Annotated in this window: 43 protein-coding genes, 1 tRNA gene and 3 pseudogenes; 30 read left to right on the top strand and 17 right to left on the bottom strand. The window is 65.9% G+C overall.

Features of this window, described 5'->3' with window-relative positions; genetic code table 11:
* Window positions 1-173: pseudogene (locus NKF06_RS06175) on the top strand (SIMPL domain-containing protein); the annotation flags it as partial.
* A 141-nt stretch (window positions 174-314) separates the two neighbouring features.
* Here the strand turns inward: NKF06_RS06175 and NKF06_RS06170 are convergent.
* On the bottom strand, window positions 315-1,292 hold the full coding sequence (locus NKF06_RS06170; RefSeq protein ID WP_253244841.1) for an NOG1 family protein: 978 nt from the start codon (window positions 1,290-1,292) through the stop codon (window positions 315-317).
* 210 nt (window positions 1,293-1,502) lie between these two features.
* Here NKF06_RS06170 and NKF06_RS06165 point away from each other — a divergent pair, with 210 nt between their 5' ends.
* Together NKF06_RS06165 and NKF06_RS06160 are read left to right on the top strand one after the other, a co-directional pair.
* The gene (locus NKF06_RS06165) at window positions 1,503-1,865 is read left to right on the top strand and encodes a DUF5518 domain-containing protein (protein ID WP_004976340.1); all 363 of its coding nucleotides are present in this window, start codon (window positions 1,503-1,505) and stop codon (window positions 1,863-1,865) included.
* A 137-nt stretch (window positions 1,866-2,002) separates the two neighbouring features.
* The gene (locus NKF06_RS06160) at window positions 2,003-2,779 is read left to right on the top strand and encodes a hypothetical protein (protein ID WP_253244840.1); all 777 of its coding nucleotides are present in this window, start codon (window positions 2,003-2,005) and stop codon (window positions 2,777-2,779) included.
* A gap of 39 nt (window positions 2,780-2,818) precedes the next feature.
* On the opposite strand, the gene NKF06_RS06155 is transcribed toward NKF06_RS06160, so the two are convergent.
* Window positions 2,819-3,316 carry a DUF367 family protein gene (locus tag NKF06_RS06155; protein ID WP_042662239.1) on the bottom strand — a complete coding sequence of 166 codons (498 nt, stop codon included), beginning with the start codon at window positions 3,314-3,316 and terminating at the stop codon, window positions 2,819-2,821.
* Window positions 3,317-3,432: 116 nt separating this feature from the next.
* On the opposite strand from NKF06_RS06155, the gene NKF06_RS06150 reads away from it, so the two are divergent.
* The gene (locus NKF06_RS06150; protein WP_042662240.1) at window positions 3,433-3,786 is read left to right on the top strand and encodes a nuclear transport factor 2 family protein; all 354 of its coding nucleotides are present in this window, start codon (window positions 3,433-3,435) and stop codon (window positions 3,784-3,786) included.
* A 66-nt stretch (window positions 3,787-3,852) separates the two neighbouring features.
* Here NKF06_RS06150 and serS read toward each other — a convergent pair whose 3' ends face one another.
* Window positions 3,853-5,235, bottom strand: coding sequence for a serine--tRNA ligase (serS, locus tag NKF06_RS06145; RefSeq protein ID WP_042662241.1), 1,383 nt, complete (start codon window positions 5,233-5,235; stop codon window positions 3,853-3,855).
* Window positions 5,236-5,342: 107 nt separating this feature from the next.
* Here serS and NKF06_RS06140 point away from each other — a divergent pair, with 107 nt between their 5' ends.
* The 3 genes from NKF06_RS06140 to NKF06_RS06130 all read left to right on the top strand — a co-directional run bounded on the left by NKF06_RS06140 (window position 5,343) and on the right by NKF06_RS06130 (window position 10,421).
* Complete coding sequence (locus NKF06_RS06140) at window positions 5,343-6,251, top strand: MBL fold metallo-hydrolase (RefSeq protein WP_253244839.1); 909 nt, start codon at window positions 5,343-5,345, stop codon at window positions 6,249-6,251.
* A gap of 132 nt (window positions 6,252-6,383) precedes the next feature.
* A complete protein-coding gene (locus tag NKF06_RS06135) occupies window positions 6,384-8,384 on the top strand; it encodes a long-chain fatty acid--CoA ligase (protein WP_253244838.1) in 2,001 nt (666 codons plus the stop codon).
* Window positions 8,385-8,513: 129 nt separating this feature from the next.
* Window positions 8,514-10,421 carry a cation:proton antiporter gene (locus NKF06_RS06130; RefSeq protein ID WP_253244837.1) on the top strand — a complete coding sequence of 636 codons (1,908 nt, stop codon included), beginning with the start codon at window positions 8,514-8,516 and terminating at the stop codon, window positions 10,419-10,421.
* A gap of 50 nt (window positions 10,422-10,471) precedes the next feature.
* Here the strand turns inward: NKF06_RS06130 and NKF06_RS06125 are convergent, their stop codons facing one another.
* The 6 genes and pseudogenes from NKF06_RS06125 to nasA all read right to left on the bottom strand — a co-directional run bounded on the left by NKF06_RS06125 (window position 10,472) and on the right by nasA (window position 17,104).
* Complete coding sequence (locus NKF06_RS06125; protein ID WP_004976349.1) at window positions 10,472-10,642, bottom strand: hypothetical protein; 171 nt, start codon at window positions 10,640-10,642, stop codon at window positions 10,472-10,474.
* Between the two features lie 159 nt (window positions 10,643-10,801).
* Entirely contained in the window at window positions 10,802-11,935 is a 1,134-nt protein-coding gene (locus NKF06_RS06120; RefSeq protein ID WP_042662246.1) for a thiolase family protein, read from the bottom strand.
* 130 nt (window positions 11,936-12,065) lie between these two features.
* Window positions 12,066-12,239, bottom strand: a complete 174-nt coding sequence (locus NKF06_RS06115; RefSeq protein ID WP_172795732.1) for a hypothetical protein — start codon at window positions 12,237-12,239, stop codon at window positions 12,066-12,068.
* A gap of 2 nt (window positions 12,240-12,241) precedes the next feature.
* A complete protein-coding gene (locus NKF06_RS06110) occupies window positions 12,242-13,996 on the bottom strand; it encodes a ferredoxin--nitrite reductase (protein WP_058825899.1) in 1,755 nt (584 codons plus the stop codon).
* A 265-nt stretch (window positions 13,997-14,261) separates the two neighbouring features.
* Complete coding sequence (locus NKF06_RS06105; RefSeq protein WP_042662247.1) at window positions 14,262-14,894, bottom strand: molybdenum cofactor guanylyltransferase; 633 nt, start codon at window positions 14,892-14,894, stop codon at window positions 14,262-14,264.
* A 58-nt stretch (window positions 14,895-14,952) separates the two neighbouring features.
* Window positions 14,953-17,104, bottom strand: a pseudogene (nasA, locus tag NKF06_RS06100) (assimilatory nitrate reductase NasA).
* A 309-nt stretch (window positions 17,105-17,413) separates the two neighbouring features.
* On the opposite strand from nasA, the gene NKF06_RS06095 reads away from it, so the two are divergent.
* From NKF06_RS06095 to NKF06_RS06075, 5 genes are all read left to right on the top strand, one after another.
* Window positions 17,414-18,832: an ATP-binding protein gene (locus tag NKF06_RS06095; protein WP_253244836.1), complete on the top strand. Its 1,419-nt coding sequence runs from the start codon at window positions 17,414-17,416 to the stop codon at window positions 18,830-18,832.
* A 50-nt stretch (window positions 18,833-18,882) separates the two neighbouring features.
* On the top strand, window positions 18,883-19,494 hold the full coding sequence (locus tag NKF06_RS06090) for a hypothetical protein (RefSeq protein ID WP_253244835.1): 612 nt from the start codon (window positions 18,883-18,885) through the stop codon (window positions 19,492-19,494).
* 50 nt (window positions 19,495-19,544) lie between these two features.
* A complete protein-coding gene (locus tag NKF06_RS06085; protein WP_058825903.1) occupies window positions 19,545-20,369 on the top strand; it encodes an MBL fold metallo-hydrolase in 825 nt (274 codons plus the stop codon).
* Window positions 20,366-20,578, top strand: a complete 213-nt coding sequence (locus NKF06_RS06080; RefSeq protein ID WP_253244834.1) for a hypothetical protein — start codon at window positions 20,366-20,368, stop codon at window positions 20,576-20,578. The genes NKF06_RS06085 and NKF06_RS06080 overlap by 4 nt, the downstream gene beginning before the upstream one ends.
* Before the next feature lie 61 nt (window positions 20,579-20,639).
* Window positions 20,640-20,822, top strand: a complete 183-nt coding sequence (locus NKF06_RS06075; RefSeq protein WP_241768023.1) for a hypothetical protein — start codon at window positions 20,640-20,642, stop codon at window positions 20,820-20,822.
* Between the two features lie 23 nt (window positions 20,823-20,845).
* On the opposite strand, the gene NKF06_RS06070 is transcribed toward NKF06_RS06075, so the two are convergent.
* A complete protein-coding gene (locus NKF06_RS06070) occupies window positions 20,846-21,829 on the bottom strand; it encodes a DUF5787 family protein (protein WP_253244833.1) in 984 nt (327 codons plus the stop codon).
* Between the two features lie 126 nt (window positions 21,830-21,955).
* Here NKF06_RS06070 and NKF06_RS06065 point away from each other — a divergent pair, with 126 nt between their 5' ends.
* The 11 genes from NKF06_RS06065 (at window position 21,956) to NKF06_RS06015 (ending at window position 29,621) form a co-directional block, all read left to right on the top strand.
* Entirely contained in the window at window positions 21,956-22,765 is an 810-nt protein-coding gene (locus tag NKF06_RS06065) for a DUF6517 family protein (protein ID WP_253244832.1), read from the top strand.
* A gap of 237 nt (window positions 22,766-23,002) precedes the next feature.
* On the top strand, window positions 23,003-24,238 hold the full coding sequence (locus NKF06_RS06060) for a translation initiation factor IF-2 subunit gamma (protein ID WP_253244831.1): 1,236 nt from the start codon (window positions 23,003-23,005) through the stop codon (window positions 24,236-24,238).
* A gap of 22 nt (window positions 24,239-24,260) precedes the next feature.
* Window positions 24,261-24,629: a twitching motility protein PilT gene (locus tag NKF06_RS06055; protein ID WP_256477231.1), complete on the top strand. Its 369-nt coding sequence runs from the start codon at window positions 24,261-24,263 to the stop codon at window positions 24,627-24,629.
* A gap of 7 nt (window positions 24,630-24,636) precedes the next feature.
* Window positions 24,637-25,209, top strand: coding sequence for a DNA-directed RNA polymerase (locus NKF06_RS06050; protein ID WP_004041780.1), 573 nt, complete (start codon window positions 24,637-24,639; stop codon window positions 25,207-25,209).
* Window positions 25,209-25,406: a transcription elongation factor subunit Spt4 gene (gene spt4 / locus NKF06_RS06045; RefSeq protein WP_004041779.1), complete on the top strand. Its 198-nt coding sequence runs from the start codon at window positions 25,209-25,211 to the stop codon at window positions 25,404-25,406. The genes NKF06_RS06050 and spt4 overlap by 1 nt, the downstream gene beginning before the upstream one ends.
* A 2-nt stretch (window positions 25,407-25,408) precedes the next feature.
* Window positions 25,409-25,948, top strand: a complete 540-nt coding sequence (locus NKF06_RS06040) for a GTP-dependent dephospho-CoA kinase family protein (RefSeq protein ID WP_253244829.1) — start codon at window positions 25,409-25,411, stop codon at window positions 25,946-25,948.
* 68 nt (window positions 25,949-26,016) lie between these two features.
* On the top strand, window positions 26,017-26,322 hold the full coding sequence (locus NKF06_RS06035; protein ID WP_004976369.1) for a 30S ribosomal protein S24e: 306 nt from the start codon (window positions 26,017-26,019) through the stop codon (window positions 26,320-26,322).
* A 33-nt stretch (window positions 26,323-26,355) separates the two neighbouring features.
* Window positions 26,356-28,014 carry a bifunctional N(6)-L-threonylcarbamoyladenine synthase/serine/threonine protein kinase gene (locus NKF06_RS06030; RefSeq protein WP_253244828.1) on the top strand — a complete coding sequence of 553 codons (1,659 nt, stop codon included), beginning with the start codon at window positions 26,356-26,358 and terminating at the stop codon, window positions 28,012-28,014.
* A gap of 64 nt (window positions 28,015-28,078) precedes the next feature.
* Complete coding sequence (locus NKF06_RS06025; RefSeq protein ID WP_058825909.1) at window positions 28,079-28,357, top strand: DUF5808 domain-containing protein; 279 nt, start codon at window positions 28,079-28,081, stop codon at window positions 28,355-28,357.
* A gap of 54 nt (window positions 28,358-28,411) precedes the next feature.
* Window positions 28,412-29,047 carry a non-canonical purine NTP pyrophosphatase gene (locus tag NKF06_RS06020; protein WP_058825910.1) on the top strand — a complete coding sequence of 212 codons (636 nt, stop codon included), beginning with the start codon at window positions 28,412-28,414 and terminating at the stop codon, window positions 29,045-29,047.
* Window positions 29,048-29,213: 166 nt separating this feature from the next.
* A complete protein-coding gene (locus NKF06_RS06015) occupies window positions 29,214-29,621 on the top strand; it encodes an ACT domain-containing protein (RefSeq protein ID WP_253244827.1) in 408 nt (135 codons plus the stop codon).
* A gap of 432 nt (window positions 29,622-30,053) precedes the next feature.
* On the opposite strand, the pseudogene NKF06_RS06010 reads toward NKF06_RS06015, so the two are convergent.
* Window positions 30,054-30,529, bottom strand: a pseudogene (locus NKF06_RS06010) (PIN domain-containing protein).
* A 231-nt stretch (window positions 30,530-30,760) separates the two neighbouring features.
* On the opposite strand from NKF06_RS06010, the gene NKF06_RS06005 reads away from it, so the two are divergent.
* Genes NKF06_RS06005 through NKF06_RS05995 form a run of 3 tightly spaced genes read left to right on the top strand, consistent with a single transcriptional unit; the run spans window position 30,761 to window position 33,375 of the window.
* A complete protein-coding gene (locus NKF06_RS06005; RefSeq protein ID WP_253244826.1) occupies window positions 30,761-31,789 on the top strand; it encodes a substrate-binding domain-containing protein in 1,029 nt (342 codons plus the stop codon).
* Window positions 31,790-31,813: 24 nt separating this feature from the next.
* Window positions 31,814-32,512, top strand: a complete 699-nt coding sequence (locus tag NKF06_RS06000) for an ABC transporter permease (RefSeq protein ID WP_253244825.1) — start codon at window positions 31,814-31,816, stop codon at window positions 32,510-32,512.
* Window positions 32,509-33,375: a phosphate ABC transporter ATP-binding protein gene (locus tag NKF06_RS05995; RefSeq protein WP_253244824.1), complete on the top strand. Its 867-nt coding sequence runs from the start codon at window positions 32,509-32,511 to the stop codon at window positions 33,373-33,375. The genes NKF06_RS06000 and NKF06_RS05995 overlap by 4 nt, the downstream gene beginning before the upstream one ends.
* A 352-nt stretch (window positions 33,376-33,727) precedes the next feature.
* Here NKF06_RS05995 and NKF06_RS05990 read toward each other — a convergent pair whose 3' ends face one another.
* Both NKF06_RS05990 and NKF06_RS05985 read right to left on the bottom strand, forming a co-directional pair.
* A complete protein-coding gene (locus NKF06_RS05990) occupies window positions 33,728-34,381 on the bottom strand; it encodes a TrkA family potassium uptake protein (RefSeq protein ID WP_058825916.1) in 654 nt (217 codons plus the stop codon).
* A gap of 41 nt (window positions 34,382-34,422) precedes the next feature.
* Window positions 34,423-35,040 carry a hypothetical protein gene (locus NKF06_RS05985; RefSeq protein ID WP_253244823.1) on the bottom strand — a complete coding sequence of 206 codons (618 nt, stop codon included), beginning with the start codon at window positions 35,038-35,040 and terminating at the stop codon, window positions 34,423-34,425.
* 98 nt (window positions 35,041-35,138) lie between these two features.
* On the opposite strand from NKF06_RS05985, the gene NKF06_RS05980 reads away from it, so the two are divergent.
* The 3 genes from NKF06_RS05980 to NKF06_RS05970 all read left to right on the top strand — a co-directional run bounded on the left by NKF06_RS05980 (window position 35,139) and on the right by NKF06_RS05970 (window position 38,660).
* Window positions 35,139-35,750, top strand: coding sequence for a metal-dependent hydrolase (locus NKF06_RS05980; protein ID WP_172795736.1), 612 nt, complete (start codon window positions 35,139-35,141; stop codon window positions 35,748-35,750).
* Between the two features lie 302 nt (window positions 35,751-36,052).
* The gene (locus tag NKF06_RS05975) at window positions 36,053-37,486 is read left to right on the top strand and encodes an FAD-binding oxidoreductase (protein ID WP_253244822.1); all 1,434 of its coding nucleotides are present in this window, start codon (window positions 36,053-36,055) and stop codon (window positions 37,484-37,486) included.
* A 187-nt stretch (window positions 37,487-37,673) separates the two neighbouring features.
* Window positions 37,674-38,660 carry a pectinesterase family protein gene (locus NKF06_RS05970; protein ID WP_253244821.1) on the top strand — a complete coding sequence of 329 codons (987 nt, stop codon included), beginning with the start codon at window positions 37,674-37,676 and terminating at the stop codon, window positions 38,658-38,660.
* Window positions 38,661-38,748: 88 nt separating this feature from the next.
* On the opposite strand, the gene NKF06_RS05965 is transcribed toward NKF06_RS05970, so the two are convergent.
* The 4 genes from NKF06_RS05965 to NKF06_RS05950 form a co-directional block, all read right to left on the bottom strand.
* Window positions 38,749-38,820 (bottom strand) — tRNA-Thr (locus tag NKF06_RS05965).
* A 162-nt stretch (window positions 38,821-38,982) separates the two neighbouring features.
* Window positions 38,983-39,867, bottom strand: a complete 885-nt coding sequence (locus NKF06_RS05960) for a hypothetical protein (RefSeq protein ID WP_253244820.1) — start codon at window positions 39,865-39,867, stop codon at window positions 38,983-38,985.
* A gap of 74 nt (window positions 39,868-39,941) precedes the next feature.
* Window positions 39,942-41,141, bottom strand: a complete 1,200-nt coding sequence (locus NKF06_RS05955) for a site-specific integrase (RefSeq protein ID WP_253244819.1) — start codon at window positions 41,139-41,141, stop codon at window positions 39,942-39,944.
* Between the two features lie 305 nt (window positions 41,142-41,446).
* On the bottom strand, window positions 41,447-42,124 hold the full coding sequence (locus NKF06_RS05950; protein WP_253244818.1) for a hypothetical protein: 678 nt from the start codon (window positions 42,122-42,124) through the stop codon (window positions 41,447-41,449).
* A gap of 60 nt (window positions 42,125-42,184) precedes the next feature.
* On the opposite strand from NKF06_RS05950, the gene NKF06_RS05945 reads away from it, so the two are divergent.
* On the top strand, window positions 42,185-42,468 hold a 284-nt coding region (locus NKF06_RS05945; protein ID WP_253244817.1), incomplete at its 3' end, for an enoyl-CoA hydratase/isomerase family protein.

Genomic DNA, 42,468 nt, shown 5'->3' with positions numbered 1-42,468 from the left:
CCGGCCTGACCGTCACGGGCGTCCACACCGCCACCGTCGGCGGCAGCGCCTCACCCGGCCCGTACCCGGTCGCCTACGCCGAGGACGCCGCCCGCGCCTCCGGGTCGACCGAACTCTCGCCCGGCCCCGTGACCGTCTCGGCGACCGTCCAGATGGTCTACGAAGCCGAGTAAGCACCCCACGCCCCGCTGACTGAACTCGCGGTTCAACCCACCCGCGCCCTCATTTCTCCGATAGCTACCCCGTAGCCGCGGCTCTCCCGTCGAGGTACTGCGGCAAGACAGAACCGACAGAACCGAAAAATCCCGCGTCGCTTACTCGTTGCGCGACGGCGGGATGTCGGGTTCGAACCCGATGGCCTCGACCGCAGCGTCGAGGACGGCCTCGACGTTCTCGCCCGTCTCGACGCTCATGTAGAGGTCGGCCTCCATGTCGGTCGAGCGGTCGCTCTTGTTACAGACGGTGAGGACGGGGATGTCGCGCTCCTCGAAGCGCGCCTTCACGGCGTCGCGGAGTTCGAGTTGCGACTCGATGGGGTAGCCACACGCCCCGCTGGCGTCGGCGACGAAGATGACGGCGTCCGCGAGGTGTTCGAGGGCGCTCACGGCCTGCCGCTCGATGTCGTTGCGCTCGTCTTCGGGCCGGTCGAGCAGCCCCGGCGTGTCGATAATCTGGTAGCGGATGCGGTCGCGGTCGAAGTGCCCGATTTGGACGCCCTTCGTCGTGAAGGGGTAGCGGGCGATTTCGTTCGACGCGCGGGTCACGTCGTTGACGAACGAGGACTTCCCGACGTTCGGGTAACCGGCGACGACGATTGCCGGTTCGTCCGGGCGGATGTCGGGGAGGTCTTTCAGGGCGTCGCGCGCCTCGCCGATGCGGAACAGGTCGTCTTCGACCTCCTCGACGACGCTCGCCATGCGAGCGAACGCCTGCTTTCGGTGCTTTCGCGCGAGGTCCGCGTCGGTCTTGCGGAGCTTCGGCTGGTACTCGCGGGCGATGTTGTCGACCTGCCGGGAGGCCCACATCACTTCCGAGAGACTCTTTCGGACCTCGTCAACGTCGACGATGGCGTCGGCGAGTTCGTAGTAGAAGGGGTCAACCGTCTCGAAGTCGGGCCACTCGACGACGATGTTCTCGAGGTTGTCGGAAAGGATGTTCGACGCCGTCTGGAGCATCGACTGCTGAGCCTCCAACTTGTTCTGCTTCGCTCGCCCCGTGCGCGCGGCCCGCGAGAAGGCCTTGTCGATGAGTTCGTCCGACCGGGGCGTGGTCGGGAGAGACTCGAAAATCATTGCAGTCCGCTACATGGCCGAGCCGTAAAAGCGCGTCCGTTTGGGGCTCGGCGCTTCGAGCGGTGGATTCTCCGTGCAGGTCTCACGCACGGTTCGACTGGAAGCGAGGGGGTCGCGGCCGGACCGGCTCGCGGGCGCTGACGTGAGCGAGCGGCCGAGCACCTACCGACCGCCACGAAGTTCTTGCCCGCCCGCGGCCTACTTCGACCCATGACTGACTGGAAAGCGGTCGCTGTCGGGTTCGTCGTCATCGTCGTCGTCGGCACCGGCGGACTCGCGCTCCCGCTCATCGGCCAAATTGGGGCGGGTCTCCTCGGTGGCTTCGCGGCGGGCTACCTCGCGGGCGGCACGCTCGGTAACGGCGCGTGGAACGGCCTCGTCGCGGGGTCCATCTCGGGTATCGTCGTGACGCTCCTCGCGGCCCTGCTCGGGAGTCTTCTCGGACTCGCCGGTGGGCCGCTGGGTGGCCTCCTCGGCGGCGTCGGCGTCCTCGTCGCGGGCGTCGTGTTGACGCTCATCTTCGCAATCGACAGCGCCATCGCCGGGGCTGTCGGCGCGTGGGTGAAGGGGTAGCCCGACAGCGCGGGGCCGCGACCGCGACCTCACCGAGTTCGATAGTCCAGAAATCGGGGTTTAGCATGGTCCTAAGCCCCATTATTTCACGTAAACTGTCTCGGGTCTCTAAGGGGGAGGGACCACACCCGACGGCCATGGGTAAGGAGTCAACGCACACCCGTCGAAGAACCCTCCAATCGATTTGCGGTGTCGCCGTCGCCGGCCTCACCGGTCTCGCTGGATGTAGCTCGTCCGGGGACTCGGACCAGACGACGCGAACGACCGACGCGGGGACACAGACCACGACCGAGACGCAGACCACGACGACCGCGAACGAGACGACTGCGAACGAGACGACCGAACAGGAGGAAGAAACAACCGAAAGCGGGCTCGAAGCCGCCGACTTCGTCGAGAACCCCGAGGAGATACACCCGACGCTGGTCGAGGAGACATCGGTCCCCTCGGACGAGGTCTTGCTCGGCTTTCGGCTCGAAGACTCGTCACTTCCGTTTACGACGGAGGTGTACCGCGCGCCGGACGACGCCGAAGTGCAGGCGACGGAAACGTACGACACCCAAGACCTCTCGCAGGTCGACTTGCTCCCCGAGTCGCCGCAGGCGCTCGACACCGTCGATACCGACCGCGAGGACATCCACTACGGGACGACGACCATCGGAGAGCCGCTGAAAGTCACGCTCGTCGCGCGCCACGACAGCGACACTATCGACTGGAGCGCGTGGTCTCGCACCGGCTATCCGTACGACGGTCACGACGAAGAAGACCCCGCGCTCGAAGTCGACTGTTACTGCGGCGGGATGAACTACACCGCGCCGAGCGGCGGGACGTGGGCGCGAGTGATTCAAGTGACGCCGACCGAGCGCGTCGACACCGGGACGACCGTCGCGCTCAACTGGACGTCGAGCCGACTCTGAAGGCGGAATCGACGCGGTTCGCCGCTCCGTAGTCGAGTGTTACTCGCCGCGTTCGAGGTACTCCCGCTGAATCTCGACGACCTCGGTCGAGTCCGCACACTCCGAGTACCGGCGCAGCGGTTCCTCGTTGAGTTCGAGGAACGTGTGGCCCCAGTTGAACTTCGAGAGCACGTCTTCGGCCCGCTTCTTCTCGCCGAAGATGACGAGCGCGGCGGCTATCGCCTCGACCGTCGTCAGTTGCATCGGGCGGCCGAAGTTCACGGGGTTGGCGGCGACGAGATACGGGAGCGCGCGGTGCTCGCCGGGGAGCGAGAACATGGCCTCGCCGGCCGACTCCCACGAGCAGTCGAGCGCGACGAGCGCGCCCGTGTCCGCGTCGGCTGGCGACAGCGCCCTGTCGGCGTGGGGGTTGAGCACGACGCCGTAGGGGGTCTCGCGGTCGGAGCCGTGGAGGGCGGCCATGTCGAAGCGTTCGAGCTTCTTCGCCGTGCACTTCTTCGGGTCGTCGTCGCCCTCGTATCGAACGTGCAGGTCCACACCCAGGGTACGCGACTGGCCGAGAAAAGCGTCCCGAACGCGGTGTCGGCGCGCGCGACGCGAGGGGCGAGGCGAGCCGGCGTCGGATTCTTCCCGCCCGCCGACGAAGAGTGGGCGTGCATCCCGACGCGACGTATCTGGCCCGGCAGTACTACACGGCGCTCGACCACCACGGATACGACATGCTTCGGAATATCCTCGAACCGGAGTTCGTCCAGCACCGCGGCGACATGACGCTCTCGGGGCGCGAGGAGTTCGTCTCGTTCATGCGGGACGACAGGCCGCAGAAGGACACGCGACACGTCATCGAGCGCTACATCCAGTCGAAGTCCGACGACGAAATCGTCGTCCGCGGCCACCTCGAAGACCGCGACGGCGACGAACTGTTCGTCTTTCTCGACCGGTTCCGTGCCCACGACGGGAAGCTCTCGGACCTGAAGACGTTCGTCAAGTCATCGACGGCGAACTGACGGCGCGAGTCGCGGGAAAGACGAGAGAAAGAACAGAAACTCGCGGTCGCGGCGTGCGTCAGTCGCTCAGTCCTTCTTACCCGCACCGACGGCGGCCTCGCCGACGGGCTCGTGGCCCTCGATGACCTCGCGGCCGCCCATGTAGGGCTGGAGCGGTTCGGGCACGTCGACCGTGCCGTCCTCGTTTTGGTAGTATTCGAGCAGCGCGACCATGACGCGGCCGACGGCCGTGCCCGACGCGTTGAGCGTGTGGAGGTACTCGGCCGACTCGTGGCGCTCGGGGCGGTAGCGGAGGCCGGCGCGGCGCGCCTGGAAGTCCTCGAAGTTCGAGGCCGACGAGACCTCAAGCCAGCGACCACCCTGTTCGGGGGCGTCGTCCGACTCCGTGCCGGGGGCCCACACTTCGAGGTCGTAGGTCTTCGCCGACGCGAAGGTGAGGTCGCCGGTGCAAAGCGAGAGGACGCGGTACGGCAGGCCGAGGCGGTCGAGCACTTCGGCGGCCTCGTCGACGAGCGCTTCGAGCCGGTCGTACGACTCCTCGGGCTCGACGAAGTTGACGAGTTCGACCTTGTTGAACTGGTGGACGCGAACGATGCCGCGGGTCTCGGTCCCGTGTTCGCCCGCCTCGCGCCGGAAGTTCGGCGTGTAGGCCTGGTGCTTCAGCGGGAGGTCGTCCTTCAGGAGAATCTCGTCGCGGTACATGTTCGTGACCGGGACCTCCGCGGTGGGACAGAGCCACAGGTCGTCGTCCTCGTAGTTCTCGGTCTCCGAGCCGCCGATGCGGTAGGCGTCCTCGGCGAACTTCGGGAGCTGACCGGTGCCCTCCATCGAGGTGGTCTTGACCGGAATCGGCGGGAACAGGTCGACGTACTCCTGTTCGCGGTGCACGTCGAGCATGAACTGGACGAGCGCGTGTTCGAGCATCGCGCCCTCGCCTTTCAGGAAGTAGAAGCCCGAGCCGGTGGTCTTGGCCGCGCGACCCTCGTCGATAATGTCGAGTTCCTCGCCGAGGTCGTAGTGCGGCGTCACCTCGTCGGGGAGGTCGCGCAGGTCGTCGAAGCCGACGCGGCGGACCTCCTCGTTGTCGGCCTCGTCGGCCCCGACCGGAACCGACTCGTGGGGGAGGTTCGGCAGTTCCATGAGCGCCTCGTCGAGTTCCGCTTCGAGTTCGTCGGCGCGGGCTTCGAGCTCCTGTAGCTCCGTCTTGAGTTCGCCCGAGCGGTCGATAGCCTCCTGGGCTTCCTCGTCTTTCCCTTCTTGCTTCAGCTGACCGATTTTCTGGCTGACCTCGTTGCGCTCGTGGCGGAGGTCGTCGCCCTCGGCCTTCAGCGAGCGCCACTCGTCGTACACGTCAAGGACGCGGTCGATGTCCACGCCCTCCATGTTGCGGGCGGCGAGCGCGTCGCGAACTCGCTCCGGTTCGTCGCGGAGCAGTTGCCTGTCAATCATTGGGCTGTGGTTTCCGGGCGGGCGGGAAAATCGTATCGCATCGCCGAAGGACGGGGGCGAGAACGCGGCGGCCGAACGCTTTTCTTCCCCGGAGACGGCCGTCAACTATGGCTATTGGCGACGTCGAACCCGTCCCGGACAGCACGGACCTCTACTACGTCGACAGCGGCATGTACGAGGTCGAGAAGTACGGCTCGGTCTACCTCATCGACGCCGAGAGGCCGGCGCTCATCGACACCGGCATCGCCGCCGACAGGGAGGCGGTCTTCGGGATGCTCGACGAGGTCGGCGTCGACGACCTCGCGTACATCCTGCCGACGCACGTCCACCTCGACCACGCGGGCGGCGCGGGCTACCTCGCCGAGCGCTACCCCGACGCGACCGTCATGACCCACGAAATCGGCGCGCCGCACCTCGTGGACCCGTCGCGGCTCATCGAGGGCACGAAGGCGGCCGTCGAAGACCAGTGGCAGTTCTACGACGAACCGCTCCCAATCGAGGAAGAGCGCGTCGAGGGCCTCACCGACGGCGACGAAATCGACCTCGGCGACCGGACGCTCACGGTCCACCACGCACCCGGTCACGCGCCGCACCAGGTGATGTTCCACGACGACGGCGACGACGTGCTGTTCGTCGGCGACGCGCTGGGCATCTGGGAGCCGAAGTCGCGGACGCTCCGCCAGACCTCGCCGCCCTCGCAGTTCCACCTCCAGAAGGCGCTCGACGACGTGCGGACCATCGAGGACATCGACCCCGAGACGGTCTGTTTCGGCCACTTCGGCCCGAAGCCCTACGACACCGACCTCGCGGAGGCGTACAAGCGCGTCCTCGTGGAGTGGGTCGAGGCCATCCGGCAGAAGCGCGCGGAACTCGACGACGACGAGGCCGTCATCGACCACTTCGTCGAGCACAGCCAGATGGCCGAGGTGTGGGGCGAGCGGAAGGCCCGCGACGAAGAACGCCTGAACACCCGCGGCGTGCTCGGCTACCTCGACTACATCGGCGACGACGAGTGACGCGCTGACACTACCGCCGCCGACCCAAAAGCACCGCGCTCGGGTTCGAAATCAGCGTTTCCCCGCGCTATCGCGGTGTTTCAACAGACCCAACGTACATAGTTTTAAATGTTGAATCATTACTAACAGAACATGGACTGGCGGGACGCGGAGGCGGCGTTCGACGACCCTGTCATCGAGCGGACGACCCTCCCACGGATGTTCGAATCGAGCGCGTCGCGGAACGCCACGCGAGTCGCACAGCGGTACAAAGGCGGCGTCTACCGGCGGTCGCTGGTCGCCGAGGGCGTCGTTCCCGCGGCCCCCGACGGCGACTACGCCGACCTGACCTACGAGGAGATGCGGGGCATCGTCCGCCGCCTCGCGGCGGGGTTCCGCGACCTCGGCATCGAGGCCGGCGACCGGGTCGGTATTCTCGCGCACACGCGCATGGAGTGGGCCCAGACGGACTTCGCCGTCCTCGGCGCGGGCGGCATCGTCACCACGGTGTACACCTCGTCGTCGGAGCGACAGGTGCAGTACCTGCTTTCCGACCCGGGCGCGAACGCCGTCGTCGTCGAGAACGAGGAGCTACTGGAACGCGTGCTCGCCGTCGAAGACGAGTTGGATCTACGGTTTATCATCGTCGTGGACGAGTACGACGGCCACGACGACCGCGACGACGTGCTGACGCTCGGTGAACTCTACCGCCGCGGCGAGAAGGTGTACAACGAGGCGGCCTACGAGTCGTGGCTGGACGAGCGCGAACCAGAGGACCTCGCCAGCCTCATCTACACCTCGGGGACGACCGGCCAGCCGAAGGGCGTCCAACTCACCCACTGGAACTTCCGGTCGAACGTCAACGAGAGCTATCGGCGCTTCGGTCCGCGCCCGGACAAAGGTGACACGCCGGTCATCGGCCCCGACTCGGTGGCGCTGTCGTTCCTACCCCTTGCCCACGTCTTCGAGCGCATGGCCGGCCACTTCATGATGTTCGCGGCGGGCGCGGCCGTCGCCTACGCCGAGAGCCCCGACACGCTCCGCGAGGACTTCCAACTCGTCCGGCCGACGACCGGGACGAGCGTCCCGCGGGTGTACGAGAAGCTCTACGACGCGATTCGGGCGCAAGCCAGCGAGTCGCCCGCGAAAAAGCGCATCTTCGAGTGGGCCGTCGGCGTCGGGCAGGCGTACCACACGACCGACGCGCCGGGCTACCTGCTCACCGCGAAACACCGCCTCGCCGACCGCCTCGTGTTCGGACAGGTGCGCGAGGCGCTCGGAGACAACCTCGAGTTCTTTATCAGCGGCGGCGGGAGCCTCTCGGCCGAACTGTGCGCGCTCTACCACGCGATGGGCCTCCCAATTTACGAGGGCTACGGCCTCACCGAGACCTCGCCCGTCATCTCGGTCAACCCCCCTGAAGAGCCGAAAATCGGCACCATCGGCTATCCGCTCCGGAACGTCGAGACGAAACTCGACACAACCGTCGTCGGCGACCAACTCGGGGACGCGGGCGGCGAGGTGGGCGAACTGCTCGTCCGCGGGTCGAGCGTCACCGAGGGCTACTGGAACAACCCCGAGGAGACCGAGGCGGCGTTCGTCGAGGACGACGAGGGCAATCGCTGGTTCCGCACCGGCGACGTGGTCGAACTCCGGCCCGACGGCTACATCACCTTCCGCGAGCGCGCCAAGCAGATTCTCGTCCTCTCGACCGGGAAGAACGTCGCGCCCGGCCCCATCGAGGACGCGTTCGCCTCCTCCGCGGTGGTCGAACAGTGCATGGTCCTCGGCGACGGTCGCAAGTTCGTCTCCGCGCTCATCGTCCCCAGTTTCGACGGCCTGCGGAAGTGGGCCGACGAGGAGGGTATCGACCTCCCGGAGGACCCGAAAGCCATCTGCCGCGACGACCGGGTGTACGAGCGCATCGAGGCCGAAGTGGAGGCGGCCAACGAGAACTTCGAGTCCTACGAGCGAATCAAGCAGTTCCGCGTCGTTCCCGAGGAGTTCACGGAGGGGAACGACCTGATGACGCCGACGATGAAAAAGAAGCGCCGGAACATCCTCGACCGCTACGCCGACGAGGTGTCGCTCATCTACGACGAGGACCGCCGGATCGAAGAGCGTCGGGGCGGCGGGCGAGCCGCGACCCAGTGAGATCGGACAGCCGAAACGTCCCCAGCCGTGTTTTCGCCGAACGCCCTCCCGAGTCCGCGGAGATACCGCCCGAGATGTGTGGACTTATCTTCCGTCGTCACATGGACCGAATCAATGGAGGCGATATAAGTGGCCGCAGCAGGAGGAGCCAACCTCATCCCGCTCGTCGCCGCGATAATCGGCATCGGCGTGGTCTCGCAGGTGCTCTCGGACCGATTCCAGGTCCCCAGCGTCGTGTTCCTCATCGCGTCGGGCATCCTGCTCGGTCCGGAGGTCCTCGGCGTCATCTCTCCCGGCTCGTTCGGGAACGCACTACAGGCCATCGTCGGTCTCTCGGTCGCTATCATCGTGTTCGAGGGCGCGTTCCACCTTCGAATCGACAAGCTACGGGAAGCGCCCGCCGCGACGTTCCGACTCGTCACCGTCGGGGCGATAATCGCGTTCGTCGCAACGGGCGTCGTCGTCCGCTACGCGCTCGGCGCGCCGTGGCCGGTGTCGTTCCTCGTTGGCGCGCTCCTCGTCGCGACCGGGCCGACGGTCATCGCACCGATTCTCGAAGTCGTTCCGGTCCGCGACCGGGTCGGCGCAGCGCTCGACACGGAAGGTATCGTTAACGACGTGACGGCGGCCATCGTCGCCGTCGTTATCTTCGAGGCCATCCTCGAAGGCGTCAGTAGCCCTGACGCCCTCGTGGTCCTGTTCGCCGAGCGCCTCGGCGTCGGCGTCGTCATGGGCGCAATCGTCGCCGGGGCGCTGTACTACGCGCTCCGGTACGTCGATCTCTCGCCGGGCAACGCGCCGCAGAACGCGCGCCTGCTCGTCCTCGCCGGCGCGCTCGTGTCCTACGCGGCCGCCGACTACGTCGCCACGGAGGCCGGCATCGCCGCGGTGGCGACCGCCGGCATCCTCCTCGGTAACGCGGACGTGCCGTACGAAGAGGAGATTTCGGCGTTCAAGGGCGACATCACGCTGCTCGTGCTGTCGTTCGTCTTCATCGCCCTCGCGGCGCTGTTGGACTTCCAGAACCTCCTGAACCTCGGCGTCGGCGGCCTCGCCGTCGTCGCCGCCGTCGCGCTCGTGATTCGACCGCTGTTGGTCTTCATCTCGGCACGCGGCGACCGGTTCACGAGAGAAGAGAAGCTCTTCATGAGCTTCGTCGGCCCGCGCGGCATCATCCCCGCGTCCGTGGCCTCGCTGTTCGCCATCGCCCTCCAAGAGGAGGCGACACGGCTCGCGGCCGAGGGACTGACCCAACAGGCCGCCGCGCTGAACCAGAGCGCCTCGATTCTCGTCGGCACGGTGTTCCTCGTCATCCTGACGACCGTCGTCTTCGAGGCCGGCCTCGCTCGCCAGATCGCAGAATACCTCGACGTCATCCCAATGCGTGTACTCATCATCGGAGGCGGGAAAGTGGGCCGTGCGCTCGCCGAACGCCTCGCAGACCGCGGAGAGAACGTGGTCCTCATCGAAGAGGACCAAGAAGTAGTCCAGACGGCCCGGAACATGGGCTTTACCGTCCATCACGGCGATGGAGCCGACACGAGCGTCTTACGCTCCGCGGGGGCCGCGAACGCCAAGTTCGTGGTCGCCGCGACCGGCGACGACGACGTGAACCTGCTCGTCGCGCAGTTGGCGAATTCGAAGTTCGAACCCGAGAGCGTCCTCGCGCGGGCGAACAACCCCGACAACGTCGAGGCGTTCGAAGAACTCGGCGTCCGGACTATCTCGTCGACCATCGCCACGGCGCAGGCGCTCGACAACTACATCGAGCGCCCGTCGATGTCGAACTGGATGGGTGAAATCGGCCGCTCCGGCGACGTTCAGGAGGTTCAGGTCACCGCCGAGAAACTCGTCGGTCGAACCATCCGAGAGGTCGGACCGGAACTGCCCGACGGCTGTCTCATCACGCTCGTCTCGCGGAACGGCGACACGACGGTCCCCAACGCGGAGTTCACGCTCCAAGAAGGCGACCGCATCACCATCATCGGTGAGCGTGAGGCCGTCCGAGACGCAGAAGAGTTAGTCAACCCCGAGTAGCGGCTCTCGCCGCCCGCTTGGTTCGGTTTTTTCGCGTCGTCCCCGACCAGTCAGCGCCGCGCCCAGCGGACGAACACCGCCCAGTAGCCGACGGTGAGCGCGACGAGAACGTACCAGACGGGCGCGCCGAGGTCGGGCCTCGGGACGAACCCCGCGGAGGCGGCCCCGGCAGCCGCCAGCGCCGCGAAGGCCCCCGACAGTACGGTCGTCGTGAGATTCATCACCGCGATATTCCCGACTTCCGGAGTATGAACGTGACGGAAGGCGCACGTATGTTTGTGAGCGATAGCCGAGGTCAGCGGTTCGGGGAACCACTGACACGCAGTCCACGAATTTCGCTCGCTTCCCGGGACGGATCAGGGTGAAAAACGCGGGTGAACCTACCGACTGAACTCGATTGCCGCTCCTTGGCCGAAGCCGACGCAGAGCGACGCGAGGCCGCGGTCCACGTCCCGCTTTTGCATCTCGTGGATGAGCGTCACCGGCAGGCGCGCGCCGGACGCCCCGAGGGGGTGGCCGAGCGCGATTGCGCCGCCGTTGACGTTGAGTTTGTCCGCGTCGATACCGAGTTCGCGGCGGGAGTACTCACACTGGCTGGCGAACGCCTCGTTGATTTCGACGAGGCCGTAGTCGTCGATGTCGGTGCCGGCGCGGTCGAGGAGGCCGCGGGTGGCCGGGACCGGACCAATCCCCATGACCGTCGGGTCGACGCCGGCGACGTTGTTCGTGCCGACCGAGGCGAGCACGTCGAGGCCGTGTTCGTCCGCGAACTCGCGGCTAGTGACGAGGACGGCCGCCGCGCCGTCGGTTATCTGCGAGGAGTTGCCGGCGGTGACGGAGCCGTCGCCCGAGAAGGCGGGGTCGAGGCCGCCGAGAATCTCCATCGAGGTGTCGCGGCGGATACCCTCGTCCTCGGTGACGACGCCATCCTCCGTCTCGACCGGGACGATTTCGTCGTCGAAGCGGCCCGAGTCGGTCGCCTCGGCGGCGCGCTGGTGGCTCCGGAACGCGAACTCGTCTTGGGCCTCGCGGGAGACCTCGTACTCGTCTGCGACCTTCTCGGCAGTCATCCCCATCTGGAGTTGGAAGATGTTGTACTGCTCGCTCAGTTCCGGGTGGAGGTGTTGGTAGGAGTCGCCGTCCATCGGCACGCGGGACATGCTCTCGACTCCGCCGGCGACGATGCACTCGCGGTTGCCGGCGGCGATGGCGTCGGACGCGGAGATGATAGCCTGCATCGAGGAGGCGCACCAGCGGTTGATGCTCGTCGCGGGCGTCCCCTCGCCGAGGGCTGACAGGAGCGCGATGACGCGGGCGACGTTGTTGTCCTGTTCGGTGCGCTGTTGGGCGACGCCCCACATCAGGTCCTCCACGTCGTCGGGGTCGACGTCGTGTTCGTCGAGGATGTGGTCGATGAGCGTGACCGAGAGGTCCTCGCTTCGAACGTCTTCGAACACGCCGCCCGCCTTGCCGAACGGCGTGCGGTACGCGGCCGCGATGACTGGCTCTGGCATGGCACATCATCAGGGTTCGAACACCATAAATAGTTTAGAACTCACTATTCGTCGTAACGAGTTGTTCTTCGGGTCGAAAAACGCCGAGAAAACGGTGAAAGTGGAGACGACGGCACCGAGTCTCGGAACGTCAGGAACGAGTGGCGGAGTCGCTGTCCGGCCGACCGGGGATTCCGCCGGTACCCGCGTCGGCGACTGTTGGCTCCGCCGGGAAGAGCTCCGGCGCGACGTCCGCCGAGGCGTGCTCGAAAGACACGTCGGCGGCGTCGTCAGCCGGGTTGTCAGATGCGGTGCGTTCGGTCATGGTCAGTCGCTCGTGACCGGCTGTTCGGCCTTCGCTTCCTCTTCGGCGAACGGGTACCACGACTGCTTGGCGTCGTGCATGTACGGCGCTTCGAAATCCGTCTCCTCGGGGACGCAGTACTCGGTGACTGCCTCGGTCCCCTCGGCTTCGACCCACTCGCGGAACGTCTGTCCGGGCTCGCGGCGCTCGGCGAACGCCTCCACGAGCGAGGCGATGGCACCCGGGACCTCGTCGGCCGGGATGCGCTGTCGAACCCACTCGACGAACGACGGGTCCTCGCCGATGCCGCCGCCGACGCCGATGTCCATGGCCTCGACCATCTCGCCGTCCTTCTGGGCGCGCATGCCGAACAGGCCGATGTCGGCCGTGTTCGCCTGCCCGCAGTCGGCGGTACAGCCGGAATAGTGAATCTTCAGTTGGCTCACGTCGTCGGGTACGTCCACGTTGTCGCGGAGCCACCGGAGCATCCGGGCGGTCCGGGCTTTCGTCTCCGTGAGCGCGAGCGAACAGAACTCCGTGCCGGTGCAGGCGACCGTGCCGCGCTGGAACGGGTTGGGTACGGGCGTGTGCTTCCCGAGGAGCGGCTCTGCGAGCAGGTCGTCGAGCTTCTCCTCCGGCACGTCCATCAGAAGCGGGTTCTGGCGACGGGTGAGACGGACCTCGCCGGACCCGTACTCGTCGGCGATGTCGGCCAGTTCGATGGCGTCGGACGCCGTGAGCCGACCGACCGCGACGCTGAGGCCGACGTAGTAGTCGCCGTTGGCCTGCTCGTGGACGCCGACGTGGTCGTGTTTCCCGTCGGACTCCGGGCGGCCCGCGTTGTAGGTGTACTCGTCGCGGATGTTCTCGCCCGCAGACGGGAGTTCGAAGTCGACGTACTCCTCCTGGAGCAGGTCGCGAATCTTCTCCGTGCCCCACTCGTCCACGAAGAAGCGACTGCGGGCGCGAGCCCGAACGTCGCGGTTACCGTGTTCGTGGTAGAGTTCGACGAAGCCGCGGACGACCTCGTAGGCGCGCTCTTCGTCGGCGACGAAGATGTCGAGGTCGCGAGCGACGCGCGGCTTTCGGGAGCCGAGGCCGCCGCCGACGCGGACGTTGAAGCCGGTGACGGTCTCACCGTCAATCTCCTTCTTCGCGGGTTCGAGCCCCACGTCGTTTATCGAGTCCTGCGCGCAGCCCTCGCGACAGCCAGTGACGCTGATGTTGAACTTCCGCGGCATGTTCGACAGGGCGTCGTTTCCGCGGAGGTCCTCCTGGAAGCGGTCGAGAAGCGGCTGGGACTCGACGAGCTCGTGTTTGTCGCGGCCGGCGACCGGACAGCCGGTGATGTTCCGCATCGTGTCGCCGCCGGCGGACCGCGAGGAGACGCCCGCCGCTTCGAGCTTCTCCCAGACCTCGGGGATGTCTTCGAGTTCGAGCCAGTGGAGCTGAATCGACTGGCGCGTCGTCAGGTCCAACCAGGCGTCGCCGAACTCGGGGTTCTCGACCGGCCCGGACGCGTAGTCGCGCGCGACCTCGCCGATGGCCCGGAGCTGCCCCGGTTCGAGGACGCCGTTGGCGTTCGTCAGCCGCATCATGAAGTACGAGTCCTGGCCCGTCCGCTGCTGGAAGACGCCCCAGAACTTGAAGCGCGTGAACCACTTGTCGCGCTCGTCTTCGGGGATTGCGTCGACGCCTTTCTCGGCGAACTCCTCGATCTTCTCGCGAACCGCGTCGCCGTAGAGCTCCGACTTCCACGCTTCCTTCTTACTCGCCATTTCCGACCACCAGTGGGCAATCATCCACTATTCCTGTGCGTTTGTTTGCGAACTTGGTCATGTTTCGTGATAACACGACTCGACAGAGGTTCATAAGAGTATTCGTTGAGAATCTTTAGAAATCGGCCCCATAAGCCGTATTCGTCCATTCTATAACCGAATATTCCGAATATAAGGTTGTATTTTGGGCAGATAGTCGGTCTGTTATTGGACAATCTCAATTGAACATAATGGACGATAATGTGGTATGTGACTCGAACGCGACTCACCGACGAGCGGCGAGCGCGCGCAAGTCGTCGAAGGAGTTCACGTTGTGAAACGCGTGCGTTCCCGCGTGAGCCTCCACTTCGCGGTCGTCGAGGACGGTGACGTCGAGCGCGGACATCACGGCCTGTAGGCGGTCGTCACCGGCTCGGATGGTGTCGGTACAGGCGACCACGCCGGCGCGACAGTGGATGACTGCGGGGAGCGGTTGCATCGTCTCAGAGACCCGTGGGACGACGCCGGCGCCGCCCTGCAGGCGGCCGAAGAGGTGCGAGATGAACCCGCTCGGGACGAGCGGCATGTCGCACGGGAGGACCGCCGCGTACTCGGCGCTCGTCGCCCGCAGCGCGGTTCGCAGGCCGAAGACCGGCCCCCGGTCGGGATGGGAGTCCTCCGCGAACCGGACGTCGAAGTCCAAGAGCGCGCCGGCGAGCGCGTCCCGCTGTTCGGCGCGGCAGTTGACGACGAGTTCGTCGACGACGGGGTCGAGCGAGGCGGCGACCCGGTGAATCATGGGCTGGCCGCCGACGGTGGCCGTCGCCTTGTCGATGCCGCCGAATCGAGTCGACCGACCGCCGGCGAGAATGATGCCCGCACGGCCGGTGTCGAGGTGAGGGTGCGACTCGTCGGCCATTCTCAGGCGGCGGCGCGTTCGAGTTCGCGGGGCCGTCCGCCGGCGGCGGCGAGCGCCATCAGTCGCTCACCTCGGCCGCGAGGAGGTCGGTTGACGCGGTCGCCTCGGGGTGTTCGAGGCGGACGGCGCACTGCTTGAAGTTCGGTTCGTTCGACTGCGGGTCGACCGCAGGGCTGGTAAGTCGATTAGTCATCGGATGGTGAATAGAGAGCCAGACAAGGCCCGGCGGGACGGCGTCGTCGGGGTCGAGCGTCGCCGGGACCGACGCCCGGCGGGAGACGACGGTGGTTCGGCGGTCGCCTCGGGTCGGCGACCGCGTCGCGGTGCGCGTCGATTGTGTCGGGGTGCGCGCGGGCGACCGGCTCGTCCGGCGTGTCGCTGCGCGTGCGGACCCCGGTGTTGTACCCGTCGGCCTCGCGGCCGGTCGTGAGCGTCAGCGGGTACGACTCGTCGGCGGGTTCGGGGAGCGACGATCCAGAGAGCGCGCTGAACTGCGCCTTCCCGGACGGGGTCGGGAACGACCACGTCGGGTCGTCCGACTCCCCGTCGGCGTCGTCGTAGTAGCGGTAGCCACCCTCGCTCGTCGGGTCCGGCGCGGGCCAGCGGACGGCGCGCTCGCCGTCGAGACGGGTGTACGAGAGCCCCGAGCAGTCGGCGTCCGTGCCCTCGGTGAGGGCGGCGAACTCGTCGAACACGTCGCTCGGCGAGACCGACGGTCTCGGAAGCAGTCCGGGCGCGACACGAGCGGCCACGTCGGCGATGATGTCGAGGTCCTGTCTGACGCCCGGCGGCGTCTCGGTGGCCGGACGGACCCGCGAGACCGTCCGCTCCATGTTCATCGTGGTCCCCTCGGATTCGCCCCACGTCGCCGCGGGGAGCACCACGTCGGCGAGTTCGACCGTCTCGGACCGGAAGGCGTCCTGCACGACGAGGAAAGAGTCTTCGAGGACCTCGCGGGCGGCCGTGGCGTCCGGGAACCCGGCGAGCGGGTTGGTCGCGACGGTCCAGACGACCGACGGCGACGACTCGAACATGCCGACCGGCCCGGGTCCGTTGTCGTCGGGGAGCCGGGAGACGGGCACGTTCCACGCCTCGGCGACGGTCCGGCGGTGGTCCGGGTGTTCGAACGGTCGGTGGCCGGGCCACGTCCCCTTCGAGGAGACGACGCGGGTGCCCATCGAGTTCGCCTGGCCGGTGAGAGAGAAGGGGCCGGAGCCGGGACCGAGGTTACCGGAGGCGAGACAGAGGTTCACGAGCGCGCCGGCAGTCGCGGTGCCGCGGACGCTCTGGTTGACGCCCATGCCCCAGTAGACGAGCGTGGGCGCGTCGAGGAGCGACGCCAGTTTCTCGACCTCGTCGAGGGTGACGCCGGCCTCCGACGCTGCCTCCTCGACCGGGGGAAGTTCGTCGACGACGCGGTCGAACCCCTCGGTGTGCTCCGCGACGAACGCCTCGTCCACGCGGTCGGTCTCGACGAGATGGCCGAGAACCGCCTGCGCCAGCGCGAGGTCGCCGCCGGGGTCGATGGCGACGTGGTCGTCGGCGACCCCCGCGGTCTTCGTCTCGACGGGGTCGACGACGACGAGGTCGCCGTCATCGGCCGACTGGCGAATCCACCGGAACATCACAGGGTGGGCGACGGCCGGGTTTGCCCCCCAAACGAGGTGGGTCTCCGCCTCGGGGATGTCGTCGTAGGTCGGCGGCGGCGCGTCGCTCCCGAAGGCGCGGTAGTAGGCTTTGACCGCGCTCGCCATGCAGAGCGTCGTGTTCGCGTCGTAGTTTCGGGTGCCGATACCGCCGCGGGCGAGCTTCCCGAGGGCGTAGGCGGCCTCGTTCGTCTGTTGGCCGCTCCCGAGGACGGCGACCTCGTCGGGGTCGTCGGCCATCGCGTCGGTGATGGCGTCGCCGACGCGCGCGAGCGCGTCAGACCACGAGGTCTGCCGGAGTTCCCCGTCTTCCCTGACGAGCGGCCGCGTGAGCCACGACCCGTCAGGGTCGGCCGATTCGCGGATGCCACGACCGCAGGCCAGCCCGTTGTTGACGGGGTGTGAAGGGTCCCCCCGAACCGCTTCCAGCCCGTACGAGGTGTCGGAGCCGAGGTGGACGTGTCCACAGCCCACGGCACAGCGCATGCAGGTCGTCGGGACTTGTTTCGCCACGCGATTCACCACCGGCTGTTCGTCGAGAATGTACCGCATTTGGGCAGGCATCTCGTACCATTCGTGAATATCATTTCACTATCTTGGCTCACAGTGGCGGAAGATAACCATAAAACCCTAATCGTTTAAGAAAGAATATTTTCCCCGAGTATTCTGAAGAAAGAGACAATATACAAGCGTATGAAAGGAATATAATCGCGTAATAAATCCATTTTCGGATATGTTTTTGAATTATTTTTCTGAAATTAACGTCGCACGACGGGATCGCGCCAAGTTCCTTGTCATCGGGGAAGTTCGGTCGCGCGCACCAGCGGCGGCGCTCCGACGCTCTTATGCGTCTCCCCGGGCAATTTCTGGGGGATGAGTGAACGGGCGCTCGAGGTTGTCGAGTTTCTGCTGACGGCCCACCTCTACACCGACGACCGAACGCTTGACGAAAACGACCTTCCCCCGCGGTATCGACGCGTCTTCTGGGCGGACGCCGAGGACGACGGCGACGAGGACGACTCGTCGATGGCCGGCATCGAGCGACCGCTCGTTGTGACCGAGTCCATCGCGCGGAAGGCGACCGGCGTGGAACACCCCTGGGACGCGATTTCCGACCTTATGTTCACCCAGCGCGAGGATTTCTCCGGCCGCCTCTCTCTGACGCAGCCCGAGATGGCGCTGGAGTGGTTCGTCAAACGAGCCGACTACGACCGGCTCGTGACGAATCCGACGGTCGCGAAGTCCGTCGAGGACCGAGACGACGTGGACGTGACCCACGCAGAGGCCAGAGAACAGACCCGGCCGATTCACGCCGACCGCGTGTGGATAGACAGCCTGCTGGACGAGTACTTCGACGACGAGGACGACGCCGAGATGCTCGACCTCGTGCAGGTCCGCGCGCCCGAGGAAATCGAGATGACCCTCGACGACCTCGTGCTCACGACGGACCAAGAAGGCGAGATTCACAAGCTGATGAAGGCCATCGAACACCGCGAGTACCTCGCGGACATCGGCCTCCGCGAAATCGGGAAAATCCTGTTCGTCGGCCCGCCGGGGACCGGCAAGACCACCGTCTCGCGGGCGCTCGCCCACGAGCTCGGCCTCCCGTTCGTGGAGGTGAAGCTCTCGATGATTACGAGCCAGTACCTCGGCGAGACGGCCAAGAACGTCGAAAAGACGTTCGAGGTCGCAAAGCGGCTGTCGCCGTGTATCCTCTTTATCGACGAGTTCGACTCGGTGGCGAAGACCCGCCGGTCGGACGAGCACGCGGCGCTCAAGCGCGCGGTCAACACGCTGCTCAAGAGCATCGACGACATCTCGCTGATTCGCGACGAGGTCATTCTCATCGGCGCGACCAACCACCCCGACCAGCTCGACTCGGCGGCGTGGCGGCGCTTCGACGAAATCGTCAACTTCCCCAAGCCGGACCGCGGGATGCGCGCCGACATCCTCCGGGTCATCACGAACCGGATGGACATCGACGAGTTCGACCCCTCGGCCATCGCCGACGTGACGGAGGGCCTGACCGGCTCCGACCTCCGACTCGTCCTCCGCGAGGCCGTCCTCGAAGCGCTCACCGAAGAGCGGATGGAACTCACGCAGGACGACCTGCTTGAGGCCGTCGCCGACTTCGAAGAGCGTGACAACCTGAAGAACCTCGACATGATGTCCGACTCGTCGGAACTCGTCGCGGGGTCGGGTTCGGACGACGGCCACGACCACAGTCACGACCACGACCACGCGGACGAACACGAAGGCGAGACACAGAAGGACGCCGGCGCGGCGCAGTAACTCCGTCTTTCTGACAAAATATTTACTAGTGGGTCGCAAACGACGAGCCGATGCCCTCCAGCAGACGCCGATTCGTTCGCACGATTGCGGCGGGCGGGGTTCTCACGGCGCTTTCCGGGTGTACGTCGGACCTCGAACCGTCCACCGCGACGCCCCTCCCCGAACCGGAGTCGAATCCTGCGCCCGCCTCTGGTGACCCGATTACAGTTTCGCGCGACTACCGAGACTCGTCGAAGTACGACTACTACCCAGAGACTGGGGAGATTCGGCGACGCACCGACTATCGCAAACACGTGAACGAGTCGGGGACGACGAAAGAGCCGGTGTACGAACGAGAACCGGCGTCGTCGTGGGTGACGCGAGTCGGCGGGACCGTCGCGGGAGTCGAAGCGATGACGACGGCGCGAGAGCGACTCGGCGTCGAGTCGTTAGCTGACATCAGCCGGGGGATTGGCTACGACGACGGGGAAGCGAGGCGCGTGATGCTCGCCTACGAGGTGTGGCCGAATCGGAGCGGTGAAGCACGAACGCCGTCCGTCGAATTCGAGGCGCTCGTCTCGGCGGTTCCGCGCACGATTACTGCGAACCTCCAGTTCGAAGCGACGACGCTCTCGGGGACGTTCCACCCCGTGGTCGAATTCCGGCAGATATACCGGTCCTGACTCGCCGCGGTCGGCCACGTTTATACCTCGCCGCCCCCGTGGTTGAGTCAATGCGCGTGACCCTCCTCGGGACCGGCGACACGACCGGCACGCCCACCGTCGGGTGCGACTGCGAGACCTGCCTCGCGGCCCGCGAGCGAGGCATCGAGCGGACGCGCTTTTCGGTCCACGTGCAAAACGAGCGGACCGGCGAGTCGCTCCTCGTGGACTTCAGCCCCGACTTCCGCCATCAGTTTCTCACGCAGGACGTGCCGCTTCCCGACGAGGCCTTAGTCACCCACATCCACTTCGACCATCTCGACGGCCTCGGGAACGTCTACCGACTCCTCGACGACCTCGCGGTCCACGCCGCCGACGAGGTCGACCCGGTCACGGGCGAGAGCGTCGCCGACGCGATTCGCTCGAAGTTCGACTACCTCGACCGCATCTCGGTCGAAGACCAGACGCCGTTCGAATCGTTCCGCGCCTGCGGCCTCGACGTGACGTTCGTGCCGGTCGTCCACCCGCCGCTGGTCTGTTACGGCGTCGCCATCGAGGACCCCGAGACGGGCGCGAAGCTCTCGCTGTCCGGCGACTCCACCTACGCCATCCCCGAGGCGTCTCGCGACGTGCTCCGGAACCCCGACCTGCTTCTCGCCGAGGCCATCGTCCCCGCGTCGGTCTGCGAGTACCACCCCATCGGCGGCGACGACTACGACGAAAACGGGGTCGCACGAACCTTCGGTACGAAGCACATGACCCGCGAGGGAGCCATCGCGCTCGGCGAGGAACTGAACGCCGACGAGACGCGCCTCGTCCACGTAGCGCACTACTACCCCGCCGACGAGGCGTTCGAGGAGCCGCTGGCGGTCGACGGCGAGGTGTACGACCTGTGAAGCTGCGAACTATTGCCGGAGACAGGGCGTTCAGGTATCTCATGGTCGCCGGCGTCGTCGCGGCCGCGGGCAACTTCGTCCTGACGTACGTCGATACGGGCCAGTTGGACGTCTTCGGCGTCGTCGTTCAGGTCGGTTTCGTCGCCGTCATCGGCGTCGCGCTCGTCACCTACTGGAACTACATGGAACAGCGGGCCGACGCGGAGTGAGGGTCGGGAGCGAACCCGGCAGTCCGGTGCGGTTTTGCGACCGGGGCGCGTCGAGACGGTCGTGACCGATATCCTCGCGGCGCTCCGATACAGCACGCCGATGGCAGTCGTCGCCGGCGTCGTCTGGTTCCTCGTCGCCTCGTGGTCCGGCGAGCCGAACTGGGTCGAGGGCGCGGTGTTCGTCGTCGGCTTCGGCGTCGTCGCCACGCTCGGTTGGGTCTACTCAGACGAGCGGAACGAGTAGGACTCGGCGGGAGGCTGGGCGAGTCAGAAGTACCGGTCGAGTCCCGACTGTCTGCGAACCGCGCCGGCCGGGTCGGCGACCCAGTCCGTCCGCGACTCGCGGAGGCCCTCGCGGTCCAGTTCGGGTGGGTCGGCCGCCTCGAACGCCGAGCAGTCGGCACCGCACTCGGAGCCGGGGTCGACCACGCGGTCGAAGTGGGCACAGACGGGGCGGCCGTCGGCGTCGACGCGGGCGTGGGCGCAGGCGGGGAGGTCGTAGGCGCGCCACCCTTTCCCGTAGGCTCGCTCGGCGAGTCGGAGGCGCGCGGTTCGCTTTTCCGCGGGCGAGACGAGCGCCACATCGGTGTGGAGCGAGTGGTACTCGACTGGTTCGACGCCGGTCGAACCGGGTGAGAGCGGTCGAGGGTCGCGGACCACCTCTCGGTCGCCGGTGTCGGGGTCGAAGCGCCAAACGCCGACTTCCTCGGGGATGCGGTTGAGGTGCGCGCCGGTGACGTAGCTCTCAGTCGTGAGAATCACCTCGTCGAAGACCGCGAGGCTCACGTCGAGGCGAAGCTGTCGGAGTAGGTCACCGGGACTGCCGAGGTCGGGCTTGTTCTCGATGCCGACGAGTCGGGCGAACCAGTCGTCTGGATAGCGGGCGGCGCGGCGGACGTACTCTCGGCTCCGGCGGCGCTCGGACTCGAAGAAGCCAACCTCGACGGCGCGGTCGGTGGCCCGCCGGGCGCGGCCGGGGTGGCAGTCGAAGCCGTCGCGCCAGAAGACGGCGCTTCCGGCCCCCACGTCGCTCTCGATGGCCGTTGCGGGTATCGCGCTGTCGGTGATGCAGGCGCGCTCGTCGAATCCCGGCCCCGGGACGACGGCGCATACGTCGATGATGCGACTCCCCGGCGAGGCGACCGACGCGCCGAGTTGGCGCGCAGGCAGCCAGTCTGTCGTCTGTTCGAGGTGGGCGCAAAGCGCCAGTTCGAAGGCGAACTCCGAGGGCGACGACACCGGAGCGGGCACGTGAGACGATCGGGGACGGAGCGGGAAAAAGGTCGCTCTCGGAGCCGCTGCCGAGTCGTGTCGGTGTTCTCGGATTTGATTTTCGGGGAGACACCTATTTGAAACAGAGCACGGCAGTACTGACCGATGAAGGGGGAAAACAACGCAACCCACAGTATCAGACGGAGGACGTACCTCGGTATCGCGGCCAGCGCGGGGCTCGCGAGCCTCGCCGGCTGTAGTTCCGGGACGACCGCGAGCGCCGCGAGGGCACCGCCGAAGGTTCCGAAGGGGGCGCTCAAAGCCGGCGGCTGGGAGTACATCGGGGGACACTCCCTCGACCCGGCGTTCGAGCGGTCGGTCGGCCCGGCGAGCGTCTCCGCGGCGTTCGAGACGCTCGTCTACGAGGACATGGACCTCTCCGAGACGCTGAAAGAGAAGACGCTCGGACAGGCCGAGGGGCAGTTCTCCCTGTTCTTCGCGACGCGCGTGACGCTCAATCCGAGCCTGTCGAACCTCCCGGGGACGGTCCGCGGGACGGTCGTCGACCTGGTCGAGAAGCACGCCCGGAAGCACTACGAGGGGCAGTTGCGGGACGTGGACGTGACCGACATCGAACAGACGGACACGCGGTCGACGACGGTCGACACCGGTGATTCGGCGCGCGTGACCGAGTACGGAGCCACGATTGCCTTCGACGAGATTACGTTCCCGTTCACCGACGAGAAAGAGTTCACCATCGAGAGCCAGGAGTTCGACGTGAGCGGGATGCTCGCCGTCTGGGAGCACGACGGGACGATTCTCGTCGCCGGCGGCGCACACCCCGGCGAGAACATCGAACTCAGCGTGACCAAGGAGCCGACCGAGGCCATCGAGGTCTCGGTCGACATCGACCTCGAACTCACGCCGGACGCCTACCGCGAGGAGCTTCGCTCGCTCGTCAAGGGCGTCGAATAACCGACGGATTCCGGAGTCGATAGCCGTTCGAGGGGGTACTCGAATCGGTCCGCGAACCGTCGTGCTGGGGGGCACGACGAACCATTTTTCGAGGCATCGCCGGGAGCGGGAGACGCCGCTGAATCGCCGCGCGCGGTGTGTGACCGCCCGACGTAGCCACAGCAGCCCCGGTCCGAGAACAGCACCTTTATCAGTCGTTCGGAGCCAAGTTCACGCAAGATTACTCTCAGGAGGTCAATGGTGACGAAAAACCCACAACAACCGGAGGTGAACATCGGACTCGTCGGTCACGTCGACCACGGAAAGACGACGCTCGTTCAAGCGTTGTCCGGCTCGTGGACGGACCAACACTCGGAGGAGATGAAGCGCGGAATCTCCATCCGACTGGGGTACGCCGACGCGACGTTCCGTCAGATTCCCGGCGTTGACGCGCCGGAGTGTTACACGGTCGAAGAGGAGACCGAAGACGGCGATGAGACGGACGTACTCCGCACCGTCTCGTTCGTCGACGCGCCCGGTCACGAGACGCTCATGGCGACCATGCTCTCTGGTGCCGCCATCATGGACGGCGCCATCCTGCTCGTGAGCGCGACCGAGGACGTGCCGCAGGCCCAGACGGCCGAGCACCTGATGGCGCTCGATATCATCGGCATCGAGAACATCGTCATCGCGCAGAACAAGGTCGACCTCGTCGACCGCGAGCGCGCCCTCGACAACTACGAACAGATCAAGGAGTTCGTGGAGGGAACGGTGGCCGAAGACGCGCCCATCGTCCCCATCAGCGCCCAGCAGGAGGTCAATCTCGACCTCCTCATCGAGGCCATCGAGGAGGAGATTCCGACGCCCGACCGCGACGAGACCGAAAACAGCCGGATGTTCGTCGCGCGCAGCTTCGACATCAACCGCCCGGGGACGACCTGGGACGGCCTCATGGGCGGTGTCATCGGCGGCAGCGTCGTCGCCGGTAAGCTCGAGGAGGGCGATGAACTCGAACTCCGCCCCGGCCGCGAAGTCGACGAGGAGGGCCAGACCGAATGGCGCTCCATCACGACCGAGGTCCGCTCGCTGCAGGCGGGCGGCAACATGGTCGATGAAGTCCGCCCTGGCGGCCTCTGCGGCGTCGGGACCGGTCTCGACCCGAGCTTCACGAAGGGCGACGCACTCGCAGGACAGGTCGCCGGCGAGCCCGGCACGCTCCCGCCGACGCGCGAGCAGTTCACCATGGACGTTGAACTGCTCGACCGCGTCGTCGGCGGCGAGGAAGACGAGGGTATCGACGAGATATCCACCGGCGAGCCCCTGATGCTCACCGTCGGCACCGCGACCACGGTCGGCGCGGTAACGAGTGCGCGAAGCGGCGAGGCGGAAGTCTCGCTCAAGCGCCCCGTCTGCGCCGCCGAAGGTTCGAAGATAGCCATCAACCGCCGCGTGGGCGCCCGCTGGCGGCTCATCGGTATCGGGACGCTCAAGTGACGTGACCGCCACCGTAGTCGTCATGGACACGAACGCGCTCATGATGCCGGTCGAACTCAACGTCCGCGTGTTCGACGAGCTCGACCGGCTGCTCGCGGCCGACGCGGACCTCGTGGTCCCAACTGCCGTCCTCGACGAGCTGGAGAAGCTCTCGGCGGGCGGCGGGACCGAAGGCGTCGCGGCGAGCGTGGGCGCGGACCTGGCGACCCGGTGCCGGGCGGTCGAAACCGAGGAATCGTACGCCGACGACGCGGTCGTCGAACTCGCCGAATCGGGCGAGGCCGACTACGTCGTCACGAACGACAAGCCCCTCCGTGACCGGGTGCTCGACTGCGGGATTCCCGTCGTCGGCATCCGGGGGCACGCCACGCTGGCAATCACGGAACCTTAACGAAACTATGTACAAACGGGTACGACTCAAAGATACAGTCGAAGTCCCACCCCGACACCTGGGCGACGTGACGCCCGAGCGGGTCAAGCGACTGTTGCAGGACAAGTTGGAAGGACGGATGGACGAGGACGTGGGGAGCGTCGTGAGCGTCGTGAACGTCAACGACATCGGCGAGGGCACCGTGCTGCCCAACCGCCCCGGCGTCTACTACGAGGCCGATTTCGACGCCATCACCTACGACCCCGACATGCAGGAGGTCGTCGACGGCATCGTGGTCGAAGTCGTCGAGTTCGGTGCCTTCGTCGGCATCGGACCGGTCGACGGGCTGCTGCACGTCTCGCAGATATCCGACGAATATCTCGCCTACGACGGCGAGAATCAACAGCTCGCGTCGACCGAGTCCAACCAGACGCTCGCCGTCGACGACGAGGTGCGCGCACGCATCGTCACGAAGAGCATCGACGAGCGCAACCCGCGCGACTCGAAGATCGGCCTCACGGCCAAACAGCCGGGGCTCGGCAAGCACGGCTGGCTCGAATCGAAGCGCCAGCAGAGCGAGGCCTCGGCGGAGGGTAACTGATGGCGAAGCCCCGTCTCGCCTGCCGCGAGTGCCACTTCGTCAACGATCCGGACAAACAGACGTGCGAGAACTGCGGGTCGAGCAGTCTCACCGAGGACTGGGCGGGTTACGTCGTCATCACCCACCCCGAAGACAGCGAAATCGCCACCGAGATGAACGTCACCGAACCCGGTGGCTACGCGCTGAAGGTCCGCTGAGCATGCTCACCCTGCCGACGGCGCTTCGCGCGGCGTTCAAAGAGCCGTTCGGCCCGGTGTACACCGAGGCCGACGACCTCCTCGCAGACGCATCCAGCGAGGACGCGGACGCGCCGCTCGTCGCCGTCGGCGACGTCGTCACCTTCCACCTCCGCCGCGCCGGTCGCCCGCCGGACGTGGCAGTCATCGACGGCAAGACGAAGCGCGAGGCCGTCGGCGAGGAGATTCGCCGCGCGGTCGAGACCGGCCGCCTCGTCGAGGTCGAAAACGAACCGGGAGCCGTCTCCGTCGACCTCGTGGCCGCGCTCGTGGCCGCGCTCGACGCCGACGAGCCGACGACGCTCCTCGTCGAGGGCGAAGAGGACCTCGCCACGCTCCCGGCGGTGCTCGCCGCGCCCGTCGGCTCGACCGTCGTCTACGGCCAGCCCGACGAGGGAATGGTCCGCGTGACCGTCACCGACGCGGCCAAGACCGAGATGCGGGACCTCCTCGCGCAGTTCGACGGCGACTTCGACGCCGTGGTCGCGCCCATCGACGCCTGAGACGCGGGCGCGCTCGTCCCTTCGAAATCCTTTTACTTGCTTCGGAGGGAATTACTGGTAACTGAACCATGGATATCGAAATCATCTCCGAGGAGGAGAACCCCATGTTGCACCGGACGGACGTTCGATTCGAGATCGTCCACGAGGAAGCGACGCCCTCTCGTCTGTCGGTCCGCGACTCGCTCGCGGCCAAACTGAACAAGGACTCCGACGAGGTCGTCGTCCACGAACTTGACACGAAGTTCGGCATGCGCAAGACCGCGGGCTACGCGAAGGTCTACGAGAGCCCCGAGTTCGCGCGCGACGTCGAGCAGGAGCACATGCTCGAGCGCAACAAGATCACCGACGCCGAAGTCGAAGCCGAAGAGGCGTAGTCCCGGCTTCGAACCGCCGTTTCTTCACACTCGATGCGCATTCTCGGAATCGAAGGTACAGCGTGGGCCGCGAGCGCCGCGGTTTTCGAGACCGACGACCCCGACGCGCTCCGCTCCGGAACCGGGCGGACGCCAGACCCCTCGGCCGACCACGTCTTCATCGAATCTGACCCGTACCAGCCCGACAGCGGCGGCATCCACCCGCGCGAGGCCGCAGAGCACATGGGGACCGCGATCCCCGAGGTCGTCGAGACCGCGCTCGCGCACGCCGCGGAGCGACACGACGGCGACGGCCCCGTCGTGGACGGCGTCGCTTTCTCCCGCGGCCCCGGTCTGGGGCCGTGTCTCCGCATCGTCGGCACCGCGGCCCGCTCGGTCGCCCAGACGCTCGACGTGCCGTTGCTCGGCGTCAACCACATGGTCGCGCACCTCGAAATCGGCCGTTATCAGTCCGGTTTCGACTCGCCGGTCTGTCTGAACGCCTCGGGCGCGAACGCCCACCTGCTGGGCTACCACAACGGCCGCTACCGCGTCCTCGGCGAGACGATGGACACCGGCGTCGGCAACGCCATCGACAAGTTCACCCGCCACGTCGGCTGGACCCACCCCGGCGGCCCGAAAGTCGAGGCGGCCGCGAAGGACGGCGACTACGTCGAACTGCCGTACGTCGTCAAGGGGATGGACTTCTCGTTTTCCGGCATCATGAGCGCCGCGAAGGACGAGGCGGACGCGGGCACGCCCGTGCCCGACATCTGCGCCGGCCTGCAGGAGACCATCTTCGCCATGCTCACCGAGGTAGCCGAGCGCGCCCTGTCGCTCACGGGGACGGACGAACTCGTCCTCGGGGGCGGCGTGGGCCAGAACGCCCGCCTGCGCGAGATGCTCGCGGAGATGTGCGACCAACGCGGCGCGAAGTTCCACGCGCCGGAACCGCGGTTCCTCCGCGACAACGCCGGCATGATAGCCGTGCTCGGCGCGCGCATGCTCGCCGCGGGCGACACGCTCGCGGTCGAGGAATCGACCGTAGACCCGAACTTCCGCCCCGACCAGGTCGACGTGACGTGGCGCGGCGCGGACGAGTCGGTCGCGCGCGCCTACACTGATGACGGCGCGATTCGCGGGGCCGAGGCGACCGTCGACATCGGCGCTGACGAGGTCGTCAAGCGGCGCGTTCCGAAGACGTACCGCCACCCGGAACTGGACGACAGACTCCGCCGTGAGCGGACGAAAGCCGAGTCGCGGCTGACGAGCGACGCCCGGCGCGCCGGCGTTCGGACGCCCGTCATTCGGGACGTAGATCCCGTCGAGGGCGTCATCACGTTCCAGCGGGTCGGCGACGCGGACCTCGCGGAGCGACTGGACTCCGAATCAGTCCGCGTCGTCGGCGAGTACCTTGCGCGCCTCCACGGGGCCGGTATCGTCCACGGTGACCCGACGACGCGGAACGTCCGCGTCGGGACCGGACCCGACGGCGACCCGCGCGTGTATCTCATCGACTTCGGCCTCGGCTTCCACACGGGCCATGTCGAGGACCACGCGATGGACCTCCACGTGTTCACCCAGAGCGTCGAGGGGACCGCTGACGACGCCGCCCCTCTCATCGACGCGCTCGAATCGGGCTACGAGGCCGTCGGCTCCGAGGAGGTCATCGCCCGGTTGCGAGAGGTCGAGTCACGCGGCCGGTACCGGTAGGTCGCCGCGGACTCCCCGTCGGAAGGCCAAAACGATTTATCCCGAGCCGGCGTATTTGTCTCACATGGCAGACAAACCGCAGCGCGGAACGCTTTTCGGCATCCCGTACAACTTCGAGCGCCCGAGCGCCGGCCGACTGCTCTCGTCGTACTGGCAGCCCGGCAAGGGCATGCTGGTCGAAAAGCCGTTCGGCATTGGCTACACGCTGAACCTCGCAAGCTGGCGGTCGTGGGTCGTTCTCCTCGTCGCCGGCGGCCTCCTCTGGAACGAGCGCCAGAAGGCAGAGGAGAAAGAAGACGAGGCCGAGGCCGACGAGGGCCCCGTCGAAGTCATCGTCGACTGAGGCGAAGCGACCGACACCGACGACTTTTCTACGTCCGCCCGCGGAGGGGCGGGCATGCTTCGATACGTCACCACGAACGCGGGGAAGGTCCGCGAGGCGCTCTCGTACCTCGACGACGACGTGACCCAACTCGACTTCGACTACACCGAGGTGCAGGCGTCCGAACTCGGTCCCATCGCGGCCCACGGCGCGCGCGAGGCCTACCGCTACGCCGACGAACCGGTGCTCGTGGACGACTCCGGTCTCTTCATCGACGGCTTCGAGGGCTTCCCCGGTCCGTACTCTTCGTACGTCCAAGACACCCTCGGCGTCGAGACGGTCTACCGGCTGGCCGCGGCCGAACTCGACGAGCCCCGGCGGGCCTCGTTCCGCTGCGTCCTCGCGTACTGTGACGGCGAACCCTTCGAGGCGAGTCCGGACCCGATAGACCGCGACGACCGGACCGTCGCGGCCGCCCACGGCGCGGAACAGGACGCGGAAGAGACGGAGGCGCTCCCGGTGAAGCTCTTTACGGGAAGCATCAACGGGCGCATCGTCCCGCCCCGCGGCGAGGACGGCTTCGGCTACGACCCCATCTTCGAACACGACGGCGCGACGTTCGCGGAGATGAGCACCGAGGAGAAAAACGGTATCTCCCACCGCGGGCGGGCGTTAGCGAAGTTCGCGACGTGGTACGCCGAACGTCAGTGAGGCGTACGTCGTCGGGCGCGAAGCGTCCGACGGAAGTTCGCCGAGCGGTAGCGAGGCGAATCTCGTCTATCCTGACTGAGGAGTTCAACAGAGCCGCCTGAGCGATAGCGAGCCGACCACCGCTACCAGCCGCTACGCTTACCCCGCCGGAGCGACCCCGAGACGCATGGACCCGAGCGACTTCTTCGAGGGCGGGACCGTGACCATCTCGGAGGCGACCTACGCGGTCGTCAAGGCCGAGCGGGGCGACCCGGACGCCTTCGCGACGATTCGAGACGACAAGGAGACGACGGTCGTCGTCGAAGAGGAACGCGTCGACGAGGCGACCGCCGTCGAGGTCGAATGGGGCTGGAAGCGACTCACCTTCGAGATGGTCCTACCGTTCGAACTCGTCGGCTTTCTGGCGCGGGTCGCGGGCGCGCTCGCCGAAGCGGACATCTCGGTGTTCGCGCTGTCGGCGTACTCGACCGACCACGTGCTCGTCCGGGAGGACGACGTGCCGGCGGCCGCAACGAAACTCGAATCACTCGGCTGTACCGTCGAGCGCGCCGGGACCACCGACGACGGGAACTAACGTCGAAACTAGTTCGCGAGCAAACAGGTTGATACGTTCGGCGGGAACAGACTAGCCGTGATGCCCCCCGACTGCGATAAACGCCCTCCACTCGTCACCAGCCCCTCCAGCGGTACCGACCGCACGCGGTCCGCCAGATTGACAGCCGACCCCGGTTCCGTCACTCCCCACAATCGCGGGGGTTCACACTCAGGGACCGCGGGCGCGTACGAGAACGCATGAACCGAGCGAGCGTCGTCGCCGCCGGCGCGGCGAGCGGCTACGGCATCGCCGTCTTCGCCGCCATCGCGGTGTTCTTCGGCGACGCCTCGCAGGGACTCGGTGTGGCCGTCGGCTTCGGTCTCGTGACCGTCTCGCCATCTTCGCGATGGCTCGAATCGTCAACGGCGACTGACCCGACGAGTGGTCGGGGGTCGGGGCGGCGGCCGGCGGCTACGCCCGCGGGTCGCGGTCCGGGCCGGGGTACGACCCGCCTTCGACTTCGACGTAGAGGCTCTCCGGCGCGAACAGCGACGCGAACGCCTTCGGGTGGCGGATGCTGACCGGGAAGCGGCCGCCGAGCGCCGCGCCCGCCTGCGCAGAACTGAGTCGGTCGTCGAACGTGAGGAGATGCATCGCGCCGCCGCGGTAGGCCGACGCCAGCGCGGGGTTATCGCCGTCCGGGTGGGAGACGAGTTCGACCCACGAGTCGACCTTCTCGCGCCAGTCGGCCGCGAGGTCGGCGTCCGCGAGCGAGGCGACGACTGACTCGGCGTCGTCGAGGAGCGGGTCGCTGGCGACGAGCGTCGTCCACGAGTGCCGGCGGAGGTGGTCGAGCGCCGCCCTGGACGGACCATCGACGAGAAGGTCGGCCGCGAGCACGTCGGCGTCAGCGACGACCGCGCGGGCGAGGGGTCCGTCTCAGGCATCGTCGCCTCGGCGGGCGCGGAGCGCCTCGGTGATGTCGACTTCGGTCGTCTCGTAGGCGGCGGCGCGAGCGAAAAGCGACTCCCAACTCATGTCCGCTACCACGAGACGGGTCGAAAAGAATCCGACGCAACCGGTTTCGGACTCGAACAGTTACAATTCCTCGATATTGAAATTGTTTGTGATTACATTGAGTGGGAAACAGTTAATTCGCATTCGCCGAACCACAATGCATGGCGATAGAGCGACGGCGTTTCTTACAGGCGGCCGGTGTTGGCACGGTTCTCGGACTAAGCGGATGCACGGGGAACGCGAATCCCCCGCAGGCGAACAACGGGACTACGGAGGACTCTGGCGGGAGCCAAGGCGGGAACGGCGCGACCCAAGAGCTGACGCTGGCGACGACGACGAGCACGTACGACACGGGCCTGCTCGACGCCCTGAACCCGGTGTTCGAAGAGAAGTTCAACGCTCGGGTGAAGACCATCTCACAGGGGACCGGCGCGGCCATCGAGACGGCGCGGAACGGCGACGCGGACGTGATTCTCGTCCACGCCCGCGGCGCGGAAGACGAGTTCCTGCAAGACGGTTACGGCGTCAACCGCCGGGACGTGATGTTCAACGACTTCGTCGTCGTCGGGCCGGCGGACGACCCCGCGGGCATCTCGGGGATGGAGAGCGCGGCCGACGCGTTCGCGACCATCGCGGACGCCGAGGCGACGTTCGTCTCCCGCGGCGACGATTCGGGGACGAACAAGAAGGAACTGCTCATCTGGGAGGCCGCCGGCGTCGAGCCGTCGGGGACGTGGTACCGCGAAATCGGCAAGGGCATGGGCGACACGCTCGTGCAGGCCGACCAGTCGGGCGCGTACACGCTCTCCGACCGCGGGACGTTCCTCGCGACGCAGGACAACATCGACCTCGAAATCCAGGTCCAGGGCCCGCTCAAGGGCGGCCCGACCATCCTGAAGAACCCCTACGGCGTCATCCCGGTGAACCCAGCGAAGTACCCCGACGTGAACTACTCGCTGGCGATGGCCTACGCCGGCTTCCTCACGAGCCCCGAGGGACAGGAGATAATCAGCAACTACACGGCTAACGGGTCGCAGTTGTTCTTCCCCAACGCGCTCTCGGAGGGGCCGCAGTTCGGCCAGTACGTCCCCGAGAACTACGACGGCGGGGAGAACGCCTCGTCGTCGGCGTCGGTCTCCGACGCGCAGTTCGAGTCGTGGGTGGCACAGCACGTCCCCGAGGACTTTTAGTCCGGTCGGACCCCACCACCGACCGTGTTCGGCCTCGGCGACCTGAACCTCACCTACCTCGTCAGCATCACGGCCGTCTCGCTGTACGTGAGCACCGCGGCGGTCGCGCTGAGCGCCGCGCTCGGCCTTCCAATCTCGCTGGCGGTCGGGTTCCGCGACTTCTACGGGAAGTCGGTCGTCACCTCCGTCATCTCGACGGGGATGGGCTTTCCGAGCGTCGTCGTCGGGCTCGTCGTCCTCTTGGCACTGTCCCGCTCGGGACCGCTCGGGACGTTCGACCTGCTGTTTACGCCCGAGGCGATGATTCTCTCGCAGACCATCCTCGCGCTCCCCGTCCTCGTGAGCGTCTCGCTTTCGGCCGTCCAGTCGGTTCCACAGGATCTCAGAGACGCCGCGTTCGCCGCCGGCGGCACCTCGACCGACGTCGCCCTGCTGGTCGTCCGCGAGGCGCGCTACGGCATCGTCACGGCGCTTCTGGCGGCCTACGGCCGCGCCATCAGCGAGGTCGGATCCGTGCTCATCGTCGGTGGCAACATCGTCTTCTCTGACAGCACGTCGTTCACCCGGACGCTCACGACGGCCATCACCGTCGAGGCGCGGAAGGGGAACATCGAGACGGGCATCGCGCTCGGCGCCATCCTGCTCGCGCTCGTCCTCGGTGTGAACGCCCTCGGCGCGCGCTTCCGCGACCGCACCCCCGGCCGGAACGGGAGGGGACGATGACAACCGAGCGACCCGGGGCCGGCGACACCGGTGCCAGCGAGTCCGACGAGTCCGCCGCGCCCGACCCGGCGTCGAACGGGACGGGGCGCGGCAGGACCCGACTCGCGGCTCACGACCTCGGCCACGGCTTCGGCAACGGCGCGGTGCTGGAAGACATTTCGCTGGCCGTCGAACCGGGCGAGATTCTCGCCGTCGTCGGTCCATCGGGGACGGGCAAGACGACGCTCTTCCGACTGCTCGCCATGTTCGAGCGACCGGACGAGGGAACGGTCGAAGTCGGCGACGACGACGTGTGGGCGCTCCCCGAAGCGCGCCGACTGGCGGTCAGACGCCGGGTCGGGATGGCGTTCCAGACGCGGAGCCTTTTCTCGACGACGGTCGAAGAGAACGTCTCCTACGGGCTCCGGGTCCGCCGGCCGTGGTCGGCTCGCGTCCGCGAGGCGGTCGAGGGGCTGTTCGGCCGCGAGGAGCCGTCGGAGACGGTCGAGGATGCGCTTCGGACAGTCGGGATGTTCGACAAGGTCGACCGCGACGCCAGCTCGCTGTCGGCGGGCGAGGCCCAGCGCGTCGCCATCGCGCGGGCGCTCGCACCCGACCCCGACGTGTTACTGCTGGACGAACCGACCTCGAACCTCGACCCGCGGAACACCGCCGCCATCGAGTCGGCGATGCGGGCGGCGCGGGACCGGGGCATCGCCGTCGCGCTCGCGACTCACGACATGCAGCAGGCCCGACGGGTGTCGGACCGGACGGCCGTCATCCTCGACGGGACGTGCATCGAGTCGGGACCGACCGCGAGGGTGTTCGAGTCGCCGAACGACGACCGCGTCCGCCGGTTCGTCGAGGGGAAACTCGTCTACTGAGCGCGGGAGACGAACGGCACTCTCGGCGGTGGTATAACAGCAGATATTGCACGTAGATAGCGTGTGACCCCTGTCTGACGCAGATTTAAGGTCCCCCGTACGTACCCGGTGATAGGGCGCGCACTCGGCCTCAGTTCCCATCCTCCCACCGGCGCGCCCGGCACGAAAACCACCACCACCATCGTCGTTCTGGTTTCCCCCGGTACGACAACGCGGCGCCGCCACCACGGCGCTGTTTTCCGAGGCAGACCGCACCGCAGAGAGACATCTCGGCGCGACAGGCGTCAGCACAAGTGGCACTGGTACGAGCGGTGGCGACGCGAAGAGAAGAGCGTCGGTTCGGGGACAGGAGTCAGCCGAGCAGTTTCGACCGGACCTGCTCCAACGCGTTTCGCTCCGTGAGGAGCGCGAGCTGGTCGCCGGGTTCGACGACGATCCCCGGCAGCGGAATCGTCATCGGCTCGCGCTCCCGGCCGTGGGCGTAGACGCGACCGTCCGCGCCGAGGTCGATGTTGGCCACATGTTCGCCGACGATAGGCGCGCCGTCGGGAACGGTTACCGTCGTCAGTCGGAGTTGGTCGGTGAGGTCGCCGATGGCGTTGAAGTCGCCGCCGAGGAGCGCCGTCTTCGCGCCGGCCGCGCCGAGGCGTTCGGGGTAGATAATCTCGTCCACGTCGTCAGCGTAGCGCTCGTAAATCTCCTGACGGTAGTCCTCGCTGATGCGCATGACCGTCCGGCAGTCGTACTCCTTTCCGAGCATGCAGGCCGCGAAGTTGATGTTCGGGTCGCCGGTCAGCCCGCCGACGGCGTCCGCGCCCTCGACGCCCGCTTCCCGCAGGACGCTTTCGGTTCCGCCGTCGCCGAGAACCGCCTCGAATCCCTCGTCGCGGGCGCGGTCGACCTTCTTGTCGTTGTTGTCGACGACTGTCACGTCGTGGCCTTCCTCCCGGAGCACGCGGGCGGTCCGCGAGCCCACACGGCCGTAGCCAACGATAACGAATTTCATGGTAGTAGTATGCACACCAGGTGGCTAAAAGATGGCCCCCGTCAGGGTCGAGTCCGTTCGAGTCGCTCCGTGACCGAATCGATGGTGTCCGCGAGTGATGGCGTCCCGAAGAGGGCGACGAGCACCGCGCCGACCGTGTCGAAGACGAGGTCGACGATGGTGTCACCGAGTCCGTACTGAACGAGGACGGCCTCCGAGCCGACGGCGTCGGCGGCGAGGCGCGCGCCGAACTCCAGTACCTCCCAGAACACGCCGGCCGCGAGCGTGAAAAGCAGGATGTAGACGAACATGAATCGGTCGGGGAGGTAGACGGTTTCGGTGTACTCGTCGACGGCCCGCGCGGTGACGTAGCCGACCGCCGCGACGACCGTCGCCGAGAGCGTGTGGGTGACGTGGTCCCACCAATCGATGGAGTGGTACGGACCGAGCATGCCGATTGCGTGGAGCAACACCGCCAGCGCTAGCCAGAGGCCGAGAAGGGGATGGAGCCGAATCTGCCAGTCCCGGCGGAGCACCGCGGGGAGGAACGTCACCGCCAGCGCGAGCACCGCGTTGACGACGACGCTCAGGTTCCGCGTGTAGAGACCGACGAGAAAGATACACACGATGATAGCCTGAATCGCCCGCCCCGCGAGTCGCTCGATTCGACTGGGGACCATTGCGGTGTGATACGGCCTGAGCGCCCTAAATTCGACCGTGATGCTAGCTAGCACGACCACCGACATCGTTTTTCCTCCAGATTGCATACGCCCCACCGATGATGGCCACCACTCACGCCCTCGCGGGTGTCGTCCTCGGCACCGCCGTGTGGGCGCTGGTCCCCGAGGCCGGGATGCTCCCGGTGCTCGCGGCCGCACTCGGCGGCCTGTTCCCCGACTTCGACCTGTACGCGGGCCACCGGAAGACCCTCCACTTCCCCGTGTACTTCAGCGCGCTCGCCGTGCCCGCAGTAGCGGTCGCCGCGCTGAACCCGACGACTACGACGCTCGCCGTCGCGCTGTTCCTCGCGGCGGCCGCGCTCCACTCCGCGTCCGACGTGCTCGGCGGCGGCCTCGAACTCAAGCCGTGGCTCGGCACCTCCGAGCGCGCCGTCTACGACCACTGGAACGGCCGGTGGCTCGCCCCGAAGCGCCTGATTCGCTACGACGGCGCGCCCGAGGACCTCGCGCTGACGCTCGCCTTTGCCGTCCCGCCGGTCCTCGCCTTCGACGGCCTCGCGGAGACGCTCGTCATCGCCGCGGTCGCCGTCTCCGGCGTCTACGTCCTGCTCCGGAAACCGATGGTCGCCATCGCGGAGACCGCCGTCGCGGCGATACCCGACCACGTCGTCGACTACGTGCCGGAGCGGTTCGTCCGCGACCTCCGGTAAGCCCCCGTTTTTTCGACTCCCGCGACTCCGCTCGGAGCCGCGACTCTCCACCCTGGCCGAGAGCGGTGTCTGCCGAGCACCCGACACGACTTCTCCGGCCAGCGCTCCGAACCACGCATCGGTCAATATCGGGTGAGAGAGCGTCAGAAACACCGGTACGTTCGGAATCCGAACATAGCGTCTTATGCTAGCACTCGACGTAGTATTAGTCACTGTCGGGCGCGACGCGGTGGACTCCGCCCGACGACAGGTGTACCATGACACAAACAACACTCACGACACGGGATGGAGCGACGACAACGTTGTCCGACGAGGACATCGACGCGTTCGCCCAGCAACTCCGTGGTTCGGTGCTCGCCCCCGAAGACGAGGGGTTCGAGGACGCGACGCGGCTCTGGAACGGATTAGTCGAGAAATCACCGGCGCTCGTCGTCCAACCGACGGGCACCGCGGACGTCGTCGCGGCCGTCGACTTCGCCCGCGAACGCAACCTACTCGTGTCGGTCCGGGGCGGCGGCCACAACATCGCCGGCACCGCCATCGCCGACGGCGGGTTGACCATCGACATGTCCCGACTTCGCGGCGTCGTCGTCGACCCCGAGGCGCGAACCGCGACGGCGCAGCCCGGCTGTCTCCTCGGCGACATCGACCGCGAGACGCAGCTCCACGGCCTCGCAACGCCCCTCGGGTTCGTCTCCGAGACGGGTATCGCCGGGCTGACGCTCGGCGGCGGGTTCGGCTACCTGACCCGCCGGTTCGGCTGGACCGTCGATAACCTCGACTCGGTCGAAATCGTCACCGCCGAGGGTGCGGTTCTCCGAGCCAGCCGCGACAGACACCCCGACCTGTTCTGGGCGGTTCGGGGCGCGGGGGCGAACCTCGGCGTCGTCACGTCGTTCACGTATCGTCTCCACGAGGTCGGCCCGACGGTCTACGGCGGGCTCATCGCCTGGCCGTTCGACCGCGCCGACGAGGTGACAGCGGCCTATCAGCGCCTCACGGCCGAGGCTCCTCGAGAGCTGACGGTCTTCCTGCTGCTCCGCCGGGCACCGGCAGCCCCGTTCGTCCCACCCGAGTGGCACGGAAAGCACATCTGCGCGATGGCCGTCTGTTACTCCGGCGACCCGGCGGACGCGGACGAGGCGCTCGCACCCATTCGCGCGCTCGGAGAGCCGATTATCGACCTACTCAAAGCGCAGCCGTACACCCAGATTCAGTCGTATCTCGACGCGACGCAACCGAAAGGCAACCACTACTACTGGAAGACGGAGTTCGCGTCAGAGTTGAGCGACGACCTGATATCGACGATGGAGAGACTGACGCTCGACTGCCCGATTCCGGGCGCACAGGTGGTGATGGCGCACATCGGCGGCGCGCTCAACGACCGTGACGCCGACGACGGGGTCGTCGGCAACCGGGACGCTACGTTCGTCATCGGTGCCGCGGGCATGTGGGAGCCGGACGAAGTCGAAGGTGCGGCCTTCAGACAGTGGGTCCGCGACGCGTGGACGGAGTTCAGAACCTACTCGACCGGTGGGAACTACATCAACTTCCAGACGATGGACGAAGACGAAGCCCGCGTCCAAGCGACGTACGGAGCCAACTTCGACCGTCTCCGCGAGGTCAAGGCGCGCTACGACCCGGAGAACGTGTTCCGCTCGAACCGGAACGTCAGACCGAGTATACCCGGCGAGGACGCGGCCGGCGATGCAGCCGGTCGCTCCGAACACGCGTGAACGAACCGGGAAGAACCGGCTCTGCGGCTGATATTTTCGAACGGTAACTCGGCGAGCGAGTCCGAATTCCTGACCGAACGCGCTGTCCGTGCCTCTTGGGCGAACGGCGGTCGGTCCCCCCGACCGTCTCCCGTGATTTCCACCGGAACCCACCAAGCGTATACCGTACTGGACTCACGTACGCCGTATGCTTTCGCACCTCATGCTCGTCCTCGCGTCGGTGGTGGCGGCGGCTGGACTGCTCGGCGGGCTCTCGACCGGAGACGACCCCGACGAGTACGACTACGTCGTCGCCAAGGACGGGACCGGCGACTACGAGACGATTCAGGCCGCCATCGACGGCGCGAAGTCGTTCCCGCCGGACCGCATCCGCATCCTCGTCCGAGAGGGCGTGTACGACGAGAAGGTCGAAGTCCACGCGTGGAACCCCGACATCACTCTCGTCGGCGAGAGCGCCGAAGAGACGGTCATCACCCACGACGACCACTTCGAGAAAATCGACCGCGGGCGCAACAGCACCTTCTTCACTTACACGCTGAAGGTCCGCGGCAACGACTTCCGCGCCCGAAACCTGACCGTCGAGAACAGCGCCGGTCCGGTCGGACAGGCCGTCGCCCTCCACGTCGACGCCGACCGGGCGAGTTTCGAGAACTGTCGCTTCCTCGGCCACCAGGACACCGTCTACGTCGCCGGCGAGGGGGCGCGCCAGTACTTCTCGGAGTGCTACGTCGAGGGGACGACCGACTTCGTCTTCGGCGGCGCGACCGCCGTCTTCGAGGACTGCCGCGTCCACTCGAAAGCCGACTCGTACGTGACTGCGGCCTCCACGCCGGAGAGCGAGCCCTTCGGCTTCGTCTTTCTCGACTGTGAACTGACCGCCGACGCCGACGTGTCCGAGGTGTATCTCGGCCGGCCGTGGCGGAACCACGCCCGGACCGCGTTTGTTCGCACGTGGCTGGACTCGCACGTGCTCCCCGCCGGTTGGCACAACTGGTCGCGCCCGGAAGCCGAGGCGACGGTCGAATACGCGGAGTACGACAGCCGAGGACCGGGAGCGAGTGGTGAGCGAGTCTCGTGGGCGAACGTGTTGACCGAAGACGAGGTGGGGCGGTATTCGACGGCGAACGTGTTGGGTTCGGAGGGTGATGAAGCGTGGTGGGACTGGGAGGAGTGAAAGTGCGAGTGGGAGGGTTCAGTCTCGCACGGAATCCGACAACCGTTCGGCGACGAGACGCCTCGCTCGACGGTTGGATTTCGAGAAGAGCCTAGGCCGGGATTTGAACCCGGGGTCTCGTCCTTACCAAGGACGCGCTTTACCGCTAAGCTACCCAGGCGCTCGATGGGTCAATATACCCATTGATGCGCTTTCTGCATCCGGTTTTACTACAGGGCTGTATAAGAATGTGATGAAACGCTTCGGGGGTGTCTCAAGGTAACATACGAGAAGGGTAACGACTGGAGGCCGCTCAATGTGTTGAAAAATATCTTGATGCCAGTTATGGAATTACCCTAACTTCTACCTGAAACTCTGTTCCATCAATTGTCCGTGGGCCAGTCAAATCTTTTTCAAAATTAGAACGGTCGGTGATTTCTGAGTCACCATCCCACACAACAGCTATCATCCGACTGCAGTCCGTATGTTTATGATAGCTCTCAATGTCTATTTTCAGTTCATCTGGAATGTCTTTAGCATGAGAACTATCTCGCACATACTTTGCCTCAATAACGGTAGATATCTCTGGAACTACGAAGTCAATTCTCTTTGAGGTCGTAGCGTGTTTTGGTGTGTATTCTTCCGGACGCGAGTCCGGGAATATAGGTTTCATTATTGCATAAAGTAAGTCTTGAACGTCTTGCTCACAAGTCATCTCAAAGTCAGGTCTATCTGCATCACGGTCGTTAAGTATCGAAACCGATTCAGAGAATCCTTCGACTATTTCGGATAAGAGGAATCTTCTATCACCTGTGTACGACTGTTGGAGGAACTCATACCGGTCGGGTTTCCCACCACATACGAGGGATTCAAGTTCTCCACCGTAGAACGCGGCTGGACAAAATGTCGTTTCAGGCTGTCCTATGTCTTTTGTCCATTCGTTGTACTCTCTGACTCTCGCTTTAACACTCTCATCAGATAGCTCATCTAATGCTTCCTCAGGGGGGTTGCCTTGACTCCGGTATCTAAGGAAGTCGTCATATGCATCCAACGCATCAACAAATCTCACGATTTCATCGGGACGGAATTGAATCCTACAAAAACCAAATTCATCTATCTCCTCACGCCAGAGCTGAGCGTAGATACAACCTTGCTTTTCCAAATCCCGAAGGTCTTGTATGAATTCTCGATTGAGGTAATTGAACTGCCTCCCAAAAAGTTCAGCCATGGAGTAAGTTTAGCATGGCATATGAAAAATGTGTGTTTTATTAGAAAGTAATTCAGTAAACAATGCTACTTAGTTCACCAAATCTGTTCCACCGCCGTTGACCGCATTTCGGTGTCCGAGTGAAGGTATTTCATCGTCGTCGTCACGCTCTTGTGGCGAAGTTGCTCCTTCGCATGATGTGGGCCGACGTGGTTCGCCCAATGAGTCGCCACACCGTGACGAATCGAGTACCAAGTAATCTCCTTATGTTCTGGAATCGGCACATTCCCCTCCTCAATGAGTCGAGTCAGTAGGTAATTACACGACTTCGAACTGTACGGAGTCGCCTTCTTTGTCAACCACAACTCGTCGCGGTCTTGGTACTTGTCGTAGGTTGCACGCTCATTGAGCCAGCGACGAAGCACCTTGACGGTTCGATTCTTCAGCGTGCAGTTCCAGTGAGCCTCGTTCTTCGTCGACTCATCCTTCGGGATGTTCAACTCGTGGGCTTCCAGATTCACCCAATCAACGGTGGCTCGCCCCACCTCAATGGGTCGAAGCCCTGTATCGAGCGTTACGGCGAGAAGCGAGGGAACCTTCCACGAGTTCGCGGCCTTGAACTCTTCAGGTCCAATCTCGTCCTTGGGAACTCCGTCACGTCGGGCGAGGTACGTCTTGATTCGGTCACGCTCCTCGGGCGTCATCGAGGAACTGTGGTAACTCTTGACCGTGCCGTAGTCGAGCGCGGCTTTGTAGAGTGCCTTGAACGCACGTCGATGTAGGTAGTCACGCTCGTCACCATTCGCTTGGCTCAACTCTACGTCTGGATTCCAGTCGTAGTTCGTCCCGTGGACGTGGTTGTGGAACTTGAAGTACCGTTTGATGACCTTGAGATGGTGGAGAACGCTGGAATCAATCATCCCGTCGGACATATTCAGGAGATGAATGAAGCGGTCTGCCTTCTCAGGGGTGAGGTCAGTCGTGTATTTTTGCTCGTAGTCCCATAGCCACCGGAAGACTGTCTCAAGTTTGTAGTGGGTGGATTGGAGCGTACTCTCTGCCAGTCCTTCTCCCTTCTCAGGGTTCTTCCCGTAGTTGGCGAGCCACGTCAGGACTTCCTCTTTGAAGTCGTAGTAGTCGCCAATCATGTTGACACCGAAGTTCTCCAAGTCCTCCTTGGAACGCTTGCTCACGAGAGGGAACGAGAACTCAATGGACTTGCGAGCCGGTGGAAGAGTCGGTGTTTCCTCAACACTCGATGCAGGGATATTGTCGAGTGGGTCGTCTCGATTCATACCCACACCTCAGCACGAGAGATGTGTGTCGTAGTCAGAATGCTAATCGCTATACAGCGGCCTGTTTGTGTTGTAGCGTAATCGTACACTTGAACGCACCTTATTTCTCTTGTTGAGAAGGCGCAAAAACGAGCGAAAGGGCCTGTAGCCGTCGGTTTCAAACCTCGTGGTCTGAAAACGCTCCTCGTCCTTACCAAGGACGCGCTTTACCGCTAAGCTACCCAGGCAGGCATTCCTTGGTTGTCCGGGTTACTCTTTAGGGGTTTCGATTCGAATCGCCCCGGTACCGTGGTAGCGTATGTCGATTAGCGGTCCGCGGCGGAGGTGACCGCGTCGTCTCCGCCGCCGCCTCGGTAGAGGGCCGCGATGCGCTCGACGGTCCCCTCGGAGACGGTCTCGTCGGCCGGGGGGAAGTCGCCGTCGTGGGTGTCGGCCAGCCCGGCGGCGTACTCCACGAGGGCGGTCGGCGGGGCCGAGCCGACGGCCGTGGTGCCGGCGACGACGGCGAGCGTGCAGATGTTCACTTCGAGTTCGCCGTCGAGGTCCGGGCGTGCCGCCTCGTCTGCCGAGCGGCGGCGAGTCTGGTCGCGGCCGAAGGCGCGGACCGTCTCGACGGCGTGGTTGGCGGCCTCGGTTCGGGCGAGGAGGTAGAAGCCGCGCGAGACGAGCACGTCCGCCGCGAGGATGTCGAGGTCGGCGTCGGTGTCCTCCTCGGGGCTATCGAGATGCGTCCACGGCTCGTCGTGGGCGAGCGACCGGGTGAGCCGGAGGCCCTCGTAGATGAGTTGCACTCCGGCCGCGCGGGAGGCCAGCCCGTTCAGGTCGACCTTCGGTTCGACGGCCCGCGCGCTCACGAACGTGAGCACTGCCGGCGTCAGGGAGGCGGCGTCGAGGCGTTCGTCCAGCGCCGCGCAGAGGGCCTCGGGCTCGATGTCGGAGAGGGCCTCGCGCGCGGCCTCGCGGGCTCGCACGGCGTCGTCCATCGGCCGAGACTTACGGTTGGGAGGGCAAAGACCTTTGGAAAACCACGGCACAACGGGCGTATGATACGGACGACGGACGACGGCGACCTCCGGGTCGTGACCATCGACCGCCCGGCACGACGGAACGCGCTCAGACCGACTGACCTCGACGCCCTCGAAGCCGCGGTCATCGATGCCGACGCGCCGGTGGTCCTCCTCCGGGGGAGCGGCCCGGCGTTCTGCGCCGGCGCGGACCTCGACAGCGTCGCCGACCTCGACGACCCGGAAGCGTTCGCGAAACACGGCCAACGCGTCGCCGACGCAATCGAAACGGCCGAGTCGGTCGTCGTCGCCGGCATCGACGG

Origin of the sequence: Haloferax sp. AB510, from assembly GCF_024136985.1 — an archaeon.
Classification (GTDB): Archaea; Halobacteriota; Halobacteria; order Halobacteriales; family Haloferacaceae; genus Haloferax.
This window is presented reverse-complemented; position numbering and strand designations above follow the sequence as displayed.

Excerpts from the sequence above, each read along its gene's own strand:
- NKF06_RS06170 (WP_253244841.1), bottom strand. The coding sequence starts at position 1,292 with ATGATTTTCGAGTCTCTCCCGACCACGCCCCGGTCGGACGAACTCATC.
- NKF06_RS06165 (WP_004976340.1), top strand. The coding sequence starts at position 1,503 with ATGACTGACTGGAAAGCGGTCGCTGTCGGGTTCGTCGTCATCGTCGTC.
- NKF06_RS06160 (WP_253244840.1), top strand. The coding sequence starts at position 2,003 with ATGGGTAAGGAGTCAACGCACACCCGTCGAAGAACCCTCCAATCGATT.
- serS (WP_042662241.1), bottom strand. The coding sequence starts at position 5,235 with ATGATTGACAGGCAACTGCTCCGCGACGAACCGGAGCGAGTTCGCGAC.
- NKF06_RS06140 (WP_253244839.1), top strand. The coding sequence starts at position 5,343 with ATGGCTATTGGCGACGTCGAACCCGTCCCGGACAGCACGGACCTCTAC.
- NKF06_RS06135 (WP_253244838.1), top strand. The coding sequence starts at position 6,384 with ATGGACTGGCGGGACGCGGAGGCGGCGTTCGACGACCCTGTCATCGAG.
- NKF06_RS06125 (WP_004976349.1), bottom strand. The coding sequence starts at position 10,642 with ATGAATCTCACGACGACCGTACTGTCGGGGGCCTTCGCGGCGCTGGCG.
- NKF06_RS06120 (WP_042662246.1), bottom strand. The coding sequence starts at position 11,935 with ATGCCAGAGCCAGTCATCGCGGCCGCGTACCGCACGCCGTTCGGCAAG.
- NKF06_RS06115 (WP_172795732.1), bottom strand. The coding sequence starts at position 12,239 with ATGACCGAACGCACCGCATCTGACAACCCGGCTGACGACGCCGCCGAC.
- NKF06_RS06110 (WP_058825899.1), bottom strand. The coding sequence starts at position 13,996 with ATGGCGAGTAAGAAGGAAGCGTGGAAGTCGGAGCTCTACGGCGACGCG.
- NKF06_RS06105 (WP_042662247.1), bottom strand. The coding sequence starts at position 14,894 with ATGGCCGACGAGTCGCACCCTCACCTCGACACCGGCCGTGCGGGCATC.
- NKF06_RS06095 (WP_253244836.1), top strand. The coding sequence starts at position 17,414 with ATGAGTGAACGGGCGCTCGAGGTTGTCGAGTTTCTGCTGACGGCCCAC.
- NKF06_RS06090 (WP_253244835.1), top strand. The coding sequence starts at position 18,883 with ATGCCCTCCAGCAGACGCCGATTCGTTCGCACGATTGCGGCGGGCGGG.
- NKF06_RS06085 (WP_058825903.1), top strand. The coding sequence starts at position 19,545 with ATGCGCGTGACCCTCCTCGGGACCGGCGACACGACCGGCACGCCCACC.
- NKF06_RS06065 (WP_253244832.1), top strand. The coding sequence starts at position 21,956 with ATGAAGGGGGAAAACAACGCAACCCACAGTATCAGACGGAGGACGTAC.
- NKF06_RS06060 (WP_253244831.1), top strand. The coding sequence starts at position 23,003 with ATGGTGACGAAAAACCCACAACAACCGGAGGTGAACATCGGACTCGTC.
- NKF06_RS06055 (WP_256477231.1), top strand. The coding sequence starts at position 24,261 with ATGGACACGAACGCGCTCATGATGCCGGTCGAACTCAACGTCCGCGTG.
- NKF06_RS06050 (WP_004041780.1), top strand. The coding sequence starts at position 24,637 with ATGTACAAACGGGTACGACTCAAAGATACAGTCGAAGTCCCACCCCGA.
- spt4 (WP_004041779.1), top strand. The coding sequence starts at position 25,209 with ATGGCGAAGCCCCGTCTCGCCTGCCGCGAGTGCCACTTCGTCAACGAT.
- NKF06_RS06040 (WP_253244829.1), top strand. The coding sequence starts at position 25,409 with ATGCTCACCCTGCCGACGGCGCTTCGCGCGGCGTTCAAAGAGCCGTTC.
- NKF06_RS06035 (WP_004976369.1), top strand. The coding sequence starts at position 26,017 with ATGGATATCGAAATCATCTCCGAGGAGGAGAACCCCATGTTGCACCGG.
- NKF06_RS06030 (WP_253244828.1), top strand. The coding sequence starts at position 26,356 with ATGCGCATTCTCGGAATCGAAGGTACAGCGTGGGCCGCGAGCGCCGCG.
- NKF06_RS06025 (WP_058825909.1), top strand. The coding sequence starts at position 28,079 with ATGGCAGACAAACCGCAGCGCGGAACGCTTTTCGGCATCCCGTACAAC.
- NKF06_RS06020 (WP_058825910.1), top strand. The coding sequence starts at position 28,412 with ATGCTTCGATACGTCACCACGAACGCGGGGAAGGTCCGCGAGGCGCTC.
- NKF06_RS06015 (WP_253244827.1), top strand. The coding sequence starts at position 29,214 with ATGGACCCGAGCGACTTCTTCGAGGGCGGGACCGTGACCATCTCGGAG.
- NKF06_RS06005 (WP_253244826.1), top strand. The coding sequence starts at position 30,761 with ATGGCGATAGAGCGACGGCGTTTCTTACAGGCGGCCGGTGTTGGCACG.
- NKF06_RS05995 (WP_253244824.1), top strand. The coding sequence starts at position 32,509 with ATGACAACCGAGCGACCCGGGGCCGGCGACACCGGTGCCAGCGAGTCC.
- NKF06_RS05990 (WP_058825916.1), bottom strand. The coding sequence starts at position 34,381 with ATGAAATTCGTTATCGTTGGCTACGGCCGTGTGGGCTCGCGGACCGCC.
- NKF06_RS05985 (WP_253244823.1), bottom strand. The coding sequence starts at position 35,040 with ATGGTCCCCAGTCGAATCGAGCGACTCGCGGGGCGGGCGATTCAGGCT.
- NKF06_RS05980 (WP_172795736.1), top strand. The coding sequence starts at position 35,139 with ATGATGGCCACCACTCACGCCCTCGCGGGTGTCGTCCTCGGCACCGCC.
- NKF06_RS05970 (WP_253244821.1), top strand. The coding sequence starts at position 37,674 with ATGCTTTCGCACCTCATGCTCGTCCTCGCGTCGGTGGTGGCGGCGGCT.
- NKF06_RS05960 (WP_253244820.1), bottom strand. The coding sequence starts at position 39,867 with ATGGCTGAACTTTTTGGGAGGCAGTTCAATTACCTCAATCGAGAATTC.
- NKF06_RS05955 (WP_253244819.1), bottom strand. The coding sequence starts at position 41,141 with ATGAATCGAGACGACCCACTCGACAATATCCCTGCATCGAGTGTTGAG.
- NKF06_RS05950 (WP_253244818.1), bottom strand. The coding sequence starts at position 42,124 with ATGGACGACGCCGTGCGAGCCCGCGAGGCCGCGCGCGAGGCCCTCTCC.